Here is a 57,671-nt window from a genome sequence, read left to right on the forward strand (position 1 = left end):
CGTCAGGTACCTTCCGAAGAAGCGCGGCAGATCCTCGGGCTGTCGCCGGATGCCTGGATTGTCGGCAACGTCGGCCGCCTGCACCCGGACAAGGATCAGGCCACGTTGCTGCGCGGGTTTGCCCAAGCGCTGCCAGGCCTGCCGGACAACAGTCAGCTGGCCATTCTCGGCAGCGGTCGCCTGGAGCAGGATCTCAAGGCGCTGGCCCGTGAGCTGGGCATTGCCGACCGAGTGCTGTTTCTCGGTCAGGTGCCCGATGCGCGCAATTATTTCCGCGCCTTCGATGTGTTCGCCTTGAGCTCCGATCATGAACCGTTCGGCATGGTCTTGCTGGAGGCTATGGCCGCCGGCTTACCGTTGCTGGCCACCGCGTGCGGCGGGGCGAAGGAAGTGGTGGAGGGTGTGGGCATCCTGTTTCCATTGGGCGATGCCGAGCATCTGGCTCAGGGGCTGCAACATCTCGCCGCGATGGATGCGCAGCAGCGTCGTCAATGTGCGCAGATGATGCTCGAGCGACTGCATGAGCATTTCTCCGACCGTGCAGTGCGCGAGACCTTCTGGCGCCTGCCGCCAGTTACCGATCTGGCAACGAGGGGCTGATGCTCAACCGATTTCAAGGCTGGCGCGAACGTGGCTGGTCGCCCGTTGACGCCTCGACCTACGCCACTGCCTGGCAACGTTATGGCGGCAGTGTGGCGACGCATCCGCTGGTCATCGAGCGCCTGGCGGACCTGGCCGGGATCCCGGTGCGTTATCTGGCCTGGCAGCAGCAGGGCGATGTCAAAGCCGCTATTGCTACCTGGGGGCGCGACCTGGCTCTGTCCAAGGACGTACTCAAACGCAACGGCAAGAAAGGCCTGTTCGACCTCGGCAATGCCGAGCTGATCCTGCCAGCCGCCGTCGATGCCCAGGCACCGCTGCGGCATCGGGCGCGCTATCTGTCGGCACTCAACGAAGGCCGTTTCAGTGGCCTGAAGTTGCAGACTGAGCAACTGGCCATGGCCCGCACGCCGGAAGAATTGTCGAAAAAGTTTCGCTATAACCAGCGTCGAGAGCTGCGTCTGCTGGAAGAAGCGGGCGGTGTGGTGCGAGCGGTCAGCGAGTTTTCCAGCGTTGAGCTGGCCGCGATGTACTGCGATCTGTTTCAGCGCCGCTGGGGCTTTCCGGCGACCGGCGCGGCGCGCATGGCCGAGGTCATCGAGTTGCTGCGCGAGTTGCTGATCGGCTCGGTCATTTTCCTCAACGATGCGCCGATTGCGATTCAATTGGTCTACCGCGTTGAGGCGGCAGAATGGATCAGTGTCGAATACGTGAATGGCGGCGTGGATCCCGAAACTCGCGAGTTCAGCCCTGGCAGCGTGCTGAGTTTTCTCAATACGCAAAGCGCCTGGGAACATGCACGGGCACTCGGCAAGCCGCTGCGTTTTTCATTCGGGCGCGCTGACCGTGAGTACAAGGACCGCTGGTGCAACCCTGTGCCGGTGTTCACCGTATGAGTCAGACCATGAGCCGCAAACAGCAATTGCTCAAGCGCCATCGACGCAACAAGCGCGTGGCGGTGCTGGTCGCGCTGCTCGCCATCGTGGCGCTGAGCGTGCTGGTCGCCTGGTGGCTGGCCCCGGTGTTGCTGGTTGGCGGCTGGATCGCCCATGAGGCGTGGTTTGCCGATCATCTGTTCTACGCGCCCGGTGACGATTACCAATACACCTTCCCGCCCTATACGCCGCAGCCGAAGATTCATCTGCACGGCGAGCAACTGCGTCTGGACGAAGGTGTGATGCTGGCCGACGACGCTACGCTGATCCTGGCGGTGCGGGTCAAAAGCACCTGGCTGGGACGTTTTCTTGATCCTTTCATCGAGTTGTCGGGTGGCGCCAATCCTGACGTACAGACTTTTGAGCGCGGTGTCGGCGGCCTGCGCTATCTGAACCTGAGCGGTCAGGCGCAAGCGTTGTCCGAAGGAGTATTGCGTCTGCGCGGCCGTTTCTGTCGAGTGTCGGGCGAGCCGGTACTGTGGGCGCTGGAACACGCCGATTACCGTCGTCAGCGGGTCATGGTCATTGCTCCTCACGCCGACGATGCGGAGCTGGCGGCGTTCGGCTTGTACAGTCAGGCCGATGAAGCCTGGATCGTTACCCTGACTGCTGGTGAAATCGAGGCCGAACATTACCAACAGATGGGCATGAGCAAGGTCGACGCCGCGCGGCTGAAGGGACGTTTGCGCGCCTGGGACAGCCTCACCGTGCCGCAATGGGCCGGTGTCCCCCAGGAACGCTGCGTGCAGTTGGGCTATTTCTGCCTGCAACTGGCCGCGATGCGGGACAAGCCGGAGCAACCGGTGGGTTCGCGCGAAGCGGATTTGAGCGATACCCGTCTGTTCCGTCAATTCAATCGGTTTGTTCTGCCAAGTGACGTCGATGGCGCGCCGACCTGGAACAATCTGCTGGCTGATCTGCGCGAAACAATGCTGCGCGCGCGTCCGGACGTCATCGTGCTGCCGCATCCGACGCTGGACCCGCACCCCGACCACATCTGTGCGCAGCAGGCTGTGCTTGAAGTGTTGGAGGGGCTGGACTGGCAGCCGACGCTGCTCGGTTATGCCAACCATCTGCACGATAACGACCGGTGGCCGATGGGCAATAGTGGCGATGGCGTGGTGCTGCCGCCAGCCTTTGATGCTGGCGTGCCGGTGCAGCCGGTTTGCCTGGTATTGTCTCTGCAACAGCAGCGTGACAAGGCCATGGCCCTGGGCATGATGCACGACCTGCAGCCGCCCGCGCCGTTCAAGCGCCGCTTGCGCCGCAGCTTGCAGCGATTGCTGGCTGGGCGCTCCGGTTCGCCTTATGGCGAAAACGAATTTTTCCGCAAGGCGGTTCGGCGACATGAACTGTTCTGGCGTTTGTAGCGACACAGGCGCCCGCGCAAGACTTTCTTGTGGGCGGGCATGTTCAGGTTTGCTCGGGTTGCTGTTGCGGCAAGGAAGACAATGAAAGTTCTATTTCTGGTGCAGAAAGATCAACGGGCCATTCTCGATCGTTTGTACGAGGGTGTCGCCGCCCATTGTGAGTGCGATCTGCGCTGGTTGAGCGGTGACGAGCAGCGCAATCTGCGGCGATATTTCCGCCGCGAAGTCGATGTTACCCGCTATGACCGCATCGTGTTTTTCCTGCGCTTCAAGCAGGAGATCCGGCAGGTCGGGTTTATCCGCACCATCCCCAATCTGGTGATTCTGGAGCACGATGCCTATCAGAATTACATCCCCTGCAAGTACACCGGCAAGTTCAGTGCGCACTATCGGCGTTTGCCGTGGGCACGGGTGATCAGTTCCGGTTTCGTGGTGGCCGAGCGCTTGCGCTCGGAGGGCTTCGACGCCGTGTTTGTGCCCAAGGGCTACGATCAGACGCAATTGCAGGACCTGGGGCGCGAGCGGGATATCGAACTTGCCTTCGTCGGCAGTACCAACAGTGTGGCCTACAGCGGTCGCAAGGCACTGCTGGATGAATTGGGCCAGGTCGAGCCGCTGCTGGTGACGCGGACCAAGTCCGGGGCTGAATACCTGGAAACGCTCAACCGTATCCGCTTTTTTGTCAGCGCGGACGTGGGCATGGGCGAGTTCATGATCAAGAACTTCGAAGCCATGGCTTGCGGCTGCGTCCTGCTGGCCTATGATCAAGGCGCCGCCGAAGCTGCGGCGCTGGGTTTGCAGGACATGCACAACGTGGTGTTCTATCAGACGATCGCGCAGTTGCAGGAAAAACTGGCCACGCTGCGCGAGGATCCGCAACTGGCGCAACGCATCGCTGACAACGGTCGCGAACTGGCGGTGGAGCAGTTCAGCTTCGCGCGGATCGGTCAGCGCATCGTTGAAGAGCTTGAGCCACCGCTGCGTGAGCGGGCGCCGCTGAGTCTGCTGGAAAAAATCCGCCTGAAAGTGGGCATTTGACAAGTGTCATATAGCCAGTGATATTGCTGGCGACTTCTGATTAACGAGATTTCGGTGCAATTTTCCAAAGAAAGCCAGATTACATTGGTGGTTACCAGCTGCGGTCGACTCGATCTGCTCAAGGCCACTCTCGATAGCTTCGACCGGTACAACACGGCACCCATTCGTGAAGTGTTCATCACCGAAGATGCCGGCGACGAAGGCGTTGCCGGGATTCTGCCTGCCCACTGGAAAGAGCATTGCACGGTCTTCGTCAATCGTCCGAAGCTGGGCCAGTTGGCATCGATCGACCTGGCCTACGGACACGTCAGCACCCCCTACATTTTTCATTGCGAAGATGATTGGGAGTTTTATCGTCCGGGGTTCGTCGAAGACTCGATGACCATTCTGCAAGCGCGGCCGGAAATTCTGCAGATCTGGTTGCGCAGCTATAATCACGATCTGCGGGTTCACAGCCCATACATCCACTTGGGCGCGCGCGAGATTGTCGATGGCGTCGCCTGTTATCCGCTGATTTCCGACAAGCCGGAGTGGCAAGGGTTCTCGCTGAACCCGGGGTTGCGCCGACTCGAGGATTATCGGTTGTGTGCGCCTTTCGCCGGACACGGTGGCGAGAAGGCCTTGTCACAGCGCTACTCGCAACTGAACAGGGAGGCCTTGATACTCGAGGCAGACGCGGTTATGCACACCGGTTTTGGTTTGCATGTGCAAACGGATGTCGAGCGTGAACGCAAAGCGCGCCGCAATCGCCGCGAGCAGATTAAATTTGCCTTGTTTCTGTTGCTGGGAGTCTGCATTGGCTGGTTCATCAACTGAGTTCGAGTACGCCGCAGCTTGTCCCCGCAAATCCGTGCAACGGCTTTCTGCCCTATGAATATTCTCAATATCATGTGGGCCGGTGGCGCTCCGTTCGCATCAATTCACAAAGTGCACCAGCAAATACTCTCTCAGGCTGCGCCGTCGGCGGTGGTCAAAACCTGGCTCCTCCAGGGGCAGGGAGCCGAGTGCGGCGTGGATGTCGGTGAGGTCCGGGAGTGGCAGTTATCGTCAGCGCGCCTGAAGGGCCGGCATTTCTGGCGTTTTGCCAAACCCGTGATGCGGGCGAGGTTTCGCCAGGCGCTCGTGGACAGTGACGCTCGATTGCTGCTGCTGGACGGCATGGGCGTTGCCCGTACGTTATTGCCGGTCCTCAAGAAGCTGCCGCATATCCGCGCGGTAGTTATTTTCCACGGTTCGGCGCGATTGAATGCCGGCGACCAGGCTCTATTCCAGGCAATCCCTGCGTCCCGGCTGAAACTGATTGCCGTTTCCAGCACTCTCGCCGATTCACTGGCCCGCGATCTGCAGATGCCTGTCACCGCGCTGCGAAGTGCGTTCGATCCTGAGGCTTTTCGCGCTGACCTGCTCACTCGCGAGCAAGCCCGGACACGGTTGGGATTGCCGCAAGGCGATACGCCGGTATTGGGCGCGGTAGGGCGGCTGGTCTCGGAAAAAGGTTTCGGTTACCTGCTTGATGCCTTTGCCGCAGCACTCGACACCCGTCCGGACTTGCGCCTGGTCATTGTTGGCGAAGGCTCCAAGCGCGCGGCGCTGGAGCAGCGCATCGACGCGCTTGGCTTGCACGACAAGGTCTTGCTGACCGGGCATCTGAACGAAGCAGCGCAGCTTTATCGTGCGTTCGACTGGGTTGCCATCCCTTCGCTGGAAGAGGGCTTGGGTCTGGTGATGCAGGAGGCGGTGATGGCCGGCGTACCGGTGCTGTGCAGCGATCTGGAGGTGTTCAGCGAACAGCTGGGCAGCGCCGGCTGGTATGCGCCGGTCAATGACACGAAAGCCTGGGCCGAGGCCATCGACCGCGCCTTCAGTGCCTCATCTCAAGCGATCAATGCCGAGCAGTACAGGATGCTCGCTCCGGACGAGGCCTGGTCGAGCTTCAGCCAGGCTGCCCGCGCATTGTTTTCATGACGACAAGACCGCGCGCTCCAGTGCCTGCATCGGAAAGCTGTCGTTCAGCTTTTCGCGCGCAATATAGCGGGCGAAATGTTGCAGGTTGCGTTTGATCAAGCGCTTTGGCAGCGGTCCGCGAGTAAAGCGCATGTCGGCAACATCGATCAGGCCCATGCGGTTGTCTGGTGTGACGACGATGTTGCCAAGATGCAGGGAGCGGAAATAGATGCCCGAGCGGTGCAGGCTGCGTATCAGTTCGGCCAGATCCGGCAATGCCTGAGTCCAGTTGAAACCTTGTTTTGCGGCGATCTGGCGCAGCGTTTGCCCTGGCAGAGGCTCATACAGCACGGCGGTCATGCCTGGTTTCTCAAGGCGAAAGAACTGGAGGATCTGCAGCGTCGGTACGCCGAGTTTGTGCAGCTCGACGGCGTTGTCGATGAATCGCTTCGAGTAGGGGCGAAACAAGGCGGATGAAAAAAACCTTTTGCGACGAAACAGTTTGAGAATTTTCCCATCCTGCAGCAGGTAGACTTTCGGCCCATAGCTGTCCGCTTCCAGAACTTTGGCGGCGTCGATCATTTGGTCTAGAGCGGCTTGTGAGAGCCGGGAGCATCGCATCGTAGGAAGCCTTGTCGAAAGTGCGGGGTGTAGTAGCGGGCAATGATGCCGAAAAGTTTCGATTTTAACCATGCCGCGTCGCATGGGCGAACCCTTGTCAGGAGCAGATTGATGCAGGAAACACGCTGGGCGCAACTATGGATGGCGATGGGGCTCTTGTGGTTTTTACTGGCTATTGCCGTAGCGCCCACCAACAAGGTCTACCAACAGGGGCTGGTGGCTCTCGTCTGGTTGCCGGCGCTAGTGCTGGGCTGGTCTGCGCGGCACCGCGTCAGGGAAGTGCTTTACGAGCAACGCTGGATCTACCTGCCGTTCCTCGGATTGCTGGTCTGGTCGCTGATCAGTCTGGCATGGACAAACGCACCGGAAACGGGGCGCGAGGCCAAGCGTCTGTTGTATATCGTGGTGTTCCTGCTGTTTTTTCCGGTGTTCGCCAGCGGACGTCCCGAGCGATTGATTCGTCTCATGCAGTGGGGCGGGCTGGGATTGGCAGTAACTGCGCTGGTGGCCATCGTCAGGTTTTACGTCATCGAAGGTAACGCCTGGTCTGCCCGGGTAGAGGGGCTGGGTGAGCTGGCGCATCCGATCCTCGGCGGCTATGTCATCGGCCTGGCGGCGGTGTGGCTGGCCCTGTGGGCGCCGCGTGATTTGATGCGGCAAGGGATCTGGGCGCTGGCGTTGACGGTGCTGGTTGTTTTTGTCCTGATGAGTCAGAGCCGCGGTGCGGCGTTGGCGCTGTTTCTGACCATCCTGGCCATGCCGATCTGGTGCCGTGACCGCCACAGCCGAATCGTCGCAGCCGTGGCACTGGTGGTGGCGATTGCGGCGCTGTGGCTGTTCGAGCCGTTGGTGCTGGCGCGCGGGGTCTCGTATCGTCCGCAGATTCTGATGGCTTCTCTGGATATGATCGCCAAGCACCCCTGGGGCGGTCTGGGTCTGGGTGGGGACTATCGGGTGCTCTGGTCTGGAATGACCTTCGATCACGCCCACAACCTGTTCACCCATGTCGCGATCGTGCTGGGTCTGCCGGGACTGCTGTTATGGTCTGCCGTCTGGTTCGGCGTGATTTTCCAGGCGTGGAAAGTTCGGGAAACGCTGTATGCCCGCGGTGTTATCGGTATCTGGCTGTTCTCGACACTGGCGATGCAGTTCGACGCTGCCAGCCTCACCGGCACCCCGCGCGCCGAGTGGTTCATCAGCTGGCTGCCGTTGGGGCTTGCCAGCGTTTTGGTATGGGCGCGGGCCAATGGCGGCGCTTGTGATAAAATTTCGCGTTCTTCTTAACCAGTGAGCTCTACGATGACTGACGCACCGCCCAAAGCGGAACAGGAATCCAGCCTGAAAATCTACTTTCGGCTGTTGGGGTACGTAAAACCCTATATCGGTCTTTTCCTGCTGAGTATCGTGGGCTTCGTGATCTTTGCTTCCACGCAACCAATGCTGGCCGGGATTCTCAAGTATTTTGTCGATGGCCTGAGCAACCCTGAAGCGGTGCTCTTCCCCAACGTTCCCTATCTGCGAGACGTGCAATTGCTGATGGCTGTGCCGTTGCTGATCATCCTGATCGCAGCGTGGCAAGGCCTCGGCTCGTTTCTCGGCAACTATTACCTGGCGAGGGTTTCGTTGGGGCTGGTGCATGACCTGCGTATCGAACTGTTCAACAAGCTGTTGGTACTGCCCAATCGCTATTTCGATACCCATAACTCGGGTCATCTGATCTCGCGCATCACCTTCAACGTGACCATGGTCACCGGCGCCGCCACGGATGCCATCAAAGTGGTGATCCGCGAAGGCCTGACCGTGGTTTTCCTGTTCGCCTATCTGCTGTGGATGAACTGGAAGCTGACTCTGGTGATGCTGGCAATTCTGCCCGTGATCGCGTTCATGGTCGGCAACACCAGCAAGAAATTCCGCAAGCAGAGCAAGAAGATTCAAGTGGCAATGGGCGATGTCACCCATGTCGCCTCCGAAACCATTCAAGGCTATCGGGTCGTGCGCAGTTTTGGTGGCGAGGCTTATGAGCAGCAGCGTTTTGCGGCGGCCAGCCAGAGCAACACCGACAAACAGTTGCGCATGACCAAGACCGGCGCGGTGTATACGCCGATGCTGCAGCTGGTGATCTACACCGCCATGGCGGTGTTGATGTTCCTGGTGTTGTTCCTGCGCGGTGATGCAACGGCCGGTGATCTGGTCGCGTACATTACGGCTGCCGGTTTGCTGCCCAAACCGATCCGGCAATTGTCCGAAGTCAGCTCGACCATTCAGAAAGGTGTGGCCGGTGCTGAAAGCATTTTCGAGCAACTCGACGTTGAACCGGAAATCGATACCGGCACGATCGAGCGTGATCGGGTCAGTGGCCATCTGGCGGTGAACAACCTCAGCTTCACTTACCCGGGCACTGAACGGGAAGTGCTGAAAAACATCAGCTTCACCGCGTCGCCAGGTCAGATGATCGCCCTGGTCGGGCGTTCCGGCAGCGGCAAATCGACGCTGGCCAGTCTCATTCCGCGCTTCTATCACCACGAGACCGGCGAAATCCTGCTCGATGATGTCGAAATCGAGGACTATCGTCTGCGCAATCTGCGCCGCCATGTAGCGCAAGTGACCCAGCACGTGACGCTGTTCAACGACACGATCGCCAACAACATCGCTTACGGCGATCTGGCAGGCGCGCCTCGCGAAGATATCGAGAAAGCCGCCAGGGATGCATTTGCCATGGACTTCATCGCGCAGATGCCTCAAGGCCTGGATACCCAGGTCGGCGAGAACGGTGTGCTGTTGTCTGGCGGACAGCGTCAGCGTCTGGCGATTGCCCGAGCCTTGCTGAAAAACGCCCCGCTGTTGATCCTCGACGAAGCGACTTCGGCCCTTGATACCGAGTCCGAGCGGCACATTCAGGCGGCACTCGACCATGTCATGAAAGGCCGCACCACGCTGGTGATTGCCCACCGTTTGTCGACCATCGAGAAGGCCGATCTGATCCTCGTCATGGATCAGGGCGAGATCGTCGAACGCGGCACTCATGCCCAACTGCTTGCTCATAATGGCTATTACGCGCGTCTGCACGCGATGGGGCTGGATGCCCCGGCTGAAGACATTGCCTGATCTGCAGATGAGGGTGGGCCAGCCTCACCCTCGTGTATTCCCGGCGCGCGCGATCCTGTTAATATCGCGCCCCTGTTCATTTTGTATGTGGGTTGCTCCATGAAATTGTCGATGCCGCGATTCGATCAAGCCCCTGTCTTGGTGGTCGGCGATGTCATGCTCGACCGTTACTGGCATGGCGGAACCTCACGGATTTCTCCTGAAGCGCCGGTGCCGGTGGTCAAGGTCGAGCAGATCGAGGATCGCCCGGGCGGTGCCGCCAACGTTGCGCTCAACATCGCCGCGCTGGGCGCGCCGGCGTCGCTGGTGGGCGTGACCGGCGATGACGAAGCCGCCGACAGCCTGAGCAACAGTCTCAAGGGCGCCGGCGTGCGCGCCTTGTTTCAGCGCATCGCGCACCAGCCGACTATCGTCAAGCTGCGGGTCATGAGCCGGCACCAGCAACTGTTGCGTATCGATTTCGAAGAAGTGTTCGCCACCGATGCGCTGGCACTGGCCGCGCAGGTTGACGGGTTGCTTGAAGGCATCAAGGTGCTGGTGTTGTCGGATTACGGTAAAGGCGCACTGAAAAATCACCAGGCCCTCATCCAGGCCGCCCGTGCCAAAGGTATACCGGTATTGGCTGATCCGAAGGGCAAGGACTTTTCGATCTACCGCGGTGCCAGCCTGATCACACCGAATCTCAGCGAGTTCGAAACCATCGTCGGTGGTTGCGCCGATGAGCACGAACTGGTGAGCAAGGGCGCCGTACTGATGCAGGAGCTCGACCTCGGCGCGCTGCTGGTGACCCGTGGTGAACACGGCATGACCTTGCTGCGTCCGGATCATCCGGCGTTGCATCTGCCGGCCCGCGCCCGCGAAGTGTTCGACGTGACCGGTGCCGGCGATACGGTGATTTCGACCCTGGCCGCGGCCATTGCCGCAGGCGAAGAACTGCCGCACGCCGTGGCGCTGGCCAATCTGGCAGCAGGCATCGTCGTCGGCAAGTTGGGTACCGCAGCGATCAGCGCCCCGGAACTGCGCCGCGCCATTCAGCGCGAAGAAGGTTCGGAGCGAGGCGTGCTGGGACTTGAGCAGCTGCTGCTGGCGGTTGACGATGCCCGTGCGCACAACGAGCGGATTGTTTTCACCAATGGCTGCTTCGATATCCTGCATGCCGGCCACGTGACCTATCTGGAACAGGCCCGCGCTCAGGGCGACCGTCTGATCGTGGCGGTCAACGATGACGCCTCGGTCAGCCGCCTGAAAGGCCCGGGCCGGCCGATCAATAGCGTGGATCGCCGCATGGCGGTACTCGCCGGTCTCGGCGCGGTGGACTGGGTGATCAGTTTCTCTGAAGGCACACCGGAAAACCTGCTGCGCGAGGTCAAGCCGGACGTGCTGGTCAAGGGCGGCGATTACGGAATTGATCAGGTGGTCGGCGCGGATATCGTCACCGCCTACGGCGGCACCGTGAAAGTGCTGGGGCTGGTGGAAAACAGCTCGACGACAGCGATCGTGGAAAAGATCCGCGGCCAATAAGCTCAAAAGATCGCAGCCTGCGCCAGCGCCTGCACAATTCTGTTCAGGCGCTGGCGCAGGCTGCGATCTTTTTGCTTTTCAGGAATTCACTTTCTTGCGCGGTACGATTTTCTTCAGCAGCTGCCTGGCCTTGCCGCGCAGGCGTGCCAGTCCAGTAGCCTTCTCGGGTGGCGTCAGACCCTGTTGGCGCAACCAGTCCTTCCAGCGAATCCGCTCATCGCGCACCAGCCAGCCATCCTGTCGTGCGAAGCTTTCGGCCAGATACAGACCGCGCGTACTCGCCGGATACAGTTGATCCTTTTTCAGGGTGTACAACTCGGGCAGCGGCTGGCCGTCGTGCAATGGCATCAAGTACAGGTCTGGCCGTTTGCGATCGAGCCGCGCCACCAGTTGATCGCCTTCCAGACGCTCGTCGACATGAAACAGGCTCAAGGACTTCGCCTCCTTGGGCACGTCCAGGCGCAAGTCATAGATCAATTGCAGGGACGCCGTCGGCAGATGCACGTACGCCCTTGGTCGCTCCAGCAATTGCAGGTTGGCGCAGCGCACCGGACGCGCCGAACCGGACAACGGCGTCAGGCGAAACGGCAACGCCTCACGGTAATGCAGCGCAGCGGAGTAGGGCGCCGGCAGCCAAGTCTCGTTGAAACGCCCGCCGAGCCAGCCTTCCGGGGTTTCCAGCAGGCACTCTTCGGCAATTTCCTGAATCGCCGTGTGCAGCGGAATATTCAGCTCATGGGCCGGCACGTAGCCGGAAATCAGCTTCAGTACCACGTCGCCGCGATCCTGCCGACGCTGGCGCACCAGCACCCAGTAATCACGGTTCTGCCAATGCAGGGTCAGGCGCACGGACACGCCGAGGTTGGCCAGTTCCAGGGCGAAGCGCTCGCTGTCGGCGACGCTGACCGGTTTACGCCGTTGCAGGGTCTGGGCGAAGTTCAGCGGCATGCCGACGCTCTGATAGCTCAGGCCTTCGGGCGTGGCTTCGACGAACAGCGGCAGCGTCTTGAAGTTGCTCGGGTTCTTGCGGATGAGCGTGCGCGGCATATCGGCTCCTGGCTTAAGGCCGCGGGGCGGCGTCAGTGACTACGCAGGACCTGGGCAACGGTCGCAACGTTATGGGCGAGGTGCAGCGGATTGATCGTGCCGACAATAGCACTGGCAACGCCGGGATGAGTGAACAGCAACTCGAAGCTGGCGCGCACCGGATCGACTCCCGGACTCAGACAGACATGACCGCTGGCCAGGGCTTTTTTCACCAGAATGGCTTTGCCGTGGGCAGCAGCATAGTCAATGACCGCCTTTTCGTTTTGTTCGTTCAGATTGTAGGTGACCATCGCGCAGTCGCCTTGCTCCAGCGCTTTCAAGCCGCCTTCGACGGTTTTCCCGGAAAACCCGAAGCCGCGAATCTTGCCCTCGGCCTTCAGGGCCGCGAGGGTGGCGTAGACCTCTTCGCGCTCGAGGATGGCCATGTCGTTGCCGTCCGAGTGCACGAGGACCAGATCGATAAAATCCGTTTCCAGACGTTGCAGGCTGCGCTCGACCGACATTCGCGTGTGCGCAGCGCTGAAGTCGTGGCGCGACAGGCCGTCGGCAAACTCCTCGCCGACCTTGCTGACAATCACCCAATCCTGTCGCTGGCCGCGTAGCAGCGGGCCGAGGCGTTCTTCGCTGAGCCCATAGGCCGGTGCGGTGTCGATCAGGTTGATGCCCAGATCGCGCGCCTGGCGCAGCAGCATGCGCGCTTCGTCATCGCCGGGAATCTGAAAGCCGTTGGGGTATTTCACCCCTTGATCGCGGCCGAGTTTGACCGTGCCCAGGCCCAGCGGCGAAACCGTCAGGCCGGTGCTACCCAGTGGGCGATGCAGGTCGTGCAGAGTGGCAATGCTCATGGCAGCAGTTGCTCCCATGCGGGGACGCCGAGCGGCGGTTTCGGCAGCGGCGGCAGCGGCTCGGTCGCCTGCGGCTGGATGCCGTCGCGTTGCAGCGAGGCGATAACGCGGTCGGCGAAGTCTGGCGCTAGTGCCAGTTTGGTCGGCCAGCCGACGAGCAAGCGACCTTCTTCGGCGAGGAACGCGTTGTCCGGGCGGGTCAGGCCGGTTTGCAGCGGCTCGGCGCGATCGACGCGCAGGGTGGCCCATTGCGTGGTGCTGAGGTCGATCCACGGCAGCAGTTGAGCGATTTCCTTTTGCGCGGTGGCGATCTGTTCGGCCGGCTCGCGGGCCACGCCTTCGCTTTCGGCGATGTCGCCGCCCATGTACCAGACCCACTGGCCGTCAGCGGCCGGATGCGTGGTCACGGTAATGCGCGGCTTGGTGCCGCCGCCCAGGCAGTGCGCGTACAACGGTTTCAAGCCGGGACCTTTGGCGAGGATCATGTGCAGGGGGCGGCGCTGCATGGCCGGACGGCTCAGGCCCAAGGCTTCAAGCAATTCGGCTGTGCCGGCGCCGGCGCTGAGGACGATGCGCTGGGCGCGGATCTCACGGCCGTCGACTTTCAGGCCGACCAGCACGCCGGCTTCCAGCAGCGGCTCGATGACCTGCCCGGCGAGCAGACCGTCACCGGCCAGCTCGGCCAGACGCTGGATCAGGCTCGGGACATCCACTACCAGTTCGGCGAGGCGATAGACCTTGCCCTTGAAACGCTTGTCCTGCAGGGCCAGCGGCAGTTCATCGCCCTTGACCTGATCGACCCGGCCACGCACGGCTTTACTGGCGAAGAAACTGGTCAGATTGCCGGCCAAAGTGCCTGGCGACCACAGGTAATGGGCTTCGGACAGCAGGCGCACGCCGGACAGATCCAGCTCACCATTACCGGCCAGCGCCTCGCGCCAGCGGCGCGGCATGTCGGCGATGGCTTCCGAGGCCCCGGTCAGCGCGCCGTGCAGCGCGTACTTGGCACCGCCGTGGATGATGCCCTGGGACTTCACGCTCTGCCCGCCACCGAGGCTGGCGCTTTCCACCAGCACGGTCGAAAAACCCTGACCGCGCAGGCGCGCATTCAGCCAGAGGCCGGCGACACCAGCGCCGACAATCAGAACGTCGGTGGAAATAACGGATGGCATGCAGCGACCTCGGAGCTTGAAGAAGCCGCAAGTTTCAAGCTTCAAGCTGCAAGCTGCAACCCGGACCAGCAAATCAGCAATGCTTGCGGCTTGCCGCTTGAAGCTTGCTGCTGCTTTTTAATGCCCGGCGGTTTTCGAAAACAGCTGAATCACGACGACCCCCAGCACGATCAACGCCATCCCCAGCATCGCCGGTACGTCGAGCTTCTGCCCGTAAATGAACAGAGCGGCGACGCTGACCATGACAATGCCCATCCCCGCCCAGACCGCGTAGGCAACGCCCACCGGTACGGTGCGCACCACCAGCGTCAGCATCCAGAATGCGATCCCGTAGCCGACAATCACCAGAATCAGCGGCAGCGGCGTGCTGAAGCCCTTGACCGCTTTCATCGAAACGGTGGCGATCACTTCGGCGCAGATGGCGATGGCCAGATAGACGTAGGCGTTCATGGTTTGATCCTCAAATAAATCATTGCTTGCTGGAGTGACATTCTAGGGATTGCTCAGATGGGGTAAAGTCATTACCTATCTGTTCTGGAGATGGGTTGAGAGCGCGCATGCAATGGAATCTTGAGCAGCTACGCATATTTGTCGACGTCGCCGAACAGCGTTCGTTCTCCGCCGTGGCACGTCGACAACGCAAGGCGCAATCGGCGATCAGCAGTGCTGTCGCGATGCTCGAAGAGGATTTGGGCGTGAGCCTGTTCGAACGTAGCAGCGGTCGGCAGCCGATGCTCACCGAGGCGGGCGCGGCGTTACTGGAGGAAGCGCGGGAAGTGTTGCGCCAGTGCGAGCGCCTCAACGGCAGGGCCATGGCGATGCTGCGCGGTCAGGAGGCGCAGTTGCGGGTGGCTCAGGACGAGGCGATGCCGTATCAGGCGCTGGTGGAAAGTTTCGGTGAACTGGCCGAGCAGTTTCCCAGCCTGGAAGTGCAACTGACCAGCGCCGCCCAAGGCGAAGTCGCACGCAAACTGGTCGAACGTCGCGCCGACCTCGGCCTGCTGTTCTATCACGATGAAATCCCCGAAGCCCTTGAGCGGCGCGTGCTTGGCCGCGTCGAAATGCTCACGGTCTGCGGCGTCAATCATCCGCTGGCGCAGCAGGCTTACGTGACCTGCCAGCAACTGGCGCAACACCGGCAACTGCTGATGTCGACGCAGACCAGCGTCTATCCCGGCAATGAGCCGGCCAGCCCGCAGGTGTGGCGCGCCGACAGCTTTTACGTGATGTCCGAATGGCTGGTGCGCGATCTCGGCTGGGCGTGGTTGCCGCGCCACGTTGTGCAGTACTCGGCGTATCAGGGCCAAATGATTGAGCTCGACAGTGAATGGACGCCGCCGGCGCTGGTGGTGGAACTGGTCTGGCGCCGCGACGAACCGCTCGGCCCGGCCGCGCGCTGGCTGGCGGAACGTTTTGCCGTGCACTTGCGGGCGATCGGCGACAAAAGCCGATAAACTCCGCCGCCATGAATAGAACTCTCTACACCGCGCTGTTTTACCTGGGGCTGCCATTGGTGGCGATTCGGCTGTGGCTGCGCGCACGCAAGGCGCCGGCGTATGCCAAACGGATTGGCGAGCGCTTTACTCTTGGCATGCCGACCTTGCAGCCCGGCGGCATTTGGGTGCACGCGGTATCGGTGGGCGAAAGCATTGCCGCCGCGCCGATGATCCGCGCGCTGCTGGAACGCTATCCGGCGCTGCCGATCACCGTGACCTGCATGACCCCGACCGGTTCGGAGCGGATTCAGGCACTGTTCGCCAACGAAACGCGCATTCAACACTGCTATCTGCCGTATGACTTGCCTTGTGCGGCGGCGCGTTTTCTTGATCGCGTGCAGCCGAAACTTGCGGTGATCATGGAAACCGAGCTGTGGCCCAACCACATTCATCAGTGTGCCAAGCGCGGAATTCCGGTGGCGCTGGCCAATGGACGGTTGTCGCAGCGTTCCGCCAAAGGCTATGGCCGCTTCAGCAAACTCACCGCGCCGATGCTTGCCGAGATGAGCCTGTTGGCTGTGCAGACCGAAGCCGAGGCCCAGCGCTTCCGCGATCTCGGCGCGCGGCCTGGATCTGTCGAGGTCACCGGTTCGATCAAGTTCGACCTGACCATCGATCCGCAACTGTTGCAGCGTGCAGCCGATCTGCGTAGCCAATGGCAGGCGCAGGATCGTCCCGTGTGGATCGCCGCGAGCACTCACGAAGGCGAAGATGAAGTGGTGCTCGACGCCCATCGTCGCCTGTTGGCCAATCATCCGGATGCATTATTGATTCTGGTGCCGCGTCATCCGGAGCGCTTCAATTCGGTGTTCGACCTATGCCAGCGCGAAGGTTTCGCCACGGTACGTCGCTCGACCGGGGCCAATGTCGATGCGCAGACGAGCGTGCTGCTCGGCGACACCATGGGCGAGTTGCTGTTTCTCTATGCCCTGGCCGACAGCGCATTTGTCGGCGGCAGTCTGGTGCCGAATGGCGGGCACAACCTGCTCGAACCCGCCGCGCTGGCGAAACCGGTACTCAGCGGCCCGCACTTGTTCAACTTCCTCGACATCGCCGCGCAATTGCGCGAAGCCGGGGCGTTGGCCGAAGTGGATGATGCCGAAGGCCTAGCAGTCGAGGTGCAGCGCTTGTTCGAACTGCCGCGTGATGCGCAGCGCATGGCCGAGGCCGGGCTGGCGGTGATGCGCCGCAATCAGGGCGCATTGCAGCGGCTGCTGGATGGCTTGGCGCGGCTGATCCAATAGTCGCCTGGAATATCAGGGTGGCGAGGGGATTCATCCCCGCTGGGTTGCGAAGCGGCCCAAAAACCATTCAGCGCGGTCATTCAGTCAGATCTGACAAGCAGGATTCACGACTGCTGCGCAGCCGGACGGGGATAAATCCCCTCACCACAGGGATTCATCCCCGCTGGGTTGCGAAGCAGCCACAAGACCATTCAACGCGGTGATTCAGTCAGATCTGGCAAGCAGGATTCACGACTGCTGCGCAGCCGGACGGGGATAAATCCCCTCGCCACAGGGATTCATCCCCGCTGGGTTGCGAAGCAGCCCCAAAACCATTCAGCGCGGTGATTCAGTCAAATCTGGCAAGCAGGATTTACGACTGCTGCGCAGCCGGACGGGGATAAATCCCCTCGCCACAGGGATTCATTCCCGCTGGGTTGCGAAGCAGCCCCAAAACCATTCAGCGCGGTGATTCAGTCAGATCTGGCAAGCAGGATTTACGACTGCTGCGCAGCCGGACGGGGATAAATCCCCTCACCACAGGGATTCATCCCCGCTGGGTTGCGAAGCGGCCCCAAAACCATTCAACGCGGTGATTCAGTCAAATCTGGCAAGCAGGATTTACGACTGCTGCGCAGCCGGACGGGGATAAATCCCCTCACCACAGGGGTTTCATTCCAGATTGTTTATGGCCGGGCCTTTGGCTGGATGGCTTGGCGCGGCTGATCCAATAGTCGCCTGGAATATTACTGTGGTGAGGGGATTTATCCCCGCTGGGTTGCGGAGCAGCCCCAAAACCATTCAGCGCGGTGATTCGGTCAGATCTGGCAAGCAGGATTTACGACTGCTGCGCAGCCGGACGGGGATAAATCCCCTCGCCACAGGGGATGCATTCCAGATTGCTTATGGCCGGGCCTTGAGCTGCGCTTCAGCCGCCGACGCCAGATCCGGCGGCAGGAAATCTTTGTCCGGGTTGTAGTCGGCTTTCAGATAGCGCCGCAGATCTTCCAGATCACCAGGGTTCAGCGTCCCCGCCGCCTGCTTCAGGCGCAGGTTGTCGAGGATGTAGTCGTAGCGGGTGTTGTTGTAGTTGCGCACCGAGGTGTACAGCTGGCGCTGCGCATCGAGCACGTCGACGATGTTGCGTGTGCCGACCTGATAACCGATTTCCGTGGCTTCCACCGCGCTCTGGTTGGAGATGATCGACTGGCGGCGCGCCTGCACCTGCTCGACGTCGGTGTTTACCGCGCGGTGCAGATTGCGGGTGTTTTCCACCACTTGCCGGCGCAGCGATTCGCGCTGCTGTTCGCTCTGATCCAGTTGCGCATAGGACTGACGCACTTGCGAACTGGTCAGGCCGCCGCTGTAGATCGGGATGTTCAGTTGCAGGCCCAGCGTGCTCTGCTCGACGTTGCCGCCATAGGGCGCGCCGAACGAGTTGGGGTTGGCGAAGCCGAGGGCGTCGTTGTCACCTTTCTCGTATTTCGCCACGGCGTCGAGGGTCGGCAGGTGGCCGGCCTTGCGCTGCTTGAGCGTCTGTTCGGCGGAGCTGACCGCGTAGTTGCTGGCGAGCAGATTGAGGTTCTGCCGCGCCGCTGTGTCGACCCAGGATTTCGCGTCGTTGGGCGAAGGCGGCAGGATCGGCAGCGTGTGGACGATGCCCTGAATCGAGTTGTACTGACGGTTGGTCAGGGTGATCAACGCCTGGAACGCGTCATCGACCTGACGCTGGGCGACGATGCGGTTGGCTCGCGCGGTGTCGTAACTGGCTTGCGATTGCAGCACGTCGGTCTTGTCCGAGAGGCCGACATCGAAGCGCTCGTTGGACTGATCGAGCTGACGTTTGAACGCCGCTTCTTCAGCCTTGGTCGAGGCCAGGTTGTCCTGGCTGCGCAGCACGTTGAAGTAGCTTTCGGCCGATTGCAGGATCAGGTTCTGTTCGGTCGCCGACAGTTGCAGCGCGGCCTGTTCGTTGACGTCTTTGGCTGCTTGATACTGGAACCAGCGATCGGCGCGGAACAGCGGCTGCGCGAGTGTCGCCTGGTAGGAATGCGCGCTGCGGTTGGCGATGGCCGAAGGCTGGTCGATCGAGGTGCGCACGTCGGCGACTTCGGCGCCACCGGACAGGTTCGGCAGCAGACCGGCGCGAGCCTGCGGCACCACTTCTTTCTGCGCGCCATACTGGGCGCGGGCCGCCGCGAGGTCGGCGTTGTTGTCGACCGCTTCCTGATAGACGCTGACCAGATCGGTTTTGGTCGACAAGGGTGCTTCCGCTGCCCAGGCCATTGTGTTGGACGCACAGGACACGGCAACAGCCAATGAAAGTTTGCGCAGCATGAGGCGATCCCTAGCATGAATATTATGGAAGTAATCCGGGCGCCAAAGGTAAGGCGCAGCCCGCACAGCGTCAAGGCTGAGCAGGCCAAGCGAGTGTAGTTGCGCATTGCTCCGGCAACAATCGGCCAACCTGGGTATTTACGCCATTCATCATGGCGTTCGCTGCGGTGTTGGCGTTCCTCGGTGGTTGTGTCTAGACTGGCCGGGTTCTTGTCGGGGTGCCTTGCTATGAGGCTGAGATCGAATAATTTCGGATCCCGTTGAACCTGATCAGGTTAGCGCCTGCGTAGGGAACAAGATTTCTCGTCACCCGGCGAGTCCTCTTGTGCTTCGTCCGGGATATTGTTCGACAATCGAACGCCATGACGAATGCACAGCACCGGTCCTGGTGCGTCCGTGCCTTTCAGGTTCTGCTCCGACAATCCACTGCTGGATGCTGTCTGGAGAGCCCGTGATGACAACAAAAGAAAAAAACGCGATCAACCTGAGTGACTCGGCCAAGGTCGACGAGCAATCGGTCAAGCCGTTCACCCGTTCGCAAAAAATCTACGTTCAGGGCTCGCGCCCGGACATCCGCGTGCCGATGCGCGAAATCAGCCTCGATGTAACCCCGACCGATTTCGGCGGCGAGATCAATGCGCCGGTCACGGTCTACGACACCTCCGGCCCGTACACCGATCCGAACGTGGTCATCGATGTGCGCAAAGGTCTGGCCGATGTGCGTTCAGCGTGGATCGATGACCGTGGCGATACCGAGCGCCTGCCGGGCCTGAGCTCGAACTTCGGCCAGCAGCGTCTGGCCGATGCCGAGCTGACCAAACTGCGCTTCGCCCACGTCAACAACCCGCGCCGCGCCAAGGCCGGGGCCAACGTCAGCCAGATGCACTACGCGCGCAAAGGCATCATCACCGCCGAGATGGAATACGTCGCCATCCGCGAAAACATGAAGCTGCAAGAAGCGCGCGCGGCCGGCCTGCTCAAGCAGCAGCATGCCGGCCACAGCTTCGGTGCAAGCATTCCGCAAGAAATCACCCCTGAATTCGTCCGCGAAGAAATCGCTCGCGGTCGCGCGATCATTCCCGCCAACATCAACCACGTCGAACTGGAACCGATGATCATCGGCCGTAACTTCCTGGTGAAGATCAACGGCAACATCGGCAACAGCGCCCTGGGTTCTTCGATCGAAGAAGAAGTGGCGAAACTGACCTGGGGCATTCGCTGGGGCTCGGACACGGTGATGGACCTGTCCACCGGCAAACACATTCACGAAACCCGTGAGTGGATCATCCGTAACTCGCCGGTGCCGATCGGTACCGTGCCGATCTATCAGGCGCTGGAGAAGGTCAACGGCGTCGCTGAAGACCTGACCTGGGAGCTGTTCCGCGACACCCTGATCGAACAGGCCGAGCAGGGCGTCGACTACTTCACCATTCACGCCGGCGTGCTCCTGCGTTACGTGCCGCTGACCGCCAAACGCGTCACCGGCATCGTCTCCCGTGGTGGTTCGATCATGGCCAAGTGGTGCCTGGCGCACCACAAAGAGAACTTCCTCTACACCCACTTCGACGAAATCTGCGAAATCATGAAGGCCTACGACGTCAGCTTCTCGCTGGGCGATGGCCTGCGTCCGGGCTCGATTGCCGACGCCAACGACGAAGCGCAATTCGGCGAACTGGAAACCCTCGGCGAGCTGACCAAAATCGCCTGGAAACATGACGTGCAATGCATGATCGAAGGTCCGGGCCACGTGCCTATGCAGTTGATCAAAGAGAACATGGACAAGCAGCTCGAATGCTGCGACGAGGCGCCGTTCTACACCCTCGGCCCGCTGACTACCGACATCGCTCCGGGCTACGACCACATCACCTCGGGTATCGGCGCGGCGATGATCGGCTGGTTCGGTTGCGCGATGCTCTGCTACGTGACGCCGAAGGAGCACTTGGGCCTGCCGAACAAGGATGACGTGAAAACCGGGATCATCACTTACAAGATCGCCGCGCACGCAGCGGACTTGGCCAAGGGGCACCCGGGCGCGCAGATCCGCGATAACGCACTGAGCAAGGCGCGTTTCGAATTCCGCTGGGAAGACCAGTTCAACCTCGGCCTGGATCCGGACACCGCGCGCTCCTATCACGACGAAACCCTGCCGAAGGACTCGGCCAAGGTCGCGCACTTCTGTTCGATGTGCGGGCCGAAATTCTGCTCGATGAAAATCACCCAGGAAGTCCGTGAATACGCGGCCAACCAGCGCATCGACGCGGTCGATGTGGACGTCGCCAAAGGTCTGGCGGAACAGGCCGAGCGGTTCAAGAAGGAAGGCAGTCAGCTGTACAAGAAAGTCTAGTTACAAGCGGCAAGCGGCAAGCTGCAAGATTAGAAGCGGTCCGCGTACCGCTTTTAACTTGCGGCTTGCCGCTTGCAGCTTTTTCCTGCTCCTCTTTGAGATAACACCCTTGAGCATTCAACCCGGCACTTATTCCCCCGACCTCGCCGTGCCCGCTGAAAAGCGTGTGTTCGGCGGTCGCGATCTGTTTTCCCTGTGGTTCTCCCTCGGCATCGGCCTGATGGTTTTGCAGACCGGCGCATTGCTCGCGCCGGGCCTGGGCCTGTCCGGTTCTTTGCTGGCGATCTTCCTCGGCACGCTGGTCGGCGTGCTGTTACTGGCCGCCGTCGGCGTGATCGGCAGCGACACCGGCCTGTCGTCGATGGCGGCGCTGAAGCTCAGCCTTGGCAGCAAAGGCGCGAGCCTGCCGGCGCTGCTCAATCTGCTGCAACTGATCGGCTGGGGCTCGTTCGAAATCATCGTCATGCGCGATGCCGCCAGCCTGCTCGGCACCCGCGCCTTCAGCGAAGGTTCGCTGTGGGCCAGTCCGATGCTGTGGACGCTGTTCTTCGGTGCGCTTGCGACCTTGCTCGCGGTGAGTGGGCCGTTGACGTTCGTGCGGCAGATTCTGCGCAAATGGGGCATCTGGCTGTTGCTCGCCGCGTGCCTCTGGCTGACCTGGAACCTGTTCGCCAAAGCCGACCTCGCGGCGTTGTGGGCACGCGCCGGTGACGGTTCGATGCCATTCGCGGTGGGCTTCGACATTGCCATCGCCATGCCGCTGTCGTGGCTGCCGCTGATTGCCGACTACTCGCGTTTCGGCAAACGCGCAAAGAATGTTTTCGGTGGCACGGCTGTGGGTTTTTTCATCGGTAACTTCTGGCTGATGAGCCTTGGCGTGGCCTACACCCTGGCGTTCGCGCCGAGCGGCGAAGTCAATGCGCTGCTGCTGGCCTTGGCAGGCGCCGGTCTGGGCATTCCGCTGTTGCTGATTCTGCTCGACGAGTCGGAAAACGCTTTTGCCGACATTCACTCGGCGGCGGTATCGAGCGGGATTCTGTTGCGTCTGAAAGTCGAGCATCTGGCCTTGGCCATCGGCGTGATCTGCACGCTGATCGCACTGCTGGCGCCATTGGCGCAGTACCAGAATTTCCTGTTGCTGATCGGCTCGGTGTTTGCGCCGTTGTTCGGCGTGGTGCTGGTGGATCACTTCATCCTGCGCAAACGCAGTGCTCAGGTCGCCTCAGCCGCATTGCGCTGGCCGGCGTTGCTGGCGTGGCTGGGTGGAGTCAGCACCTACCACTTGCTGGCGAATCTGTATCCGGATGTCGGCGCAACCCTGCCGGCGCTGGTGCTGGCAGGGCTGTTGCAGTTAGTGCTGGGCCGGGCCTTCAGTTACGGCCGGGAAACAGCTCAGGCTTGAGAATGCCGTTCAGGCGCGGGTAAGGAATCTTCAGTTCGACGTGGCCCAGCGCATAAGGCGCGATGGTGGTCACGTCGTACTTGAGGATCACGCCGCCGTAGGTCAGCGCCACGTGCGGGGTTTTCACGAACGGCCAGTTCGCGACGAATTCCGCCTCCTGATCGAGCTTGGTACTGATCAGCCAACTGTTGTGCGCCACTTGTGCGGCTTTCCAGAATGCCTCTTCCTGACCCGGCAGCAACATGTCGGACAGGTTCAGCACCTTGTGCTGCTGGCGCGAATAGTTGATGAAACCGCGACCCGGAGTGCCGTGGGCGCCGCCGGTATCGAGGTAGCTCGACAGCTCGATGATCACCAGTCCGTCATGCTGCTCGCGTACTTTCGCTTGCAGATAGCTGCTGTTGCGCGGGCCGGCGCTGGCGAGGAACTGCTCGCGGTAGGCGGCCAGGGTTGGCGCTACCGGCGCGTTCTTCTCGGTGCGGGTCATTTGCAGCAAACGTTTTTCGATGATGCCATCCAGCGCCGGCTCATCCGGGAAGCGCAGGGTGTCGATGTTCACCAGCGGACAATCGGGATTGGAACAGCCGGGTTTGAGTTGTTCCGAGGCGTCGCGGGTGGTTTCCAGCGGCGTGCGATAGTTGGGCTGGAACAGGCTGGCACAAGCGCCCAGAGTCAGGGCAATAGCGGCCACAGAGGCAATTTTGAAAAGCGACATGGGCGTCCTTTCGAAAGCAGGGGAAGGCAAAAAGATACCGCTTCGACTCTCAACGGAGCAGTCAGTTCGCCACTAAGCTGATTAGAGTGTGTTTCAGCTTCACCGTCCATCCCGCTGACGGTAAAGGGGCTGCATCAAACGGTACGGGCGCGTTAGGATGGCGCGAAGTCGAGGTTGCCGGTTGTACACAGCACCCTCGTAATGGATGTGCAGTAAAGAGGAAGATTATGACTGACTTTGCCAACGCCATACCGACCGCCGTCGATATCGTGCGGCGCGAAAAATGCTACGAGGGCTTTTACAAGCTTGACCGTGTGCATCTGCGCCATGAGTTGTTCGCCGGTGGCATGAGCCGCGAGATCAATCGTGAAATCTTCGTGCGCCACGATGCCGTGTGCGTCCTGCCTTACGATCCGCAGCGCGATGAAGTGGTGTTGATCGAGCAGTTTCGTGTCGGCGCCATGGGCAAGGCCGACAACCCGTGGCTGGTCGAACTGGTCGCCGGTCTGATCGACAAGGATGAGCAACCGGAAGAAGTTGCTCACCGCGAGGCGCAGGAGGAAGCTGGGCTGGACATCAAGGCGTTGTGGCCGATGACCAAGTATTTCCCCTCGCCGGGTGGCAGCAACGAATTCGTGCATTTGTATCTGGGGCGTTGCAGCACCGACGGTGTCGGCGGGCTGCACGGGCTGGAAGAAGAGGCCGAAGACATTCGCGTGACGGTGTGGGCCTTTGAAGATGCCTTGCAAGCCGTGCGTGACGGACGTATTGCCAACGCGGCGAGCATCATCGCCTTGCAGTGGCTGGCGCTGAACCGCGCCGAAGTGAGGGGGCTATGGTCGTAAACAAGCTGCGCGATCGTTATCGGGTTGACCTCGTTGGGCTGCAAGCCGCCTGCGAGGCCAACTACGCGCGCCTGATGCGACTGCTGCCGGACATGCGCAACGAACCCGAGGCGCGGCGTATCGCTGTGACCCAGGGCGAGCAGATGCTCGGCGTGCTCGCCCTCGAAGTGCTGCAGACCTGCCCGTACACCACGACCTTGCAGGTGCGCCAGGAGCACAGCCTGCCGTGGTTGCCGGTGCCGCAACTGGAAGTGCAGGTCTATCACGACGCGCGCATGGCCGAAGTGGTCAGCGCCGAACATGCACGACGCTTTCGCGGCATCTATCCTTATCCGAACGCCGCCATGCACCAGCCCGATGAAAAGGCCCAGCTCAATGTGTTTCTGGGCGAATGGCTGAGTCATTGCCTGGCGTTGGGGCACGAGTACGAAGTCGTTCGCTAGTTGTGAACTGTGTCCGCTTCGGCGGTTTCCCCTTTGTGTCATCCCCCAGCATAATTGCCGCACCCATCCATTGCGTGCCTAGCCCCGGGAGAGCGCTTTGCCCAGCGTATCGACAATTACCAGCGCCGACCCGGCGCTGCTGGTGCAGTTGTCCGACAGCCACCTGTTCGCTGAAGCGCACAGCAAGCTGTTGGGCATGAAGACCCGCGAGAGCCTGCAACAGGTCATCGACCTGGTGTTGGCGCAACAGGCGCAGATCGATCTGCTGCTGGCGACCGGAGATATTTCCCAGGACGGCACGCTGGAGTCGTATCAGGCCTTCCGCCAGATGAGCGCGCAGATCAATGCCCCGGCGCGCTGGATTCCCGGCAATCACGACGAGCCGATGGTCATGGCCGAGGCGGCGGTGCAAAGCACGCTGCTGGAGCCGGTGGTCGATATTGGCAATTGGCGGGTGACGATGCTGGATTCGGCGGTGCCGGGTTCGGTGCCGGGCTATCTGCAGGATGATCAGTTGCAGCTGCTGGCCCGCGCGCTGAGCGAAGCGCCGGAGCGCCATCATCTGGTGTGCCTGCATCATCACCCGGTGTCGATCGGCTGCGCATGGATGGAGCCGATCGGCCTGCGCAACCCGGAAGCGTTCTTCGAAGTGCTGGATCGCTTCCCGCAGGTTCGCGCGGTGTTGTGGGGGCATGTGCATCAGCAAATCGATCGCGAACGCAATGGCGTGCGCTTGATGGCTTCGCCTTCGACGTGCATCCAGTTCGAGCCGGGGAGTGCGGACTTCAAAGTGGGCGAGCAGGCGCCGGGGTATCGCTGGCTGCGGTTGTTGCCGGATGGGCGTTTGGAAACCGGGGTTGAGCGCGTGACTGGATTCGATTTTCAGGTTGATTACGGTTCCAACGGTTACTGAGACCATACGGGCCTCTTCGCGAGCAGGCTCGCTCACACATTGAAACGCGATTCCCTGTTGGAGCGAGGCTGCTCGCGAAGGCGGCCGCACAAACACCCACGATTGCTCTGACTCCCTGTAAACTCCGCTATCTTTCGCCGACAGCCAGGGAGCTCAAATGTCCGGTTCGATCCTCTATATCCACGGTTTCAACAGCGCGCCGGCCTCGAAGAAGGCCTGTCAGCTGGTCGCGGTCATGGAGCGGCTGGGATTGAGCGAGCAATTGCGCGTGCCGGCGCTGCATCACCATCCGCGTGAAGCCATCGGTCAGCTCGAGCAGGCAATCGCCGAGCTGGGCCGGCCGTTGCTGGTGGGAAGTTCGCTCGGCGGCTACTATGCGACTCACCTGGCCGAGCGCCATGGCCTGAAAGCCCTGCTGGTCAACCCGGCGGTCAGCCCGCACCGGATGTTCGATGGTTATCTGGGCACGCAGCAGAACCTCTACACCGATGAAACCTGGGAACTGACCCACGACCACGTCACGGCGCTGGCCGAACTGGAAGTGCCACCACCGCAGGATCCGCAGCGTTATCAGGTCTGGTTGCAAACCGGCGACGAAACGCTGGATTATCGCCTCGCCCAACAGTATTACCGCGCCTGTGCCTTGCGCATCCAGGCTGGCGGCGACCACAGTTTCCAGGGTTTTGCCGGGCAATTACCGGCGTTGCTGAGTTTTGCCGGCATGGCTGCCGATATGTATCAGGCAATCGATTTCACCACGCTGTGAAGTCTTGCCCCTCTTTCATGAATGACTGACGACGAGACCTTATGGCCACTCCCAGCGCTAGTTCTTATAACGCCGACGCCATCGAAGTCCTCTCGGGCCTCGACCCGGTGCGCAAACGCCCCGGCATGTACACCGACACCAGTCGGCCGAACCACCTCGCCCAGGAAGTCATCGACAACAGCGTCGACGAAGCCCTGGCCGGCCACGCCAAATCGGTGCAGGTCATCCTGCACGCCGACCATTCGCTGGAAGTCAGCGACGACGGCCGTGGCATGCCGGTCGACATTCACCCGGAAGAGGGTGTGTCCGGCGTCGAACTGATCCTCACCAAGCTGCATGCGGGCGGCAAGTTCTCCAACAAGAACTACCAGTTCTCCGGCGGCTTGCACGGTGTGGGTATTTCCGTGGTGAACGCGCTGTCGACCGAAGTGCGCGTACGGGTCAAACGTGACGGCAACGAATACCAGATGACCTTCAAGGACGGCTTCAAGGCCTCCGAGCTGGAAATCGTCGGCACCGTCGGCAAGCGCAACACCGGCACCAGCGTGTACTTCGCGCCGGACCCGAAATACTTCGATTCTCCCAAATTCTCCATCAGCCGCCTCAAGCACGTGCTCAAGGCCAAGGCTGTGCTGTGCCCGGGCTTGCTGGTCAGCTTCGAAGACAAAGGCACCGGCGAGAAAGTCGAGTGGCATTACGAAGACGGCCTGCGCTCTTATCTGGTCGATGCGGTCAGCGAGTTCGAACGTCTGCCGAACGAGCCGTTCTGCGGCGCTTTCGCCGGTAATAAAGAAGCGGTCGATTGGGCACTGTTGTGGCTGCCGGAAGGCGGCGACGCGGTGCAGGAAAGCTACGTCAACCTGATCCCGACCGCGCAGGGCGGCACGCACGTCAACGGTCTGCGTCAGGGCCTGCTCGACGCGATGCGCGAGTTCTGCGAGTTCCGCAGCCTGCTGCCGCGCGGCGTGAAGCTGGCGCCGGAAGACGTCTGGGAGCGCATCGCGTTCGTCCTGTCGATGAAGATGCAGGAACCGCAATTCTCCGGCCAGACCAAAGAGCGTCTGTCTTCCCGTGAAGCAGCGGCGTTCGTCTCCGGTGTGGTGAAAGACGCTTTCAGCCTGTGGCTCAACGCCAACCCGGAAACCGGTCTGGCCCTGGCCGAATTGGCGATCAACAACGCCGGCCGCCGTCTCAAGGCGAGCAAGAAAGTCGAGCGCAAACGCGTCACCCAAGGTCCGGCGCTGCCGGGCAAACTGGCTGACTGCGCCGGGCAGGACCCGATGCGTTCCGAGCTGTTCCTGGTCGAGGGTGACTCCGCCGGCGGTTCGGCCAAACAGGCGCGGGACAAGGAGTTCCAGGCGATCCTGCCGTTGCGCGGCAAGATCCTCAACACCTGGGAAGTCGACGGCAGCGAAGTGCTCGCCAGCCAGGAAGTGCACAACATCGCCGTGGCCATCGGCGTCGATCCGGGCGCGGCGGACATGAGCCAGCTGCGCTACGGCAAGATCTGCATCCTCGCCGACGCCGACTCCGACGGTCTGCACATTGCCACTTTGTTGTGTGCGCTGTTCGTCCAGCATTTCCGCCCGTTGGTGGATGCCGGTCACGTCTATGTGGCGATGCCGCCGCTGTACCGTATCGACCTCGGCAAAGAGATCTACTACGCCCTCGACGAGGCCGAGCGCGACGGTATTCTCGATCGCCTGGTCGCCGAAAAGAAACGCGGCAAGCCGCAGGTCACCCGATTCAAGGGTCTGGGCGAAATGAACCCGCCGCAGTTGCGTGAAACCACCATGGACCCGAACACTCGGCGTCTGGTGCAGTTGACGCTGGGCGAAGACTTCGCCGAAACCTCGGAAATGATGGACATGCTGCTGGCGAAGAAACGCGCCGGTGACCGCAAATCCTGGCTGGAATCCAAAGGCAACCTCGCCGAGGTGCTGGCCTGATGCAGTTTGGCTGGGCCTTGGCGGGTGCGTTGCTGCTGAGTGCGCTGAGCGTGTCGGCCGAGCCGCTGCAACAATTGCGGCTGCTTTCCGAACACCCGGTCGAAGGCATGCGCGGCGGTAACCTGTCAGGTCTGGCCATGTGCGGCAACGAGCTGTGGACCGTTTCCGATCGCGATGACGAGCAGATTTATCGGCTCGATACCCGCGATCCGGTCTGGCAGGCGCAAACCGTGCACATCGACGTGCCGCCCGTGCCGGAGAGCGGCTTGCCGTGGGGTTTGAGTTCGCGCACTTGGGCGGCGTCGTTCATTCGCGGGGGCGAACTGGATTTCGAAGGCATCAGTTGCGACAGCGTAGGCAATCGCTACATCGTCAGTGAGGCCCATGCGGCGGTATTGCAGGTGCCGGTCAGTGGTCCGGCGAACTGGCTGAAAATCTCGCCGCTGCTGGTTCGCGAAGCGAGGGCGAGCGGCCTGCTGCTCAAGTTCAACTCGATCTTCGAGGGCCTGGCGATCAACCCGGCCGGTGATCAGATATGGCTGGCCGCCGAACGGCAAAAGCGCGGTTTGCTGCTGATCAAGCGCCAGCAGACGGTGTGGGATTGTGACGGTCGCTGCGTGCTGCTCAGTGAGGGCGGCAAGGAGATGCAGCCGCCACAGTTTCCCAAGGCGAAAGCGGTTCATCGCGACTTTTCCGACATTTCCTTGTTCAACGGCAAGCTTTTTACCCTTGAACGCAACGCTTTCGAGATTTGCCGTCGCGATGCACAGACGGCCAAGGTCGAGCAGTGCTGGTCATATGCCGGCGAACTGTTGCAGGAAAATCGCCGTTACTCGCAGAACTACGGACTGGAAGAAGCGCTGATCATTGATGCTGAAGGTGCGTGGATCGGGGTCGACAACAATTTTGGCCCGCGTGCCGACGGTGAGGTCCGCCCGGTGGTCTGGCGCTTCGCCGCGCCGGACGGTGGCTGGAGCGCCAGGCCGTGAGTCAGCAGCCACCGGGCAAGCGTGCCGGTCGGGTGCTAATGGTCCTCGCCTGGTGCGCGGCACTTTTTCTCGCGACGCGGTTTTTCGGTCAGTGGGAGCAGCGCCAGCAGAATCCGAACATCGTGGTCACGTCGGAGCAGGGCGAAGGTTTTATCGAAGTGAAACTGGCGAGCAATGCCCAAGGGCATTTTGTCGCCAGCGGCCAGATCAACGGTGAGCCGGTGGAGTTCATGCTCGACACCGGCGCCACCGATGTCGCGATCCCGGCGGATCTGGCCAAGCGTTTGAAGCTGCAAGAAGGTTTCGGCGTGACCCTGAGCACGGCCAATGGCCTGAGCCAGGGCTATCGAACGAAAATTGCCCGCCTGCAACTGGGCGACATCGTCCTGCGTGATGTCCGCGCACTGGTGGCGCCGGGGCTGCATGGCGACCAGGTGCTGCTCGGCATGAGCGCCCTGAACAGACTTGAATTTACCCAGCGCGGTGGCACCATGCTGCTGCGCCAGACAACGAACCGATGAGGCCCGCATGAGCGACTCCCTTGATCTCAGCCTGGACGGTGTAGAACGCCGCTCGCTGGCTGACTTCACCGAAAATGCCTACCTCAACTACTCCATGTACGTGATCATGGACCGCGCCTTGCCGCATATCGGCGACGGCCTGAAACCGGTACAACGGCGTATCGTCTACGCCATGAGCGAGCTGGGGCTGGACGCCGATTCCAAGCACAAGAAATCGGCGCGTACCGTCGGTGACGTGCTCGGCAAGTTCCATCCCCACGGCGACTCGGCGTGCTACGAAGCGATGGTGCTGATGGCGCAGCCGTTCAGCTATCGCTACACGCTGGTCGACGGCCAGGGCAACTGGGGTGCGCCGGACGATCCGAAGTCCTTCGCGGCCATGCGTTACACCGAAGCGCGGCTGTCGCGCTATTCCGAAGTACTGCTCAGCGAACTGGGCCAAGGCACCGCGGACTGGGGGCCGAACTTCGACGGCACCCTGCAGGAGCCGCTGGTGTTGCCGGCGCGCCTGCCAAACATTCTGCTCAACGGCACCACCGGTATCGCCGTGGGCATGGCCACCGACGTACCGCCGCACAACCTGCGCGAAGTCGCAACCGCCTGCGTACGCTTGCTGGATGAGCCGAAAGCCACGGTCGAACAGCTCTGCGAACACATCCAGGGTCCGGATTATCCGACCGAAGCGGAAATCATCACGCCGCGTGCCGACCTGCTGAAGATGTACGAAACCGGCAAGGGCTCGGTGCGTATGCGCGCCGTGTACCACGTCGAGGACGGCGACATCATCGTCACCGCGCTGCCGCATCAGGTCTCCGGCGCCAAGGTGCTGGAGCAGATCGCCGCGCTGATGCAGGCCAAACCGTCGAAAGCGCCGCAGATCGCCGATTTGCGTGACGAATCCGACCACGAAAACCCGTGCCGCATCGTGATCATCCCGGTCAACAGCCGCGTCGATCACGAAGCGCTGATGCAGCACCTGTTCGCCAGCACCGAGCTGGAGTCGACCTACCGGGTCAACGTCAACATCATCGGCCTGGACGGCAAGCCACAGCTGAAAAACCTCCGTGCGCTGCTGGTCGAATGGCTGGAGTTCCGCGTGCTGACCGTGCGTCGCCGTCTGCAATTCCGCCTCGACAAGGTCGAACGTCGCCTGCACCTGTTGGACGGTTTGCTGATCGCCTACCTCAACCTGGATGAAGTGATTCACATCATCCGTACCGAGGAGCATCCGAAAGCCAAGCTGATCGAGCGTTTCGCCCTCAGCGAGATTCAGGCCGACTACATCCTCGACACCCGCTTGCGTCAGTTGGCGCGACTGGAAGAGATGAAGCTGCGTGACGAGCAGGACGAACTGCTCAAGGAACAGGCCAAGCTGCAAGCCCTGCTGGGCAGCGAAGCGAAGCTGAAGAGACTGGTGCGCACCGAGCTGCTCAAAGACGCCGAAACCTACGGCGACGACCGCCGCTCGCCAATCGTCGAGCGCGCCGAAGCCAAGGCGCTGAGCGAGCACGATCTGCTGCCGAACGAGAAAGTCACCGTCGTACTGTCGGAAAAAGGCTGGGTGCGTTCGGCCAAGGGCCACGACATCGACGCTACCGGTTTGTCGTACAAGGCCGGCGATGGCTTCAAGACCTCGGCGGCGGGGCGCTCCAACCAGTTTGCCGTGTTCATCGATTCCACCGGTCGCAGCTACTCGGTCGCCGCGCATACCTTGCCGTCGGCCCGTGGTCAGGGCGAACCGTTGACCGGCCGTCTGACGCCGCCACCGGGCGCCTCGTTCGAATGCGTGCTGATGCCCGAAGACGATGCGCTGTACGTGATTGCCTCCGATGCCGGTTACGGCTTCGTGGTCAAAGGTGAAGACCTGCAAGCGAAGAACAAGGCCGGCAAAGCCCTGTTGAGCCTGCCGAACAACGCCAAGGTCATCGCACCGCGCCCTGTGGCCGATCGTGAGCAGAACTGGCTGGCCTCGGTCACGACCGAAGGTCGCCTGCTGATCTTCAAAATCAGTGATCTGCCACAATTAGGTAAGGGCAAAGGCAACAAGATCATCGGTATTTCCGGTGAGCGTGTGGCCAGTCGCGAAGAATATGTCACGGACATCGCCGTCCTGCCGGAAGGCGCCACCCTGGTGTTGCAGGCTGGCAAAAGGACCCTGTCGCTGAAAGCCGACGACCTCGAGCACTACAAAGGTGAGCGTGGACGGCGCGGAAACAAACTTCCGCGGGGCTTCCAACGGGTCGATGCGCTGCTCGTCGAAAACCTCAATTAGGCGAGAACGCCTTCCTAGAGCGTTCGATCTGCGATTAAACGCGTAGATCGACGCTTTGGCGCTGGAGTCGGAACGCATATTCACGGATGATATGGCCTTTCAAGCGCCGGCGTGGCCGAGCGTTCTTCATATTTATTGAGTATTTTCACTGTGGTCAGCCTTGTGGCGGCCACCTGGACGGGATGATGACTGCTCTACGCCCCCTTATTTTGTTGCTCGCCGGCGTTCTTGGCCTGGCGGGTTGCAGCGTTCACCAGCCGGTGTCGCTGTACCAACTGGACAGCGGAAGTCCGGTTCAGCCTGCGCAAAGCGCGGGCATGGCGGTTTTGCTGGGGCCGGTAGTTGTTGCCGATTACCTGCAACGCGAAACCCTGCTGCAACGTCAACCCGACGGCAGCCTGCAAGCGGCGACCGACGGTCGTTGGGCTGGCAGCCTTTCGTCGGATATCGATCAGTTGCTGATGCGTCAGGTCGCCGGTCACCTGGACAGCCAGCGTGTGGTGCTGGCGCCTGCTACCGCCGGGTTCACGCCGGATGTGCAGGTTTTGCTGACCATCACCCGTCTGGATTCCGGGGCGAAACAACCGGCGATTCTCGATGCGCAGTGGCGTTTGATCGATCGTCGCGGCAAGGTACGCGATAACCGCATCATTCACCTGCAGGAAACGCACGCTGGCAGCACCGCTTCCCAGGTGCAGGCACAAGGGGTTCTGTTGCAGCGTCTGGCCGAGCAGCTGTCGGTGGCGCTCAAGCCATTGGCCAACCAGCCGCCAGTGGCCGAGGCACCGCGTAAAGCCGCGCCGAAACCCGCAGCGCCGGCAGCGGAGGCCGAGAAACAGCCGAAGATTCCGATGGCCTCGCCGATTCGTACCGATATGGAAGTGTTTCGCTTCTGAGGCTGGAACGAGCCAGAACAGAGCCCGCCTTGTGCGGGCTTTGTTGTATCTGGGGGGCAGAGATTATTCGTCTTCAACGCTGGCCACTTCGCGAGCAGGCTCGCTCCCACATTTGATCGGCGGCGAGCAGACCTGGTGGGAGCGAGCCTGCTCGCGAAGGGGCCAGCGCAGGCAACAAAAAGCCCGCAGACAATCACTCGTCTGCGGGCTTTTGCGTATCTGGCCTAGACCTTACGCCCGACGCTCATGCATCCGCGCCAGTTGCCGCTCCAGCATCGATGGATAAGGCTCCATCAACCGCTCCACACAGCACGCGCCTTCAGGGCTGGCGATCGGCCGGATCCGCGCACGCTGGCGGATCAACGTGTCATCGCTGATCTTGCGCTCGACCAGCAGCAGATTGCGGCTGTGTTGCGACAAGGCCAGTGCATCCTGGGCCGAATCGGTCAGCAGCAGATCAATCTGGCTCAGGCCGAACAATTCATCGCCCAGGGTCAGGCCCAGCTGCAATTGCAGGGTGATGCCGCTGTCTGCGACCTCGATCTGCAATTGGTGGCCGAGTGCACGCAGCAATTCGCCGCAGCAGATGGCATTGGTCAGGTAGTCGTCGCCGCAATCTTCGGTATGGAACAGCAGCAGCGTGCTGCCATCGTTGAGGGTTTCGATTTCGCCCTGATACAGCGACGCTGCCTGCTCGAGGCAGTCGCGATAGCGATCCTGCAGTTCTTCCAGGCGTGCGCGAGGCAAGCGACGCAGTTGTTCCTGCGATCCCAATTGCACGGCCAGTACGGCGGTGTGCTGTGGCACGTCAGGGCTCGGTTTGCGCGTGAGCGGTTGGGCGGCGCCGTTGAGCGATTCGTCGCGCAGTTCGGCGAAGGCGTCATCGTCATCATCGTCTTCGACGGTGCTGACCAGGTGACGCGGCGCCGGTTTCTTCGCGGCCAGCGGGCGGCTTTCGTCGAAACTTGGATCGCGCAGGTTACGCACCTCGAATTCCGGCTCGTCTTCTTCCTCGGCGAATTCCGGCTCGGGTTCAGGTTCAGGCTCCGGTTCCGGGGCGTAGCTGGCGTGCAGCTGGCGCGCCAGATCGCCGATTTCATCCTGGCGATCGATGCCCGGTGTATGCGCGTCGATGCGGCGCAGCCACACACGCAATTGCAGCAGTGGCGTCGACAGATAACGGCCCATGCGCAGGCTCAGAGCCAGCGACAGTGCCAGCAGAATCGCACTCAGAATGCCCATGCTTTGCAGGCTGATGGTCATTGGCTGCTGGAACTGATCCATGTCCAGGCTGATGCGCAGTTGCCCGGCAGTCACGTCCTGGAAAGTGATCTTGCTCTCATACATGCCCTCGGCTTCGCCCAGCAGGCTGTGCTTGGGACGCTGACCGGACTCGGCGAGGATGCGGTTGTCCACGCTGTAGATCGCCGCGTGGGCGACCAGTTTGTTCTTGGTCAGGTTGTTGAGCAGCACGTTGAGGCTGAGGATGTCGTTGGACACCAGCAGCTCGGTGGCGGAAGTGGCGGTCTGCGTCGTCAGGCTTTCGCCCAGCGCATCGGCCTGCTCGTGCATGGCCTGCTTGAATTGCAGACCCATCACCCCGGCATAGATCACCAGGGCCAGAGCGACCAGGATCACGTTGTGGCTGGCAATGCGCAATGCAATCGGTACACGGCGATGGCGCAGTGCACGGAAGATCAGCAGGAAGAAGTTATCGGTTTTGACTGGCGTGGGCCGGTTCACTTGAGCTCGGCTCTTTGTCCGTGAAGTTGACGCGCAGTATAGCGACAGGCCCCAGACCGGCAAAGCGCTCGCGGTGCCCGATGGTCACTGAAAGTGGGTAGAATGCGGTTTTTTTCCAGTTGCGGGGGTGCGCGTTGCGCGAAATCGTCCTGATTAACATCACGGGAGTCGACCGTCCGGGTCTGACGGCGGCCATCACCGGTGTTCTGGCACAAGGTGGTGTGAACATTCTCGACATCGGTCAGGCGGTGATCCACGACACCCTGTCGTTCGGCATCCTGGTTGAAATTCCCGATTCCGAACAGGGCAAGTCGGTGCTCAAGGACATCCTGTTCAAGGGCTACGAACTGGATCAGCAAGTGCGTTTCACCCCGGTGTCCGAAGAGGATTACCAGCAGTGGGTGGGCAATCAGGGCAAGAAGCGCCACATCGTTACCCTGCTGACGCGCAAAGTCACCGCCGGCCAGTTGCAGGCGGTCAGCGCGATCACCGCCAAATATGGCCTGAACATCGACCATATCGACCGTCTGTCGGGGCGCATGCCGCTGGACACACCAGCCGACAAGGGCAAGGGCTGCATCGAGTTTTCCGTGCGCGGTGAAGCGGCCGATCCGCAGGCCTTGCGCGCCGAATTCCTCAGCGTTGCCCAGGAATTGAACGTCGATATCGCCTTCCAGGAAGATTCGCTGTTCCGTCGCAACCGGCGTCTGGCCGTGTTCGACATGGACTCGACGCTGATCGAAGCGGAAGTCATCGATGAGCTGGCCAAGGCAGCCGGCGTGGGTGATCGAGTGTCCGAAATCACCGAGCGCGCCATGGCGGGTGAACTGGATTTCCGTGCCAGCTTCAAGGAGCGTCTGGCGCTGCTCAAGGGCCTCGACGTCAGCGTGCTCGACTCGATCGGCGCCTCGCTGCGCCTGACCGAAGGCGCTGAAACCCTGTTCGCCGAACTCAAGCGCCTTGGCTACAAAACCGCCATCCTGTCCGGCGGCTTCACTTATTTCGCCAAGCAGCTGCAAGCCAAGCTTGGCATCGACTACGTGTTCGCCAACGAGCTGGAAGTGGTCGACGGCAAGTGCACCGGCGTGGCGATCGAGCCGATTGTCGATGCGCAGCGCAAGGCTGACTTGCTCAAGGAACTGGCGCACAAGGAAGGTCTGCGTCTGGAGCAGACCATTGCCGTCGGCGACGGCGCCAACGACTTGCCGATGCTGGCGATTGCCGGGCTGGGCGTGGCGTTCCGCGCCAAACCGCTGGTCAAGCAGTCGGCGAAGCAGGCGATTTCAACGCTGGGGCTGGATGGTGTGTTGTATCTGTTGGGCTTCCGCGATCGCGACGGGCAGCTCTGAGATCTCGATAAGCTGATCTGGCCTCTTCGCGAGCAGGCTCGCTCCCACGGGAAACCTCATTCCAGTGTGGGAGCGAGCCTGCTCGCGAAGGCCGCGCCTCGATCTAGAGTGAATTCCACAACGAATCAAAATCCTCCTCACCTCCGCCATTCTGCGCAGGATCCAGCGAGCGATAGGCGAACTGATTGAAACTGTGCGTACTCGCCACCCGCCGATCCAGCCCGGCGCGGTGTTCTTCGCCTTGAGTGTTGATCAACACCTTGTTGCCTTCCTGAAACGGCAGGCGCGGCGCAAGCACGGTGGCCGGCACATCGATCGCACTGATCTCCGGCAACAGCAAACCGCGCAGATAATGGCTGTGATCGTCCTTGGAACGAACCAGTTGCAGCCCGCACGGCTGCGCGTGTGGCGCGACCAGTTCAATGCCCATCTGCGTGCCGCTGCCGCGCACCTGGCGGATCCAGCGAATCACCGCAATGCTCCAGCCTTTGCCCTCGCTGTCCTGAATGCCGAGCATTTCCCCGGCCTGCAATTCGGCCGGCACCTCGCTCGGCCAGGCCAGGCAATAGCCGCCAGGGCTATGGTTGATCACGGGCAAGGCGTAAGTCGGATAGTTCGGCGCGTTGCCGGGGCCTTCATCCTCGCTCAGCTGGTCGTACTGGATTTCCTCGTACGGCAACAGCTCATCGTTACTTTGCGGGGCAGCGTCGAACGCCTGACTCCAGCTGTCCTTTTCGCCGTTGGCCACGATGCTGCTGAAATTTGCCGCGCGGGCACCGGGATGTTTGAGCAACTCGCTGAAGGTGCGCTCGCCGCCGAGGTAGAAGTGCAGGGCGCTCATGCCGACGCACACAGTCAATGAGCCTTGGCCGGCGATCCGCTGAAAGCTGCGTTCCGCCGCTTGGCCCCAAGTGGCATGGAGATGTTGCAGGGTATCGATGCTGAGCCCGGCAGAGACAGGCAAAGGTGTCGAAGTCGGCTGGTGCAACAAGTGCATTTCGAGCTGTTTGACCAGCGGTTGCGGGTCGAAGCCCAGCAGTCCGCTCTGTTGTTCGCTGCGAAACATCTTGCGGTATCGGGGGCCGACATCGAGTTCCGGACTGACCGCAAACAAGCCCTCGTCGGCGCTGCCGGGATGCAGCTTGAGCAGGGCGCTCCACGGCTCGATCACCTCGGCCAGCCGGGCAATCTGGCTTTGACGCAATTGATTGCAACGGGCGCTGCCCAATAGCAGTGCGGCGATGTAGGTCTGTTCGACGCTCAGTTCGCTGGTCAAAAACGCCAGATCATCGCGCAGCCGCCGTTGTTGCAGCTGTAATTGCGCAGCGCTGCGATACAGATGATGCAATTCCAACCACACGTGTTCCGGCGGTGGACTGTACAGCTGCGTGGCGCGCACCAGTTGCGCCTTGAGGGCATGCGCCGCGCGTTGCAATGCGGTGCTGACCAACGTTGCTCGATCCTTGCTATATTTGGGCAGGATGCGCAGAACGATCTGTTTATAGCCGATGGCCAATTGGCCTTGCAGCGCCTGGCACAGGTTGCTGACTTTGCGCGAACGCTCGTCGAGCATGATCGCCTGATGCAGAAAGTGCCGTTCCAGATGCTGGCAGACGAAATACACCTCGGGCCGCAGCAGTTCCAGGAGTTGCAGGCGATTGTCGCTGGGAGTGAGCAACAGGTTCAGTTCGCCGAGGCCTTGATAGAGCAGGCGGGCGGTTTCGCCGATGTTGGCCTTGGGCAGGCTGGCGATCCAGCGCTTGAGGTCGCGCGGGCTGGCGTCGCAGAACGACAGGCGCGTTTGCGTGGGAGTCGGAGCGCGCAGCTTGGGAGAAAAGTTGGTCTGGCTCATGAGCAAAACCATAGCAGCAAATGCCGCGGTTTGCGGAAGCAGCCTCGGCTGCTTCCGCGAACAGGGTCACGCTTTTGGCAGTGCCAGGCCTTGGCCCATCTGCACGGGTGAACCGGCCACCAGCTCTTCGGCCCACTTCACTTGATCCGGGCCAAACAGCACGATCGCCGTCGAACCGAGCTTGAAGCGTCCCAGTTCCGCGCCTTTTTCCAGATGAATCGGTGCGCGTGCGGCTTCGTCGTAGCGGAAGGTTTTCAGCTCGCGCTTCGGTGGCGTGACCAGACCGGCCCACACGGTTTCGATCGAAGCGACAATCATCGCACCGACCAGCACCACGGCCATCGGCCCGCGTTCTGTATCGAATATGCACGCCACGCGCTCGTTGCGGGCGAACAGCTCCGGGACGTTTTCGGCAGTGGTCTGGTTCACCGAAAAAATGCGGCCCGGGATGTAGACCATTTCGCGCAGGGTGCCGGCCAGCGGCATGTGCACGCGGTGGTAGTCCTTAGGCGACAGGTAAATGGTAGCGAAGTCGCCGCCCATGAACGGCGCTGCGTTGGCCGCATCCCCGCCGAGCAACTCCAACACGCTGAAGCTGTGGCCCTTGGCCTGGAACACACGACCGTGTTCGATCGGGCCGAGCTGGCTGACCGCACCGTCGGCCGGGCTGAGGATCGCGCCCGGGGTTTCGTCCAGTGGACGCGCGCCGTCTTTCAACGCACGCGTGAAGAATGCGTTGAAGTGCTCGTAAGCGGTCAGGTCTTCGACAAGTGCTTGCGACATGTCCACTTGATAACGCTTGGCGAACCATCGGGTGAAGGCATTCTTGAACCAGCGCACGCGGCATTCGGCGATGCAGCCGGCCAGACGCGACAGCAGGTGATGCGGCAGCAGGTACTGGCTGAGGATAAACAGACGCTCTTTCATTAGTTGTCCTTAAAAACCTTAAATCTCGACTGGCGTGTCAGGGTGGTTGCCCCATTCGCCCCAGGAACCGGCGTAGCCCTTGACCCGCGGATAACCGAGGGCTTTGGCCACCAGATAAGTGAAGCCCGACCGGTGATGGGTCTGGCAGTGGGTAATGATTTCCTTGTCCTTGGTGATCCCGAGGTTTTCGAGGATCTGCGGCATGTCGCTGCGGATGCGCAACTGACGCGTCTGGTCCATGCCGGCGGTCCATTCGAAATTGACCGCGCCGGGGATGTGGCCACCCTTGGCGGCGAGGACTTTCTCGCCGGAATATTCCAGCGGCCCGCGCGCGTCCCAGATCGCCAGATCGGCGGCGCCGAGACGGCTTTGCAGGTATTCGCGGGTGGCGGTCGGTTCATCGTGCAGGGTCAGCGAGACCGGGCCACCGACGGCGGCCGGCACCTGAATCGACATCGGCATACCGTCCGCCAGCCAGGCCGGCAGACCACCGTCTATATAGTGGTACTTGTCGTGGCCAATGACATCGAGCAGCCAGATAAAGCGCCCGGCCCAGCCGCCGCCTTCATCGTCATACACGACGTAGACCGCATCTTTGCGATGACCGAGCTCACCAAACAACGCTTCCAGATCGGCCTTCGCCGGCATCAGCCCGGGCGCCGGTGGCTGGCCGAGCTGGGTGCGTTTCGGGTCGACAAAACGTGCACCGGGCAAGTGACCTTCGGCATACCGGGCAGGGCTGGTCAGGTCCACCAGGATCAGTTCCGGGGACTCCAGACGCGGCAGCAGGTCGCTCGGCTCGATGACAAGCGGCAAGCCAGAGAAGTCAGACATGTGAGGTCTCCAGAGCACAAAGGGGAGGATTGTAGCGCAGGCTCATTGGCCACGGCTGCTAAAGCTGTGCAGGGCTTTTTCGATGCACTGCGCAGTTTTGCCGAAGGCCTGCACAGTGATGTCGGCGAACGGCCCGCCACCCTGATCGGCAACGACGATCATGATCACCCGGCCGTTGTTGACCAGCGAACGCAGGAACAGATGCTCACCGCGAAACAGCGTGCGCAGGCTCGCTGGCAATAAGGCCGAGAATTGCCCGTTGTTCTCCGGCGTGATCCGCACCTGCGCCTGCTGAGCGAGCAGGCGCTGCAGGACTTTGCTTTGGCCGACGGCAAAACTCAGCGCCGCTGCATCCTTCGGCAAACCGGCGGTCTGGTGCACGCGCAGGGTCGTGTGTGTGCGGTCGGCCATCAGAATCATCACCCGACGCATGCCGCTGGCCACCAGTGCCTCGCGGGCGGCGACGGTCAGGCTCATGGCATTGGTGAAGCGGCTGGGCTCGGCGAGCAGTTCGGCGCATTGCCGACGCCATTGGCCCAGATCATCCGCATTCGGCGCTGCGGCCGGGAGCATGCCGGCCGGCAAGCGACGAGTGCCCCACGGCCAGATCAGCGAAACCGCCGGGTGCCACAAATCAGGCATCGCATGCTGACGCGCGCTGTTCGCCGCTTGCTGGTGCAACTGTTGCTGCACTTCATCCATGGAAATCTGCAGATACAGGCTAGTCAGGTACTGCCAGCGCTTGCTGTGCGGACTGTCCCAGGCCTGTTGCGCCGACAGCGCCAGCCCATTGGCCAGCAGCACGGAATTCGCCGGCTGGTTAAGCCAGCGGCGCAATGTCGGGTCATCGTCGAGGCGATTCTGCTGGCGCAGCGGGTGCTCGCTGTCGCGGGCGATGCGCAGCACTTTGACCAGTTCGCGTTGTTCGCTGAGCAGCAATTTGTAGCCTTGCTCGACCCAGATCGGCAGATGCCAGGCCTGGACCAGTGCCTCGGCAATCTTCAACAGGCGCACGCCGAACAATTGCTTTTCGACCACACGTGCCGACTCGCCCTTGTGGATCACCCGCAGTTCCCACTCCTCTAGTAACTGCGGATAGGTCAGTGCCAAGGGCCACAGCGGCGACAAAAACAGCAAGCTGCCCCAATGGATGTCCTGCCACAGCCGCGCCAGACGACTGGCAAAAAAGCCGTTGGCCTGCTGTGTCGCGTGTTGGCTGATCAACTGCAACTGACGCAAGGCCTTGGGGATCTGTCGGTGCGGTTCGGCGGGCAGGCGCGCGAGCAATTCTTCGGTGCGCGCAAGGCCCAGGCGATTGATTGCCACCTCGAGATTTTCCGCTGGCGCGGCCATGGTGCCGTGGGTGTGACGATTCGCCTCACGGATGACGCTCAAGGCCAGCGCCGGGCTGTCCTGCATCAGATCGGCGATGTCGCGCAGCGAGCTGCGATTGTCGCGGATCGCCCGGCAGACTTTGTCGTGAGCCTCTTGTGGTACGGGCAGGCGGACGCTGTCGAGCAGCTTGACCCAAGCCTCAAGGGTGCTCGGTTTTACCGATGGAATGTTCGTTTCATTAGCCATGTCTGGACGAGATCTTCACTGACTGTAGACGCGCCCGGCATGGGCTAAATTGGCTTTTCGCCTGAACTGGCTATAGTCTGGCGCAGTTTTGCCGATAAGTAGAAGAAGAGATTTTTTAACTTCCGAATATGACCTTGAACCCGACTTAAACAAGTACCTTCTACCTATGGCTAAAATTATCGGCATCATCGTCGTATTCGCGAGCGTGCTCGGCGGATACGTGCTCTCCCACGGCAAGATTGCCGCCCTGATCCAGCCCTTCGAGGTGTTGATCATCGGTGGTGCGGCCCTTGGCGCGTTCCTCCAGGCCAACCCCGGTTACATGACGATGCACGTGCTCAAGAAATCCCTGAGCATGTTCGGTTCGCGTTTCACCCACACCTTCTATCTGGAAGTGCTCGGGCTGATCTACGAGATCCTCAACAAGAGCCGCCGCGAAGGCATGATGGCGATCGAAGGCGACATCGAAGATGCCGCCGCGAGCCCGATCTTCGCCAAGTACCCGGCGGTGCTCAAGGATGAACGCATGACCGCGTTTGTCTGCGATTACCTGCGCATCATGTCCTCCGGCAACATGGCTCCGCACGAACTGGAAGGCCTGTTCGACATGGAGCTGTACAGCCTCAAGGAAGACCTCGAGCACCCATCCCACGCCGTCAACGGCATCGCCGACGGCATGCCCGGTTTCGGTATCGTTGCGGCGGTACTCGGTATCGTGGTGACCATGGCTTCGTTGGGCGAGGGCGACCAGGCGTCGATCGGTCTGCACGTGGGTGCGGCACTGGTCGGTACCTTCTTCGGTATTCTCGCGGCGTACGGTTTCTTCGGTCCGCTGGCACATTCCCTGGCCCACGATGCCAAGGAAGAGCTCAACGTCTACGAAGCCATCAAGGCCTCGCTGGTGGCTTCGGCGTCCGGCATGCCGCCGTCGCTGGCGGTCGAGTTCGGGCGCAAGGTTCTGTACCCGGCGCACCGTCCAAGCTTCGCCGAGCTGGAACAAGCGGTTCGCGGTCGCTAAGTCATGGAAAATAATCAGCCGATCATCGTCAAGCGCGTCAAGCGCATTGCCGCCGGGCACCACGGCGGGGCGTGGAAAATCGCCTTCGCCGACTTTGCCACGGCGATGATGGCGTTCTTCCTCGTGCTGTGGCTGCTGTCCACCGCTACGCCGGAACAGAAGATCGCCATCGCCGGTTATTTCAAGGACCCGGTCGGCTTCTCCGAAAGCGGCACGCCGTACATCATCGACCTCGGCGGTACACCGACCCTGGCGCCGGAAAACACCCTCAACCCGGAAGTGAAGTCGCAGCCGCAACCGGACAAGGTCACGGTCGACACCGATCAGGTTGAAGGCATGGCCGAGCAGGTCGAGAAGGAGCGTCTCGAACTGCTGCTGCAAGAACTGCAGAACAAGGTCGACGAGAACCCGCAACTGCAGAAGTTCAAGGATCAGATCCTTTTCGAGATCACGCCGAACGGCTTGCGCATCCAGATCATGGATGCCGAGAATCGGCCGATGTTCGACTCCGGTTCCGCACGCCTGAAACCGTACTTCGAAGACATCCTGCTGGCCATGGCCGACACCATCAAAGCGGTGCCGAACAAGATCAGTATCAGCGGCCACACCGACGCCAAGCCGTACATTGGCACTGGCGACTACGGCAACTGGGAGCTCTCGGCCAACCGCGCCAACGCGGCTCGCCGTGCCTTGGTCGCGGGCAGCTATCCGGATGCGCAGGTGGCGCGGGTGGTCGGTTATGCCTCGTCGGCATTGTTTGATCGGGAAAATCCGTTCAACCCGGTCAACCGCCGGATCGACATTGTCGTACTGACCAAAAAGGCCCAGGCCGCCATTGAAGGTGCGCAGGGTCCCGAGGCAGCGAAACCGGCGGATCAGGGGCAGAACGGTGCTGCTCCGGCAGCCCCGGTTGATCCGAATGCGCTGCCGGCGGACAAACAGCCAGTGCCGGCTCACGAGTTGCGCGAGCGGTTGAATCTGTTTGACGATGCGGCGCCGAAACCGGCCGAGCCGGGTGGGGCGGCGCCTGCGCCTGCGCCGAAGCAGTAAGTGAAAAAAAGCCGACAGTGATGTCGGCTTTTTTTTGGCTATCACAGGCCGGCACAGTCTCAGAATCCCCGACGAATCCGGTTCTTCAGCTGTTCATGAAACATCTCTGCATCGCGCTTGTACGCCCCTTTCACCGATTCGCTGATCGACTCCAGCGCCATCGACCGCTTGTTCGACACCTCATCCCGATACGCATCGATAAAGAAATCCAGGTCGCTGGCCGTGCTCAGCTTCGGCCATTTGTCCAGATAGATCGGCAGTTGCGCCGGTCCGGTCTTGAACGTACAGATCCGCCGGTTGCTGATCGTCGCCTCGCCAATCTCGAACGGCACCCACCACGACAGTGCAGTTGTCTCCGACACCACCGCCAGCAAATGCGTGCACTCGGTGATGTTGCGGGTAATGACCCCGGTGATGTCGTCCGTGGTCTGCGATTCCGGATCGAGGACATCGAGATATGTCCTGATCTTCGCTTGGGTCAGACGGGTATTGATGGCGATCGCATGGGCGCGATCCATGTGGCGATAGCTGATAAAGACTGGCATCAGAAATGTCCTTTGAGGGCGAGTTCGCGGTAATAGGCGCCGAGTGCCGTCAGGCGGCAGCCGGTCGAGTGAATGGCGGCGTAGTACATGTGCTCGGCATCGACCGGCTCGATCAGGCTGTGGCGGTTGCACTTCTGCAACTGGGCGAAGACCTCGCCGTGCTCAGGCACGAACGCCTTTTCGGTGGGTTCGTAGCTGGGGTCGAGCGGGAAGACCGATTCGGCTTCGGCAAACCAGTCGGGCAATTTGCGCAGGATCTCCTTGGGGATCAGCGGCGAGACTTCGCGCAGGGAAATGAACTGCGACACATTGGTCTTGAACACCGGACGCTGTTCCCAGGCACCGAGGGCGTTGTCGACGAAGGAATACAGGCTGCCGGGGGTGATTTTGCCGAGGATATTCGCCGCGCCGCCATGCAGCGCTTGCAGGAGCAGGCCGGTGAACACGCCGTGCTGCGCGCCCTCCAGCGCCGGCTCGGCTTTTTTGCAGGCGGTGAGGATGGTCATGCCTTCGCTGACCATGCTGCTCTCGCTGCGCAGGGCGCGCACTTCTCCGGCTGAACCGCTTTCGCAGCAGTCGAGAATGATCATTTTGTTTTTGATCCGCGTGGCTTTGTCCGCCCAGTTGAGAATGTCGCTGATGCGGATGCCGTCCTTGGCGTTGCGGTAGTCCTGCGGGATCAACATGCCTTCGTCTGTGTCGGCATCGAAACCGCCATGACCGGCGAAATACAGCAGGGCGACGTTGCAGTCACCGGAAAACAGCTCGCGGATCTGGTCTTCGAGTTTTTCCCGGCTCAGGTAATCCTCGGCAGACGTTAGTACAACATTTTTGAAGTTGGGGTCGCCGTTGGCGTTGCTTTTCATTACCGAAGCCATGGCCATGGCGTCGTTGCAGCAACCGCTCAGCCCGTCGATATGCGTGTAATCGTTGATGCCGATGAACAATCCCTTGCGCATGGTCATACCGCCGTGTGCAGGCGGATCGCGCAGACGATTCCGTGGGTATTGCACGGGCGGGCGTCGCGAGACGAATGGCTGATGAATAAAACACAGGTTTGCATGGCTTTCCTCGATGGTCGCTGTGAGCGAAGGAGGAAAGAAATGTAGGCCGCTGGCTCAGGCCTACAAGGTCTGCGCTGCAAAACAGAAACGTCCTGCAAGCAGGCGCGCAAAAGCCTACAGACAAGGCTGATGTTTAAGAGGGAGAGGCGTGCGTCAGATGCAGTCCGACAACCGGCAGCCCATCGCGCAGGGCTGCCGGCGCGGCTGTTTAATAGCCGTTTTCGGGCAGGCTGGCGATGATCGAGCGATAGCTGTTCATCCGTTGCTGCTGGATGCGGCCATCTTCCAGCGCCTTGAGCAGAGCGCAACCCGGTTCGCGGTCGTGCTTGCAGTCGCGGAAACGGCAAGTGCCGAGCAGGTCGTCGAACTCGATGAAGCCGGCTTCGACGTCGGCGCGGCTGACGTGGCCCAGGCCGAATTCGCGGATGCCCGGGGAGTCGATCAGTTCACCGCCACCGGGGAAGTGGAACAGCCGCGCAGTGGTGGTGGTATGCGTGCCCTGACCGGACAGCTCGGACAACGGCCCGACGCGGGTTTCGACTTCCGGCAGCAGGCTGTTGACCAGCGACGACTTGCCGACGCCGGACTGGCCGACGAATACGCTGATGCGCCCGTCGAGCTGCTTTTGCAGCTGTTCCATGCCGTTGCCGTGATGCGCCGAGACTTCCAGCACCGGGTAACCCAGCGTGCGGTACACCGCCAGCAACGCGTTCAGCGCCGGGGCGTTCTGCTCGTCGATCAGATCGAATTTGTTCAGCAGCAGAAGCGGGCGGATGCCGGCATGTTCGGCAGCGACCAGATAGCGGTCGATCAGGTTGGCGTGAGGCTCGGGCAGCGGCGCGAACACGATGACAATCATGTCGACGTTGGCGGCAACCGGCTTGAGCTGACCACGGCTGTCGGGGCGGCACAGCTCGGTGCTGCGCGGCAGTTGCGCGACGATCACGCCAATGCCCTGGTTGCCGGCGCGCCAGACGACTTTGTCGCCGGTGACCAGCGCTGGCAGGTTGGCGCGCAAGTGGCAGCGGAACACTTGGCCGGCGAGTTCGCCGTCAACGGCTTCGACTTCGACCTGCACGCCGAAGTGGGCGATCACCAGGCCGTGCTGCTCAGGGCCAAGGTCGCCGCCCTCGAGGGCCTCGACCGCCGAGGACTCGCGTTTGGCGGCGCGTGCGGCGCGCTCGCCCTGAATCTTTTCGATGCGCCAGTTTTGACGACGATTGAGTTGGCGTTTGGCCATGGGTGTTCCGTCTGAAGAATGCAGCGATTAGGTAAAACGGCCGCGAGTTTAGCACGCCCGGCCACCGGCCTAAGCTAAACTGCGCAGCATTGCCTAGGAGCCCGAATATGCAAAACCCGCAGAACCTGATCTGGATCGACCTGGAAATGACCGGTCTGGACCCGGACAACGACGTCATCATCGAAATGGCCACCATCGTCACCGACAGTGAGCTGAATACATTGGCCGAAGGCCCGGTGATCGCCATCCATCACAGCGACGAAGTGCTCGCGCGCATGGACGAATGGAACACCCGCACTCACGGTAATTCCGGCCTGACCCAGCGTGTACGTGAAAGCCGCATCAGCATGGCTGAGGCAGAAGCTGAGACCATTGCCTTCCTGGAAAAGTGGGTGCCGAAGGGCAAATCGCCGATCTGCGGCAACAGCATCTGCCAGGACCGTCGCTTCCTTTATACCCACATGAAAGCGCTGGAAAGCTACTTCCACTATCGCAACCTCGACGTCTCCACGCTCAAGGAACTGGCCGCGCGCTGGGCGCCGGATGTGCGCGACAGCTTCAAGAAGGGCAGCACCCACCTGGCTTTGGATGACATCCGCGAATCGATCGCCGAGCTGCAGCACTACCGCAAGCACTTCATCAAGTTCTGAGGCAGCGGCATCAGCCCTGACTCTTTCGCGAGCAGGCTCGCTCCCACATGGAATGCGGCTTATGTGGACGCGAGCCGGCCGCGAGAGGCGCGCCCTCTTCTGGTGCGGCGCCGAAATGGCTAGACTGCGCGCCTTCCTGCCTGGACTGCCATCATGTTGCTGATGCTCTATCTGATCGCCATTACCGCCGAAGCCATGACTGGCGCGCTGTCCGCCGGACGACGTGGCATGGACTGGTTCGGCGTGGTGCTGATCGCCTGCATCACCGCGCTCGGTGGCGGTTCGGTGCGCGACGTGTTGCTCGGGCACTACCCGCTGACCTGGGTCAAACATCCGGAATATCTGGTGCTGACCTCGGTGGCGGCGATGTTCACCGTATTCGCTGCGCGCTGGATGCGCCACCTGCGCTCGCTGTTTCTGGTGCTCGACGCGGTGGGGCTGGTGGCGTTCACCTTGATCGGCTGCATGACCGCGCTGGAAATGGGTCACGGCATGCTGGTGGCATCGGTCAGCGGCGTTATCACTGGTGTGTTCGGCGGCATCCTGCGCGACATTTTCTGCAATGACATTCCGCTGATATTTCGCCGCGAACTTTATGCCAGTGTTTCATTCGCTGCGGCATGGTGCTACATGTTTTGTCTTTATATAAATGTGCCGGGCGAACAAGCCATCCTGATCACTTTGTTTGGCGGGTTCCTGTTACGTCTGCTGGCCATCCGTTTCCATTGGGAAATGCCGAAGTTCGTCTATAACGACGAACATTGATCATTCTTGCGTAGGTGTATCGGGGGCTGGTTTAAAGGTGTATGAGTTGCTGGCTGCTGATGCGCGCATATTTCTTACACTTTTCACTTTGATATTTTCTTGGTGGGTATGTAACTTTTTTACTGGCATGTTTTCGATGTCACTATCAAGTTATATTCTCACAGAGGAACTGTATTATGAGTGAAAGCATGGACGCTACAGGTAATCAACAAAACACTTCGCCCGTTCTTGTGGGGTTGTCCAGTCTGAAGGTCAAGTTTGACGCCAGTGATAACACTCAAAGCAGGGCACTTTTTGCTAATGGCCGGATGCAAGTCAAAGTTCAGGTGCTCGTTGCCGGAGTAGACGCCGACGGCAACGCTGTACATGTACCGGAAGATGTAATGGAAAGCATCCAGCTTATTCATTACGCGACCGGCAAGACCTTGCGCGATGGTTGGGTCGCGAGCGCAGTCCAAGGGCGGTTTACGCGTGAGGCACGGCCTGCACCGGATGCCTTGGACAGGCACGATGATGATCTTGAGAATGACAGCGTTCACCCACAGGTGCGTACGTTCTGGGTTTCCTCATCGAGCGCGGGAACGACTGAAGTTGGTGCGCGCCTGTCTCTCAACGGGGAGAGGATTTTGAGCAACGGAACCACCCCTGCCAGTGTTCATTACAGCAGCGTGACTCTAGAGGCTGAAAAGCCCGCGACATATGGAGTCTTTCAGTTGTATCAGAACAGGATTGGTAATGAGTCGCCTGGTAATCGTATCTGCAAGTACCATCTGGGGCTGTACCCGGACGGGAAGCAGATCCGCCTGGTCGATTGGGTGGTCGAGGGGGCAGAAGAGGGCGAAAACCTCGATTTTGCCGGTGGGAACAGGCTTAACGAAATAAAAACAAATTATATGAAGTGCATTTTCGTCCGCCCCGAAAAAACCAGTGTGACCGTCACCTTGCCTGATAGGGGTGATCCGTTCGTATATGCTTTCACCGGCGATGCGCAAACATGGAATCACAAGCATTACAAAGTAAATACTCAAAGCGACGGGGAACTCACTATTGTGCAGGCGTTATCCGAATACTCGGAAAATACCGGTGCGCAAAAATATGGAAGTATCCTCTACTTTATTGCTATCGATGAATATGGTACCGGGCATAAGTTGGCGATTCGCGTGAATTTTTACGAGCGCAATTTGTCTCTTCAGCGAGGCTGAGTTTCATCATCCAGTGATGCAATGTCTTTGGATGTAGTAGCTGTATATGCGTTTGGCATCGCGGCCGCAGATAAGCTGCCATGTTCGCTGATCAGGCATATGCACGAAAGTGCTTTATCTGATGTTTTGCGCTGGCCCCGCAGCGATGTGTGGCCAGCGTCACCACTCCTCAAGGATGAGCATTCATGACTGGCAAACCGCCGAAAATCAAACCTGTATCTGCCCCAACCAGACCCATCGAGTCCAGCGGGGATGGCCTGCCCCGGGCTCTGAACCCGTCTTCGACAATGCCGCATTTGACTGGTGCACATCATCAGGGACCCTTGCCTTCGCCATCTTCTTCAGATTCGCTTGCAGTGATGCCTGTCATCAGTGTGAGCACGAGGCCGAAATATTCCACGATTGACGAGTTCGCCAGTGTGTCCGCAAGGAATTCGCTGGAGAACTACTGGATACCCACGCAAGAGCGTCTCGACGAGACCGATGCATGGGGCATCGCAATCATGAAGCAGCGTCAGTATGTTGCCGTCGCTGACAATCACATCGTACAAGTGGTCCGAGACGCCGAGAGCGGCCTGTTTCGCGCCACACATGCCAGAGAACTGCATCCTTCCGGTCCGCTGTTGCGGCCTGACAGCGAGGGCCGTTTGTGGCATCCGCTGGATGATCCTGAGTCGGCCAATCCAGTTGCAACTGTCTTTACCGGACAAAATCGCACGACAGAGCTTCCCGGCACGGAGTATTCAATAAAAGATTTCCCTCCACTGATGACCCAACGCATATTTGCCGTGAGCGGCGTCGACGCGATGAAGGCGCACAGGTCCGACATTCATCCCGCTTCGCTGGCATTGCTGCAGGACACAGTGAGGCGCTTCGCCCTCGATCAAAAGATCCGCCAGTTCATCACCCAAGTGCAACATTCCGATCCGACCGTGCGTGCGCAGGCCGATTCACAACTGCAGGCTTTGTTAACGCTACAGGCAACTGATCTGAGCGAGCGCATTATCGAACAGTCCCGCGCTTTGCTCTTTGAGCAGAGCGAGCGGGCGTTCGAACTCGATTGCGATGACAACACATTGCAGATGCGACGGATTTTTCCTCATCTGCCCAAGACGATTGCTCAGGCGTTGTGGCGAGAGACCAGTGCCGCCGACCATATGCATTTGCGCCTGCGGCCGGGAATGCCGAGGCATATGGCAGAAAAGACGCTGGTGGCGCTACGCGAGGTGCGTCTCGCCAGGGCGTGCGAAGGAATCTATCTGGATGCGGTAGCCAGTCTGGACAGTGACCAACTGGCTTTGCAGATGCTCGGGCAGCTTGATCAGTGGCCGCGACAGATTCGTATCGAGATTCGTCTGCAAGCGTCAGAGGGTGAGTCATTGAGTGCTATTGGCGATGCTCGATCGCCAGTGCGTCACATATTGATTCGTCAGCATGAAGGCTACGTTATCCAACGCAGCGGCATCGCGTCCCCCCAGGATCGGATGGATCTGTATGCCGCCGTCTGGCGCCTTTTACTGCCCGGGCAGCGCCAGTTGCTCGGTGTAGCGCAGGGCGGTGGTGCGGCTCTGCGGCAACTGGTACGCGCACAGCCATTGCCGTCGCGCCAACGCGTGAGCGAATGGCTGGGACTCGCACCGGTGCAGGTAACGGCTGTTCCGGCCAGCGCCCAATACGCGCAAGCGGGGCTGCGAGGCGGCGGCGATGTCAACCCGATGTTGACAGGATCCGTTGTGGAACGTGTCCGTAGTCTCTATCCGCAGCTTGCTGACAAGGAGTTGGCCGCGTTCATTTCCGAGCGCCTGGGATCTGAGCCGTCCAGAGTTTTAGCGCGCCTGGAGACAGACCTCGCAAAATTGCGCAATGAATTGGCGACCTGGAGTGCGGAAGGATTATCGACCCAAGCGGACTCTTCGCAGGACGCAATGCAGATCGCAGAACAGCGCCAGGCTCGCGAGCAATTTAGCGCAAAACTGCAAGATATCTGGCAACGCAAGTCGGTTTCGAGGTGGGGGTACGGTGACTATCATTTTTCCCATCATGTCGATTTTACTGCTGAGTTACCAAAATTATCCGCAAGGTTCGACTATGTAACAGAGTTGATATTGACTGTGGAAACGCCTGGCGCACGCATCGGCGCTTTTTTTGACAGTTTTCCCAATGTTCAATATTTGATGGTCACTGGCATAAAAATGGAGGATTTCCCGTCTGGAATATTCCAAATGCGCCAGTTGCGCCAACTGGTACTGGACGATTGCTCGCTTGAATTATCTGAAGCGACGGCTGAAGGTGTGTCCAGGATCGAGACGCTCACTTTGTTGAATCTGGCCAACAACCCTCTGACAGTTGCTCCGCATGTAGGCTTCATGACAGGTTTGACCGAGTTGATGCTATATAACGCCAATCTCTCCAGCCTGCCTTCCGGTATAGACAGGCTTGGAGATCTTCGGGTCATGGCGTTACAGGATAATAATATCTCAGACGTAGGAGGCGATTTGTTCGATATTCCGGATACTCAAGATCTATATGTTGGTTTATTGAACAATCCGCTGAGTGACGAGTCGATGCGGCGGATTAATCAATATCTTGAAAATTCCAGTATGGACCGGAAGGTAGAAATCCAAACGGAAGAAGCAGTTTCAGACGTTGATTCCGAGAGTGAGTCATCGGAGAGCGGATTTTCGACAGGTTCAGATAGCGACTGAGTGTTGTCGAAAGTAACGGATCGATCACGCTGCCAACATGATTTGGCAAACATAAGCTACTCGCTGACTCCCTTTCCGGTTCGGGTTGATTGAATTCGGAAGGGGGGACAGGCCATCGTGGGCCAGAATCAAAGGGGCGAATGGCTTAGTGTTGAATCTCGTAACATGCAGATCGCATTTTTAGAAGTTATTAGCATCTGTGTGAATTATTAAAGATGATGTTGAAAGTTTGCTTTTTCACAAAATGTCAAATGTCGCGGCTGTTTATATTTAAATTCGACGTTAATACTTTGCCGAGCCCTTGAGGGGTGAAATATATTAATCGGCTGAGGTGTTATCAGATGTTTGATGAGCAAGTTGGTATTTCCCGTATCGAGGTAAAACTCGACGCCACAAATCATGGCCAGCACAAAGTGCTTTATGCCAACGGTCGCATGCAGGTGCGTGTATTGGTGCTTCTGCACGGCATCGATAACAGTGGGGACGGCGTATCGCTGCATGGACATCCTGCATTGCAGTCATTGCGGCTGATTGCCTACAACGGTGCTCGGCCTCTGGAGGGAGACTGGAGTGTTTCGATTCAGGAAAATCGTTACGCTCACGAAATGTCGGGTGGGGCAACGCGCCTGACAGAAGTCCCGCGGGTCAGTGACAACCAGATAAGCAACGCCGCAGATCCGGTACAGATTTTCCAGTTCTGGGTCTCGGCTTCCCGACCTGGAATTATGGAAGTGGCTGCCGAGATCTCCTTGAATGGCGTGGTATTGCGAAGTAATGGGGTTGGTTTCGACAGCAGTGTCACGCTGGAGGCGATTCCTCCGAAAAAATACAATCAGAACAGTTTCTCTCTTTATAAGTACGGTACTTTCAGCGAAAGAGTGTACGAGGAGCGCATTCAGTATTTTCATCTCGGGCTTCACGCTGACGGTCGCCAGATCAACGTTCTTGACTGGTATAGCACCGATATAAGACTTAATCCGTATGATGCTGAAGACGCGGTAATGGTGTACTCGTCAGGCACGATAAACCACTACAGTGGTGGCGGCAGGAGTTTTTATGGCTATCTGGCGCCGATCTATGGGCGATCGGCTTCGGTCAATACGCCTCTGGGTTTTATTACTTTCCCGATTAACGATGTGCCTGGTGTATTGACGCTGGTACAGCGCACGACTCTACAGACGGAGGAGAAGCCGGCGACGAGAGGTGCGTTCGAATTCGCCGTGATTGATGAGTTCGGTACGGAGCACTGGCTTGCTATCAAAGGTGATACAGAACAGCGAACTTTTATTCTGGATGAGTCGAAACGGTCAACAAAACAATTTGCCTGATTTCATTTGCGTGATTCAGCGAATTTTCGTTGGCCAGCTTGACCTGTTTAAATTTGCACCTGGAATAAAGGATATTTTGCTATGGAAAGTAACTCATCTTCCGCTGTTCACTCCAACGCTTTCAACTTTGGTGAATTTGTTTCAGGGGGCGTTGATCCCCGCACGGGCATGTACACCTGCGCATTTTCGCTTGGCAAGTTGCACTCGTCGGATCTCAATGGTCCGGAGCTTGCACTTTCAGTGGGCTTTAATCCGCTCAATCAGGCGGATAGTGGTTTCGGCGTTGGCTGGTCTTTGACACTGACCAATTATGACTTGCGCAGCAAAGTGATGACCTTGTCCAACGGTGAGCGCTACAAGGCTGTCGAGACGTCTACCGGTCTGAAGTTCAAGGAAATGAAACTGCAGACGGCGAAAGTGGCAGTCGCTGGAGCAGGGCGCTATGAAGTTCGATACAAGGATGGGCGGCGTGAACTGCTCAAAGTCCTGGCCGGCACTCAGGTCGCCGTCGTGGAAAAAATAATCGCGGCGAATGGTGTGAGCATTACGCTGAAGCATGAGTTGTTCAACCAGTTTCCCCGATTGGCCGAAGTCCGTGATGGCAAGCGCTGCCTGTTGAAAATCACCCGCGCGGCAGGTCAGGTGACGCTGTCCCGGCATCCCGACACTACTTCCAGTTCCAACTACAAGCTGATCTTGAAGAACTCTCGAGTGACGGCCATCGAGTTGCCGGTTGGTAAGGGTTGGGACCTTGAGTATGAAGTCATCGCTGGAGCCAGCTATGTTCATCGCATCGTCAATCCGCTGCGCGGGGTCGAAATCATTCGCTACAAGCGGCACGGCCACCGCTTCATCAGCGGTGTGGAACAGACACTGCCGTTTGTTATCGCTCACGATGTCTACCCTGGGCGCGGTCAGCCCCGACTGTGCAAGACCTACACGTACTCCGACCATAACTTCTTTGGACAGGGCCTCCTTCCTGCCAAGGATAGTGACCTGGATCCTCTCTATCTGGCGCCCGGCCACTACGTCTACACCTCGGACGAGCACTTGCTGGTCAGCGGCAAAGTACATACCCGCATCAAACGCACCTACAACAAATTCCATCTGTTGGTGGCTGAGGTTACAACCTGCGGTGACGCCCAGATCGCCACCACCACGGAATATCACTGTTCCGTTACCAAGCCATTCAGTGAGCAGGTGGCTCAGTTCCGCATGCCTAAAGTCCACACGGTGACGTACCTTGATCGGCGTACTCAACAGCAGCGTGTGGAAACCACCGTCACGGAGTTCGATGACGAAGGTAACTTGCTCAAGCAGGTCGAACCCACTGGGGTGACGACGACCACGGAATTTTATCCGGCCAGTGGTGGAGATAACTGCCCAGAGGATCCGCTGGGCTTTTCCAGATTCCCGAAAAAAAGGACGGTGACTGCTGCCGCATCCGATGGTGCTTCGACAGTCACCTACTACGACTACGCGCTCCATCCGGCGCTGGACGGTGCGGAACTGGCATCCGTGTTACCGGTCGAGGAGCGTTTTTGTGAAGTGTTGGAAGGCGTTGAGGTATTGCGTTCGAAAACCGCACGCAGTTATTTGAATACGCCCGGGGATCCACTCAAGCATGGAGCCACGAAAGAGCAAAGTGTCGTTCTGAATGATAAAAAAACCGCTATCGAATTTTCCTATGAACTTGAGGGTGACAGGTTGCGAGTCAGGTCCAGCACGCGCGGATTTGACGGCACGCTGCAGACCAGTGAGAAAGTGCTGTCGACGCTGACCGGATTACAGGTCTCTGAAGTCGGTGTCGATGGCGAGCACATCGGGCATGAGTACGACGCAATCGGTCGGGCAGTGGGCAAAACGGTTGCTGCCGGCACCCCATATGTGGCCGTTACCCGGTGGACCTATCTGGCTGCCAGCAAACAGCATCCGGCGACAATGGTGACCACGGATCCTGCTGGCGGCGAGCAAAAAGTGACTTATGACGGGATGGAACGGGTGATCACCGTTCAGGAAAAGGACTGCGACCATCCCGACAAGGACGGTCTGATTCAGACACGCACGCTTTATTCTGCGCTGCATGATTCGGTCGGCCACAAGGTGAAAGTGACACTGACTGATTGGCGTGATGGCAAGCCTTATCCGGTCAGCACCGGCTACGAATTCGATTCCTGGGGCCAGGTCAGCAAGACGCTGCACGATGATGGACGTATCGAACACAGCGAGGCGGACCCGGTTCTTCGCCGGCAGACCCATTGGCTCCAGGGGATGGGCAAGACGATCACCCTCGTCAATGATTTCGGTAAACCGCTGAGTGTCGAGAGCTTCAATCTGAAGAACAAAAGTCTCGGCAAAACTGTGTACACCTATGACGGCTACGGGCGCACAACCAGTCAGACAGACCCTGTCGGCAATACCAGCCGATATGAGTACGACGTTTTTGACCGGATAACCCGCAGTGTCCTGCCCGACGCCACTGCGGTCGTGACCGACTACGCCGGGCACAGTGATGAAGGTCTGCCGATCAACATCAAGGTCGCTGACAAAGTGTTGGGGCAGCAAACTTATGACGGTCTGGGTCGCTTGATCCAGAGTACCGTGGGCGGACGTAAGACCGAGACTGGTTATGAAGCGGGCTTTAGCCAGCCGCAGTGGTACAAGAGTGCTGATGGCAAAAAGACCGAATTCACTTATTTGCGGGAACTGGGCGGCCTGCTGACTGAGCGCAAGGCAGGGGATCTGGTCACGACCATGACGTATGACCCCCTCAGTGGCAATCCCTTGACCTGTACCGAAAACGGCAGACAGCGCAGTTTCACCTATCACCCCTCCGGGCGTGTGAAAACCGAAACGACGACCCTCGGCGCTATCACCAAAGCAACCTCCAGTACCTGGTCCCTGCAGGGGCGACCGATCGCCCATGTCAATGTACTCGGAGCTGAAAGCACATCCGAATACGATAAGCACGGCCGCCTGCTATCCACCTCCCAGGGCTCGCTTAAAACCGAATTCCACTACAACGCGCAGACGGGGATGCTGGACTGGACGAAAACCGAAGAAACCTCAATCAAGCGTCAAATGCTCACCCGGTTTGCCTATGACGATATCGGGCGTGAAACCCGCCGTACATTCGAGATTCAGGGTCAGCCAGACCAGACCCTGGAATCGACTTACACGCTGGCTGGCAAACTGGCGCAGAAAGTGTCCAGACGTGGCACTCAACTTTTACGTGATGAACAGTTCACCTACGATGTGCGCGGGCGCTTGATCCAGTACGACTGTGCCGGCACGCAAAAGCCGCGCGATCCGTATGGCAAGGAAATTGTCCGCCAGACATTCACCTTCGATGCATTGGATAACATCCTCACCGTGCAGACGAAGTTCCCGCTGGGGGTGAATCTGACCACCTTCAGTTACGACAACCCTGATCCTGCACAGCTCAGCGCCGTCAAACATTCCCACGTCGACTACCCCTCGGCAGTGACGCTGGAGTACGACGCCAACGGCAGGATGATCAAGGACGACCAGGCGCGAACGCTGGCCTATGACGCGTTCGGACGTCTCGAGCAGTTGTCCAGCGCAGGGGGATCAGTGATTCGTGGCTACCATTACGACGGTTTCGACGATCTGGTTGAGCTGTCGCAACCCGAAAAAGCAATTGTGCAGCGTTACTACTACGCAGGCCGGGTTGCCAACGAGGTGAGTGGTGATAGTTCAACCAGTGTTGTGCGTCACGGTGGAGCGCTCGTGGGGCAACAGCAATCGGGGTTGAACCCCGACGCGCAGCTATACGGCACTGATCAGCAGCAAAGTGTGCTGGCAACGCTGGGCAAGGAGCAGCTCACCGATTGCGCCTACAGCCCTTATGGGCATCGTCCCGCCGAAGGTGGATTGTTCAGCGTGGCAGGGTTCAACGGCGAACAGCTGGATCCGGTTACCGGGCTGTATCTGCTGGGCAACGGTTACAGGGCTTATAGTCCGACACTGATGCGCTTTCTCGCCCCCGACAGCATGAGTCCGTTCGGCGCGGGCGGATTGAATGCCTACAGTTACTGCCTGGGCGACCCCGTCAATCGTGTCGACCCTACCGGGCATATCTCCTGGCAATCGATCCTGGGCATCGGCCTCAGTGTTCTCGGAATTGTTGCCAGCGTGGTGACGATGGGCGCGGCGACGCCATGGGCAGTGGCGGCATTGGGGCTGGCGGTTGCTTCAGGCCTGGCGGGTATTGCCAGCGAGGTGGTCAATGAACTCGCACCGGGTTCTCAAGCGGGCGAGATATTGGGCTGGATCAGTTTTGGTCTTGGGCTGGCTTCGGTGGGCGCAGGGCTGGCAGCGGGTGCCAAAGCGGGCATCAATGCTGGCAGGAAACTGGCTGGCGCCTTCAAGCAGGGCCTGAGTAGTAAAGGCTCCAAAGCAGCGGGTCAAGAGATGGCCCGAGGCATGATCAAGGGTAAGGGAAACAAGGCGGCGGCCAAGGCGAAGGCGAAGGCCAGCGCGGCCGTT

Annotated in this window: 46 protein-coding genes and 1 riboswitch (2 of these 47 cut by a window edge); of the genes, 31 read left to right on the plus strand and 15 right to left on the minus strand. The window is 60.1% G+C overall.

The genetic code is table 11. The annotated features are described in order from the left end of the window. The 6 genes from KVG87_RS13615 to KVG87_RS13640 all read left to right on the plus strand — a co-directional run. Positions 1–600, plus strand: partial view of a glycosyltransferase gene (locus KVG87_RS13615; protein WP_217851133.1) — the 3' portion only. Its footprint begins 531 nt before the window's first position; 600 of the gene's 1,131 nt are visible here — the last part of the coding sequence; its start codon lies beyond the left edge, outside the window; it ends in the stop codon at positions 598–600. Further along, a complete protein-coding gene (locus tag KVG87_RS13620) occupies positions 600–1,496 on the plus strand; it encodes an antimicrobial resistance protein Mig-14 (RefSeq protein ID WP_217851136.1) in 897 nt (298 codons plus the stop codon). Before KVG87_RS13615 ends, KVG87_RS13620 begins: the two co-directional genes overlap by 1 nt. An 8-nt stretch (positions 1,497–1,504) precedes the next feature. Next, positions 1,505–2,905 carry a PIG-L deacetylase family protein gene (locus KVG87_RS13625; protein ID WP_217851322.1) on the plus strand — a complete coding sequence of 467 codons (1,401 nt, stop codon included), beginning with the start codon at positions 1,505–1,507 and terminating at the stop codon, positions 2,903–2,905. A gap of 81 nt (positions 2,906–2,986) precedes the next feature. After that, positions 2,987–3,943 (plus strand): glycosyltransferase, encoded by a 957-nt coding sequence (locus KVG87_RS13630; protein ID WP_217851138.1) that lies wholly within the window; start codon positions 2,987–2,989, stop codon positions 3,941–3,943. A 54-nt stretch (positions 3,944–3,997) separates the two neighbouring features. After that, the gene (locus KVG87_RS13635) at positions 3,998–4,759 is read left to right on the plus strand and encodes a hypothetical protein (RefSeq protein WP_056787489.1); all 762 of its coding nucleotides are present in this window, start codon (positions 3,998–4,000) and stop codon (positions 4,757–4,759) included. Between the two features lie 54 nt (positions 4,760–4,813). After that, positions 4,814–5,908: a glycosyltransferase family 4 protein gene (locus KVG87_RS13640; RefSeq protein ID WP_217851140.1), complete on the plus strand. Its 1,095-nt coding sequence runs from the start codon at positions 4,814–4,816 to the stop codon at positions 5,906–5,908. Here the strand turns inward: KVG87_RS13640 and KVG87_RS13645 are convergent. After that, on the minus strand, positions 5,903–6,469 hold the full coding sequence (locus tag KVG87_RS13645; RefSeq protein WP_224787295.1) for a lipopolysaccharide kinase InaA family protein: 567 nt from the start codon (positions 6,467–6,469) through the stop codon (positions 5,903–5,905). The two genes, KVG87_RS13640 and KVG87_RS13645, sit on opposite strands and share 6 nt — an antisense overlap. Positions 6,470–6,619: 150 nt before the next feature. Here KVG87_RS13645 and KVG87_RS13650 point away from each other — a divergent pair, with 150 nt between their 5' ends. The 3 genes from KVG87_RS13650 (at position 6,620) to hldE (ending at position 11,134) form a co-directional block, all read left to right on the plus strand. After that, positions 6,620–7,792 carry an O-antigen ligase family protein gene (locus KVG87_RS13650; protein ID WP_217851142.1) on the plus strand — a complete coding sequence of 391 codons (1,173 nt, stop codon included), beginning with the start codon at positions 6,620–6,622 and terminating at the stop codon, positions 7,790–7,792. 15 nt (positions 7,793–7,807) lie between these two features. Beyond that, a complete protein-coding gene (msbA, locus tag KVG87_RS13655) occupies positions 7,808–9,613 on the plus strand; it encodes a lipid A export permease/ATP-binding protein MsbA (protein WP_016771984.1) in 1,806 nt (601 codons plus the stop codon). A gap of 99 nt (positions 9,614–9,712) precedes the next feature. Continuing rightward, positions 9,713–11,134: a bifunctional D-glycero-beta-D-manno-heptose-7-phosphate kinase/D-glycero-beta-D-manno-heptose 1-phosphate adenylyltransferase HldE gene (gene hldE, locus KVG87_RS13660; protein ID WP_041477636.1), complete on the plus strand. Its 1,422-nt coding sequence runs from the start codon at positions 9,713–9,715 to the stop codon at positions 11,132–11,134. Positions 11,135–11,212: 78 nt separating this feature from the next. On the opposite strand, the gene KVG87_RS13665 is transcribed toward hldE, so the two are convergent. The 4 genes from KVG87_RS13665 to KVG87_RS13680 all read right to left on the minus strand — a co-directional run bounded on the left by KVG87_RS13665 (position 11,213) and on the right by KVG87_RS13680 (position 14,648). Beyond that, entirely contained in the window at positions 11,213–12,181 is a 969-nt protein-coding gene (locus KVG87_RS13665; RefSeq protein WP_041477637.1) for a hypothetical protein, read from the minus strand. 32 nt (positions 12,182–12,213) lie between these two features. Continuing rightward, positions 12,214–13,026: an aldo/keto reductase gene (locus KVG87_RS13670; protein ID WP_217851144.1), complete on the minus strand. Its 813-nt coding sequence runs from the start codon at positions 13,024–13,026 to the stop codon at positions 12,214–12,216. After that, positions 13,023–14,198 (minus strand): NAD(P)/FAD-dependent oxidoreductase, encoded by a 1,176-nt coding sequence (locus KVG87_RS13675; RefSeq protein ID WP_217851147.1) that lies wholly within the window; start codon positions 14,196–14,198, stop codon positions 13,023–13,025. The genes KVG87_RS13670 and KVG87_RS13675 overlap by 4 nt, the downstream gene beginning before the upstream one ends. 117 nt (positions 14,199–14,315) lie before the next feature. Further along, on the minus strand, positions 14,316–14,648 hold the full coding sequence (locus KVG87_RS13680; protein ID WP_016771980.1) for a DMT family transporter: 333 nt from the start codon (positions 14,646–14,648) through the stop codon (positions 14,316–14,318). A 107-nt stretch (positions 14,649–14,755) separates the two neighbouring features. Between KVG87_RS13680 and KVG87_RS13685 the strand changes: the two genes are divergently transcribed. Together KVG87_RS13685 and waaA are read left to right on the plus strand one after the other, a co-directional pair. Continuing rightward, positions 14,756–15,652, plus strand: coding sequence for a LysR family transcriptional regulator (locus KVG87_RS13685; RefSeq protein ID WP_217851149.1), 897 nt, complete (start codon positions 14,756–14,758; stop codon positions 15,650–15,652). 11 nt (positions 15,653–15,663) lie between these two features. Next, entirely contained in the window at positions 15,664–16,938 is a 1,275-nt protein-coding gene (gene waaA, locus KVG87_RS13690) for a lipid IV(A) 3-deoxy-D-manno-octulosonic acid transferase (protein WP_217851151.1), read from the plus strand. An 882-nt stretch (positions 16,939–17,820) separates the two neighbouring features. On the opposite strand, the gene KVG87_RS13695 is transcribed toward waaA, so the two are convergent. Then, on the minus strand, positions 17,821–19,254 hold the full coding sequence (locus KVG87_RS13695; protein WP_122707700.1) for a TolC family outer membrane protein: 1,434 nt from the start codon (positions 19,252–19,254) through the stop codon (positions 17,821–17,823). Between the two features lie 204 nt (positions 19,255–19,458). Beyond that, positions 19,459–19,564: riboswitch (TPP riboswitch) on the plus strand. Positions 19,565–19,708: 144 nt separating this feature from the next. On the opposite strand from KVG87_RS13695, the gene thiC reads away from it, so the two are divergent. Both thiC and cytX read left to right on the plus strand, forming a co-directional pair. After that, positions 19,709–21,598 (plus strand): phosphomethylpyrimidine synthase ThiC, encoded by a 1,890-nt coding sequence (gene thiC / locus KVG87_RS13700; RefSeq protein WP_041477643.1) that lies wholly within the window; start codon positions 19,709–19,711, stop codon positions 21,596–21,598. A 109-nt stretch (positions 21,599–21,707) separates the two neighbouring features. Further along, the gene (gene cytX, locus KVG87_RS13705; RefSeq protein ID WP_217851153.1) at positions 21,708–23,000 is read left to right on the plus strand and encodes a putative hydroxymethylpyrimidine transporter CytX; all 1,293 of its coding nucleotides are present in this window, start codon (positions 21,708–21,710) and stop codon (positions 22,998–23,000) included. On the opposite strand, the gene KVG87_RS13710 is transcribed toward cytX, so the two are convergent. Further along, on the minus strand, positions 22,969–23,715 hold the full coding sequence (locus KVG87_RS13710; RefSeq protein ID WP_016771974.1) for an RsiV family protein: 747 nt from the start codon (positions 23,713–23,715) through the stop codon (positions 22,969–22,971). The two genes, cytX and KVG87_RS13710, sit on opposite strands and share 32 nt — an antisense overlap. Before the next feature lie 227 nt (positions 23,716–23,942). On the opposite strand from KVG87_RS13710, the gene KVG87_RS13715 reads away from it, so the two are divergent. From KVG87_RS13715 to KVG87_RS13755, 9 genes are all read left to right on the plus strand, one after another. Beyond that, complete coding sequence (locus KVG87_RS13715; protein ID WP_024011344.1) at positions 23,943–24,560, plus strand: NUDIX domain-containing protein; 618 nt, start codon at positions 23,943–23,945, stop codon at positions 24,558–24,560. After that, on the plus strand, positions 24,551–25,003 hold the full coding sequence (locus KVG87_RS13720) for a DUF1249 domain-containing protein (protein ID WP_016771972.1): 453 nt from the start codon (positions 24,551–24,553) through the stop codon (positions 25,001–25,003). The genes KVG87_RS13715 and KVG87_RS13720 overlap by 10 nt, the downstream gene beginning before the upstream one ends. 97 nt (positions 25,004–25,100) lie before the next feature. After that, positions 25,101–25,916: a 3',5'-cyclic-AMP phosphodiesterase gene (gene cpdA / locus KVG87_RS13725; protein WP_217851155.1), complete on the plus strand. Its 816-nt coding sequence runs from the start codon at positions 25,101–25,103 to the stop codon at positions 25,914–25,916. Positions 25,917–26,073: 157 nt separating this feature from the next. Next, entirely contained in the window at positions 26,074–26,682 is a 609-nt protein-coding gene (locus KVG87_RS13730; protein WP_016771970.1) for a YqiA/YcfP family alpha/beta fold hydrolase, read from the plus strand. Positions 26,683–26,723: 41 nt separating this feature from the next. Beyond that, positions 26,724–28,631, plus strand: coding sequence for a DNA topoisomerase IV subunit B (gene parE / locus KVG87_RS13735; RefSeq protein WP_024011346.1), 1,908 nt, complete (start codon positions 26,724–26,726; stop codon positions 28,629–28,631). After that, entirely contained in the window at positions 28,631–29,620 is a 990-nt protein-coding gene (locus tag KVG87_RS13740) for an esterase-like activity of phytase family protein (RefSeq protein ID WP_076565355.1), read from the plus strand. Before parE ends, KVG87_RS13740 begins: the two co-directional genes overlap by 1 nt. Continuing rightward, positions 29,617–30,141, plus strand: coding sequence for a retropepsin-like aspartic protease family protein (locus tag KVG87_RS13745; RefSeq protein WP_217851157.1), 525 nt, complete (start codon positions 29,617–29,619; stop codon positions 30,139–30,141). Before KVG87_RS13740 ends, KVG87_RS13745 begins: the two co-directional genes overlap by 4 nt. 7 nt (positions 30,142–30,148) lie before the next feature. After that, entirely contained in the window at positions 30,149–32,413 is a 2,265-nt protein-coding gene (gene parC, locus KVG87_RS13750; protein ID WP_217851159.1) for a DNA topoisomerase IV subunit A, read from the plus strand. Positions 32,414–32,598: 185 nt separating this feature from the next. Beyond that, on the plus strand, positions 32,599–33,309 hold the full coding sequence (locus KVG87_RS13755) for a PqiC family protein (protein WP_217851161.1): 711 nt from the start codon (positions 32,599–32,601) through the stop codon (positions 33,307–33,309). Positions 33,310–33,540: 231 nt separating this feature from the next. Here KVG87_RS13755 and KVG87_RS13760 read toward each other — a convergent pair whose 3' ends face one another. After that, positions 33,541–35,052: an AhpA/YtjB family protein gene (locus KVG87_RS13760; RefSeq protein ID WP_217851164.1), complete on the minus strand. Its 1,512-nt coding sequence runs from the start codon at positions 35,050–35,052 to the stop codon at positions 33,541–33,543. Positions 35,053–35,186: 134 nt separating this feature from the next. Between KVG87_RS13760 and serB the strand changes: the two genes are divergently transcribed. Further along, complete coding sequence (gene serB / locus KVG87_RS13765) at positions 35,187–36,401, plus strand: phosphoserine phosphatase SerB (RefSeq protein ID WP_016771966.1); 1,215 nt, start codon at positions 35,187–35,189, stop codon at positions 36,399–36,401. Positions 36,402–36,504: 103 nt separating this feature from the next. On the opposite strand, the gene KVG87_RS13770 is transcribed toward serB, so the two are convergent. From KVG87_RS13770 to KVG87_RS13785, 4 genes are all read right to left on the minus strand, one after another. Continuing rightward, entirely contained in the window at positions 36,505–38,253 is a 1,749-nt protein-coding gene (locus KVG87_RS13770; protein ID WP_217851166.1) for a cyclic-di-GMP receptor FimW-related protein, read from the minus strand. Positions 38,254–38,319: 66 nt separating this feature from the next. After that, positions 38,320–39,180 (minus strand): archaetidylserine decarboxylase, encoded by an 861-nt coding sequence (asd, locus tag KVG87_RS13775; protein WP_217851168.1) that lies wholly within the window; start codon positions 39,178–39,180, stop codon positions 38,320–38,322. Between the two features lie 18 nt (positions 39,181–39,198). After that, positions 39,199–40,014 carry a thiosulfate sulfurtransferase gene (gene rhdA / locus KVG87_RS13780; RefSeq protein WP_076565369.1) on the minus strand — a complete coding sequence of 272 codons (816 nt, stop codon included), beginning with the start codon at positions 40,012–40,014 and terminating at the stop codon, positions 39,199–39,201. A gap of 42 nt (positions 40,015–40,056) precedes the next feature. Beyond that, complete coding sequence (locus tag KVG87_RS13785) at positions 40,057–41,595, minus strand: HDOD domain-containing protein (RefSeq protein WP_217851170.1); 1,539 nt, start codon at positions 41,593–41,595, stop codon at positions 40,057–40,059. Positions 41,596–41,761: 166 nt separating this feature from the next. On the opposite strand from KVG87_RS13785, the gene motA reads away from it, so the two are divergent. Together motA and motB are read left to right on the plus strand one after the other, a co-directional pair. Next, positions 41,762–42,613, plus strand: a complete 852-nt coding sequence (gene motA / locus KVG87_RS13790) for a flagellar motor stator protein MotA (protein ID WP_016771962.1) — start codon at positions 41,762–41,764, stop codon at positions 42,611–42,613. Positions 42,614–42,616: 3 nt separating this feature from the next. Next, positions 42,617–43,663 carry a flagellar motor protein MotB gene (motB, locus tag KVG87_RS13795; RefSeq protein WP_041480740.1) on the plus strand — a complete coding sequence of 349 codons (1,047 nt, stop codon included), beginning with the start codon at positions 42,617–42,619 and terminating at the stop codon, positions 43,661–43,663. A gap of 59 nt (positions 43,664–43,722) precedes the next feature. Here motB and KVG87_RS13800 read toward each other — a convergent pair whose 3' ends face one another. From KVG87_RS13800 to rsgA, 3 genes are all read right to left on the minus strand, one after another. Then, positions 43,723–44,208 (minus strand): toll/interleukin-1 receptor domain-containing protein, encoded by a 486-nt coding sequence (locus KVG87_RS13800; protein ID WP_076565374.1) that lies wholly within the window; start codon positions 44,206–44,208, stop codon positions 43,723–43,725. Beyond that, positions 44,208–45,167, minus strand: coding sequence for a caspase family protein (locus KVG87_RS13805; protein WP_217851172.1), 960 nt, complete (start codon positions 45,165–45,167; stop codon positions 44,208–44,210). Before KVG87_RS13805 ends, KVG87_RS13800 begins: the two co-directional genes overlap by 1 nt. A gap of 313 nt (positions 45,168–45,480) precedes the next feature. After that, positions 45,481–46,512: a small ribosomal subunit biogenesis GTPase RsgA gene (rsgA, locus tag KVG87_RS13810; protein WP_093105416.1), complete on the minus strand. Its 1,032-nt coding sequence runs from the start codon at positions 46,510–46,512 to the stop codon at positions 45,481–45,483. Positions 46,513–46,619: 107 nt separating this feature from the next. On the opposite strand from rsgA, the gene orn reads away from it, so the two are divergent. From orn to KVG87_RS13840, 6 genes are all read left to right on the plus strand, one after another. After that, complete coding sequence (orn, locus tag KVG87_RS13815) at positions 46,620–47,162, plus strand: oligoribonuclease (RefSeq protein ID WP_110644898.1); 543 nt, start codon at positions 46,620–46,622, stop codon at positions 47,160–47,162. Between the two features lie 150 nt (positions 47,163–47,312). Then, positions 47,313–47,927 carry a trimeric intracellular cation channel family protein gene (locus KVG87_RS13820; RefSeq protein ID WP_177342722.1) on the plus strand — a complete coding sequence of 205 codons (615 nt, stop codon included), beginning with the start codon at positions 47,313–47,315 and terminating at the stop codon, positions 47,925–47,927. Positions 47,928–48,103: 176 nt separating this feature from the next. Beyond that, positions 48,104–49,129, plus strand: coding sequence for a hypothetical protein (locus KVG87_RS13825; RefSeq protein ID WP_217851174.1), 1,026 nt, complete (start codon positions 48,104–48,106; stop codon positions 49,127–49,129). Positions 49,130–49,314: 185 nt separating this feature from the next. Further along, positions 49,315–51,834 (plus strand): leucine-rich repeat domain-containing protein, encoded by a 2,520-nt coding sequence (locus KVG87_RS13830; RefSeq protein WP_217851176.1) that lies wholly within the window; start codon positions 49,315–49,317, stop codon positions 51,832–51,834. Between the two features lie 341 nt (positions 51,835–52,175). After that, positions 52,176–53,162, plus strand: coding sequence for a hypothetical protein (locus KVG87_RS13835; protein WP_217851178.1), 987 nt, complete (start codon positions 52,176–52,178; stop codon positions 53,160–53,162). An 81-nt stretch (positions 53,163–53,243) separates the two neighbouring features. Beyond that, on the plus strand, positions 53,244–57,671 hold the 5' portion of the coding sequence (locus KVG87_RS13840; protein ID WP_217851180.1) for an RHS repeat domain-containing protein. Its footprint extends 315 nt past the window's final position; the window shows 4,428 of its 4,743 coding nt (coding positions 1–4,428); its start codon is at positions 53,244–53,246; its stop codon lies beyond the right edge, outside the window.

This window comes from Pseudomonas siliginis (assembly GCF_019145195.1).
Taxonomy (GTDB): domain Bacteria; phylum Pseudomonadota; class Gammaproteobacteria; order Pseudomonadales; family Pseudomonadaceae; genus Aquipseudomonas; species Aquipseudomonas siliginis.

What these genes read in the sequence shown, in the direction of transcription:
- KVG87_RS13620 (WP_217851136.1), top strand. Translation starts at nt 600, where the DNA reads ATGCTCAACCGATTTCAAGGCTGGCGCGAACGTGGCTGGTCGCCCGTT.
- KVG87_RS13625 (WP_217851322.1), top strand. Translation starts at nt 1,505, where the DNA reads ATGAGCCGCAAACAGCAATTGCTCAAGCGCCATCGACGCAACAAGCGC.
- KVG87_RS13630 (WP_217851138.1), top strand. Translation starts at nt 2,987, where the DNA reads ATGAAAGTTCTATTTCTGGTGCAGAAAGATCAACGGGCCATTCTCGAT.
- KVG87_RS13640 (WP_217851140.1), top strand. Translation starts at nt 4,814, where the DNA reads ATGAATATTCTCAATATCATGTGGGCCGGTGGCGCTCCGTTCGCATCA.
- KVG87_RS13645 (WP_224787295.1), bottom strand. Translation starts at nt 6,469, where the DNA reads ATGATCGACGCCGCCAAAGTTCTGGAAGCGGACAGCTATGGGCCGAAA.
- KVG87_RS13650 (WP_217851142.1), top strand. Translation starts at nt 6,620, where the DNA reads ATGCAGGAAACACGCTGGGCGCAACTATGGATGGCGATGGGGCTCTTG.
- msbA (WP_016771984.1), top strand. Translation starts at nt 7,808, where the DNA reads ATGACTGACGCACCGCCCAAAGCGGAACAGGAATCCAGCCTGAAAATC.
- hldE (WP_041477636.1), top strand. Translation starts at nt 9,713, where the DNA reads ATGAAATTGTCGATGCCGCGATTCGATCAAGCCCCTGTCTTGGTGGTC.
- KVG87_RS13665 (WP_041477637.1), bottom strand. Translation starts at nt 12,181, where the DNA reads ATGCCGCGCACGCTCATCCGCAAGAACCCGAGCAACTTCAAGACGCTG.
- KVG87_RS13670 (WP_217851144.1), bottom strand. Translation starts at nt 13,026, where the DNA reads ATGAGCATTGCCACTCTGCACGACCTGCATCGCCCACTGGGTAGCACC.
- KVG87_RS13675 (WP_217851147.1), bottom strand. Translation starts at nt 14,198, where the DNA reads ATGCCATCCGTTATTTCCACCGACGTTCTGATTGTCGGCGCTGGTGTC.
- KVG87_RS13680 (WP_016771980.1), bottom strand. Translation starts at nt 14,648, where the DNA reads ATGAACGCCTACGTCTATCTGGCCATCGCCATCTGCGCCGAAGTGATC.
- KVG87_RS13685 (WP_217851149.1), top strand. Translation starts at nt 14,756, where the DNA reads ATGCAATGGAATCTTGAGCAGCTACGCATATTTGTCGACGTCGCCGAA.
- waaA (WP_217851151.1), top strand. Translation starts at nt 15,664, where the DNA reads ATGAATAGAACTCTCTACACCGCGCTGTTTTACCTGGGGCTGCCATTG.
- KVG87_RS13695 (WP_122707700.1), bottom strand. Translation starts at nt 19,254, where the DNA reads ATGCTGCGCAAACTTTCATTGGCTGTTGCCGTGTCCTGTGCGTCCAAC.
- thiC (WP_041477643.1), top strand. Translation starts at nt 19,709, where the DNA reads ATGACAACAAAAGAAAAAAACGCGATCAACCTGAGTGACTCGGCCAAG.
- KVG87_RS13710 (WP_016771974.1), bottom strand. Translation starts at nt 23,715, where the DNA reads ATGTCGCTTTTCAAAATTGCCTCTGTGGCCGCTATTGCCCTGACTCTG.
- KVG87_RS13715 (WP_024011344.1), top strand. Translation starts at nt 23,943, where the DNA reads ATGACTGACTTTGCCAACGCCATACCGACCGCCGTCGATATCGTGCGG.
- KVG87_RS13720 (WP_016771972.1), top strand. Translation starts at nt 24,551, where the DNA reads ATGGTCGTAAACAAGCTGCGCGATCGTTATCGGGTTGACCTCGTTGGG.
- KVG87_RS13730 (WP_016771970.1), top strand. Translation starts at nt 26,074, where the DNA reads ATGTCCGGTTCGATCCTCTATATCCACGGTTTCAACAGCGCGCCGGCC.
- parE (WP_024011346.1), top strand. Translation starts at nt 26,724, where the DNA reads ATGGCCACTCCCAGCGCTAGTTCTTATAACGCCGACGCCATCGAAGTC.
- KVG87_RS13740 (WP_076565355.1), top strand. Translation starts at nt 28,631, where the DNA reads ATGCAGTTTGGCTGGGCCTTGGCGGGTGCGTTGCTGCTGAGTGCGCTG.
- parC (WP_217851159.1), top strand. Translation starts at nt 30,149, where the DNA reads ATGAGCGACTCCCTTGATCTCAGCCTGGACGGTGTAGAACGCCGCTCG.
- KVG87_RS13755 (WP_217851161.1), top strand. Translation starts at nt 32,599, where the DNA reads ATGACTGCTCTACGCCCCCTTATTTTGTTGCTCGCCGGCGTTCTTGGC.
- KVG87_RS13770 (WP_217851166.1), bottom strand. Translation starts at nt 38,253, where the DNA reads ATGAGCCAGACCAACTTTTCTCCCAAGCTGCGCGCTCCGACTCCCACG.
- asd (WP_217851168.1), bottom strand. Translation starts at nt 39,180, where the DNA reads ATGAAAGAGCGTCTGTTTATCCTCAGCCAGTACCTGCTGCCGCATCAC.
- rhdA (WP_076565369.1), bottom strand. Translation starts at nt 40,014, where the DNA reads ATGTCTGACTTCTCTGGCTTGCCGCTTGTCATCGAGCCGAGCGACCTG.
- KVG87_RS13785 (WP_217851170.1), bottom strand. Translation starts at nt 41,595, where the DNA reads ATGGCTAATGAAACGAACATTCCATCGGTAAAACCGAGCACCCTTGAG.
- motA (WP_016771962.1), top strand. Translation starts at nt 41,762, where the DNA reads ATGGCTAAAATTATCGGCATCATCGTCGTATTCGCGAGCGTGCTCGGC.
- motB (WP_041480740.1), top strand. Translation starts at nt 42,617, where the DNA reads ATGGAAAATAATCAGCCGATCATCGTCAAGCGCGTCAAGCGCATTGCC.
- KVG87_RS13800 (WP_076565374.1), bottom strand. Translation starts at nt 44,208, where the DNA reads ATGCCAGTCTTTATCAGCTATCGCCACATGGATCGCGCCCATGCGATC.
- KVG87_RS13805 (WP_217851172.1), bottom strand. Translation starts at nt 45,167, where the DNA reads ATGCGCAAGGGATTGTTCATCGGCATCAACGATTACACGCATATCGAC.
- rsgA (WP_093105416.1), bottom strand. Translation starts at nt 46,512, where the DNA reads ATGGCCAAACGCCAACTCAATCGTCGTCAAAACTGGCGCATCGAAAAG.
- orn (WP_110644898.1), top strand. Translation starts at nt 46,620, where the DNA reads ATGCAAAACCCGCAGAACCTGATCTGGATCGACCTGGAAATGACCGGT.
- KVG87_RS13825 (WP_217851174.1), top strand. Translation starts at nt 48,104, where the DNA reads ATGAGTGAAAGCATGGACGCTACAGGTAATCAACAAAACACTTCGCCC.
- KVG87_RS13830 (WP_217851176.1), top strand. Translation starts at nt 49,315, where the DNA reads ATGACTGGCAAACCGCCGAAAATCAAACCTGTATCTGCCCCAACCAGA.
- KVG87_RS13835 (WP_217851178.1), top strand. Translation starts at nt 52,176, where the DNA reads ATGTTTGATGAGCAAGTTGGTATTTCCCGTATCGAGGTAAAACTCGAC.